The sequence below is a fragment of the Brevibacillus fortis genome (genome assembly GCF_046196545.1).
Lineage (GTDB): Bacteria > Bacillota > Bacilli > Brevibacillales > Brevibacillaceae > Brevibacillus > Brevibacillus fortis_A.
In genome coordinates this window covers 1,207,801-1,261,687 of record NZ_CP176370.1, presented here as the reverse complement: position 1 = coordinate 1,261,687, position 53,887 = coordinate 1,207,801, and the positions used below count along the sequence as shown (strand labels likewise).

The 53,887-nt window shown below is 45.9% G+C and carries 69 protein-coding genes and 1 pseudogene (1 of these 70 cut by a window edge); 14 read left to right on the top strand and 56 right to left on the bottom strand.

The genetic code is table 11. The features are described 5' to 3' along the window. The 7 genes from ACKKE8_RS06780 to ACKKE8_RS06750 form a co-directional block, all read right to left on the bottom strand. Positions 1-394 carry the 5' portion of a protein Mom gene (locus ACKKE8_RS06780; protein WP_409177483.1) on the bottom strand. The gene continues 215 nt to the left of window position 1, outside the view, so only the first 394 of its 609 coding nucleotides appear in the window; it begins with the start codon at positions 392-394; the stop codon falls past the left edge of the window. Next, positions 391-846: a ParB N-terminal domain-containing protein gene (locus ACKKE8_RS06775; RefSeq protein WP_409177482.1), complete on the bottom strand. Its 456-nt coding sequence runs from the start codon at positions 844-846 to the stop codon at positions 391-393. Before ACKKE8_RS06775 ends, ACKKE8_RS06780 begins: the two co-directional genes overlap by 4 nt. 275 nt (positions 847-1,121) lie before the next feature. After that, positions 1,122-1,616, bottom strand: coding sequence for a hypothetical protein (locus ACKKE8_RS06770; protein WP_409177481.1), 495 nt, complete (start codon positions 1,614-1,616; stop codon positions 1,122-1,124). Positions 1,617-1,724: 108 nt separating this feature from the next. Beyond that, a complete protein-coding gene (locus tag ACKKE8_RS06765) occupies positions 1,725-1,991 on the bottom strand; it encodes a hypothetical protein (protein ID WP_409177480.1) in 267 nt (88 codons plus the stop codon). A 216-nt stretch (positions 1,992-2,207) separates the two neighbouring features. After that, positions 2,208-2,288, bottom strand: coding sequence for an IS3 family transposase (locus tag ACKKE8_RS06760; RefSeq protein WP_409179077.1), 81 nt, complete (start codon positions 2,286-2,288; stop codon positions 2,208-2,210). Between the two features lie 599 nt (positions 2,289-2,887). Continuing rightward, complete coding sequence (locus ACKKE8_RS06755) at positions 2,888-3,274, bottom strand: ArpU family phage packaging/lysis transcriptional regulator (RefSeq protein ID WP_409177479.1); 387 nt, start codon at positions 3,272-3,274, stop codon at positions 2,888-2,890. Between the two features lie 121 nt (positions 3,275-3,395). Continuing rightward, positions 3,396-4,118, bottom strand: coding sequence for a glycosyltransferase (locus ACKKE8_RS06750; protein ID WP_409177478.1), 723 nt, complete (start codon positions 4,116-4,118; stop codon positions 3,396-3,398). Positions 4,119-4,377: 259 nt separating this feature from the next. Here ACKKE8_RS06750 and ACKKE8_RS06745 point away from each other — a divergent pair, with 259 nt between their 5' ends. Together ACKKE8_RS06745 and ACKKE8_RS06740 are read left to right on the top strand one after the other, a co-directional pair. Next, positions 4,378-4,737: a hypothetical protein gene (locus ACKKE8_RS06745; protein ID WP_409177477.1), complete on the top strand. Its 360-nt coding sequence runs from the start codon at positions 4,378-4,380 to the stop codon at positions 4,735-4,737. 259 nt (positions 4,738-4,996) lie between these two features. Continuing rightward, positions 4,997-5,260, top strand: coding sequence for a hypothetical protein (locus ACKKE8_RS06740; protein WP_409177476.1), 264 nt, complete (start codon positions 4,997-4,999; stop codon positions 5,258-5,260). A 65-nt stretch (positions 5,261-5,325) separates the two neighbouring features. Here the strand turns inward: ACKKE8_RS06740 and ACKKE8_RS06735 are convergent, their stop codons facing one another. Beyond that, positions 5,326-5,550 (bottom strand): hypothetical protein, encoded by a 225-nt coding sequence (locus ACKKE8_RS06735; protein WP_409177475.1) that lies wholly within the window; start codon positions 5,548-5,550, stop codon positions 5,326-5,328. 468 nt (positions 5,551-6,018) lie between these two features. Between ACKKE8_RS06735 and ACKKE8_RS06730 the strand changes: the two genes are divergently transcribed. After that, the gene (locus ACKKE8_RS06730) at positions 6,019-6,564 is read left to right on the top strand and encodes an ElyC/SanA/YdcF family protein (RefSeq protein WP_409177474.1); all 546 of its coding nucleotides are present in this window, start codon (positions 6,019-6,021) and stop codon (positions 6,562-6,564) included. A 31-nt stretch (positions 6,565-6,595) separates the two neighbouring features. On the opposite strand, the gene ACKKE8_RS06725 is transcribed toward ACKKE8_RS06730, so the two are convergent. From ACKKE8_RS06725 to ACKKE8_RS06715, 3 genes are all read right to left on the bottom strand, one after another. Next, entirely contained in the window at positions 6,596-6,760 is a 165-nt protein-coding gene (locus ACKKE8_RS06725) for a hypothetical protein (protein WP_409177473.1), read from the bottom strand. 30 nt (positions 6,761-6,790) lie between these two features. After that, positions 6,791-6,970 carry a hypothetical protein gene (locus tag ACKKE8_RS06720; protein WP_409177472.1) on the bottom strand — a complete coding sequence of 60 codons (180 nt, stop codon included), beginning with the start codon at positions 6,968-6,970 and terminating at the stop codon, positions 6,791-6,793. A gap of 269 nt (positions 6,971-7,239) precedes the next feature. Beyond that, on the bottom strand, positions 7,240-7,878 hold the full coding sequence (locus ACKKE8_RS06715; RefSeq protein ID WP_409177471.1) for a hypothetical protein: 639 nt from the start codon (positions 7,876-7,878) through the stop codon (positions 7,240-7,242). 68 nt (positions 7,879-7,946) lie between these two features. Between ACKKE8_RS06715 and ACKKE8_RS06710 the strand changes: the two genes are divergently transcribed. Further along, positions 7,947-8,165, top strand: coding sequence for a hypothetical protein (locus tag ACKKE8_RS06710; protein ID WP_409177470.1), 219 nt, complete (start codon positions 7,947-7,949; stop codon positions 8,163-8,165). Between the two features lie 2 nt (positions 8,166-8,167). Here ACKKE8_RS06710 and ACKKE8_RS06705 read toward each other — a convergent pair whose 3' ends face one another. From ACKKE8_RS06705 to ACKKE8_RS06630, 16 genes are all read right to left on the bottom strand, one after another. Beyond that, positions 8,168-8,323, bottom strand: coding sequence for a hypothetical protein (locus ACKKE8_RS06705; RefSeq protein WP_409177469.1), 156 nt, complete (start codon positions 8,321-8,323; stop codon positions 8,168-8,170). Between the two features lie 33 nt (positions 8,324-8,356). Further along, positions 8,357-9,109, bottom strand: a complete 753-nt coding sequence (locus ACKKE8_RS06700; RefSeq protein WP_409177468.1) for a hypothetical protein — start codon at positions 9,107-9,109, stop codon at positions 8,357-8,359. Between the two features lie 20 nt (positions 9,110-9,129). Beyond that, positions 9,130-9,585 carry a DUF1064 domain-containing protein gene (locus tag ACKKE8_RS06695; protein ID WP_409177467.1) on the bottom strand — a complete coding sequence of 152 codons (456 nt, stop codon included), beginning with the start codon at positions 9,583-9,585 and terminating at the stop codon, positions 9,130-9,132. A 1-nt stretch (position 9,586) separates the two neighbouring features. After that, complete coding sequence (locus ACKKE8_RS06690; RefSeq protein WP_409177466.1) at positions 9,587-9,751, bottom strand: DUF6906 family protein; 165 nt, start codon at positions 9,749-9,751, stop codon at positions 9,587-9,589. A gap of 18 nt (positions 9,752-9,769) precedes the next feature. After that, on the bottom strand, positions 9,770-11,158 hold the full coding sequence (locus ACKKE8_RS06685; RefSeq protein WP_144612359.1) for a replicative DNA helicase: 1,389 nt from the start codon (positions 11,156-11,158) through the stop codon (positions 9,770-9,772). Continuing rightward, a complete protein-coding gene (locus ACKKE8_RS06680; RefSeq protein WP_409177465.1) occupies positions 11,155-12,153 on the bottom strand; it encodes a hypothetical protein in 999 nt (332 codons plus the stop codon). Before ACKKE8_RS06680 ends, ACKKE8_RS06685 begins: the two co-directional genes overlap by 4 nt. A 203-nt stretch (positions 12,154-12,356) precedes the next feature. Further along, complete coding sequence (recT, locus tag ACKKE8_RS06675; RefSeq protein ID WP_409177464.1) at positions 12,357-13,247, bottom strand: recombination protein RecT; 891 nt, start codon at positions 13,245-13,247, stop codon at positions 12,357-12,359. 12 nt (positions 13,248-13,259) lie between these two features. Beyond that, on the bottom strand, positions 13,260-14,159 hold the full coding sequence (locus ACKKE8_RS06670; RefSeq protein WP_409177463.1) for a YqaJ viral recombinase family protein: 900 nt from the start codon (positions 14,157-14,159) through the stop codon (positions 13,260-13,262). Positions 14,160-14,619: 460 nt separating this feature from the next. Beyond that, positions 14,620-14,751 carry a hypothetical protein gene (locus ACKKE8_RS06665; RefSeq protein ID WP_409177462.1) on the bottom strand — a complete coding sequence of 44 codons (132 nt, stop codon included), beginning with the start codon at positions 14,749-14,751 and terminating at the stop codon, positions 14,620-14,622. 203 nt (positions 14,752-14,954) lie between these two features. Next, a complete protein-coding gene (locus ACKKE8_RS06660; RefSeq protein WP_409177461.1) occupies positions 14,955-15,176 on the bottom strand; it encodes a hypothetical protein in 222 nt (73 codons plus the stop codon). After that, on the bottom strand, positions 15,160-15,423 hold the full coding sequence (locus ACKKE8_RS06655; protein ID WP_017250201.1) for a hypothetical protein: 264 nt from the start codon (positions 15,421-15,423) through the stop codon (positions 15,160-15,162). Before ACKKE8_RS06655 ends, ACKKE8_RS06660 begins: the two co-directional genes overlap by 17 nt. A gap of 49 nt (positions 15,424-15,472) precedes the next feature. Beyond that, positions 15,473-15,904 (bottom strand): hypothetical protein, encoded by a 432-nt coding sequence (locus ACKKE8_RS06650; protein ID WP_409177460.1) that lies wholly within the window; start codon positions 15,902-15,904, stop codon positions 15,473-15,475. Beyond that, positions 15,897-16,448 carry an XRE family transcriptional regulator gene (locus ACKKE8_RS06645; protein ID WP_409177459.1) on the bottom strand — a complete coding sequence of 184 codons (552 nt, stop codon included), beginning with the start codon at positions 16,446-16,448 and terminating at the stop codon, positions 15,897-15,899. The genes ACKKE8_RS06650 and ACKKE8_RS06645 overlap by 8 nt, the downstream gene beginning before the upstream one ends. Before the next feature lie 57 nt (positions 16,449-16,505). Further along, positions 16,506-16,751 (bottom strand): hypothetical protein, encoded by a 246-nt coding sequence (locus ACKKE8_RS06640; RefSeq protein ID WP_409177458.1) that lies wholly within the window; start codon positions 16,749-16,751, stop codon positions 16,506-16,508. A gap of 157 nt (positions 16,752-16,908) precedes the next feature. Then, complete coding sequence (locus tag ACKKE8_RS06635) at positions 16,909-17,061, bottom strand: hypothetical protein (RefSeq protein ID WP_158265750.1); 153 nt, start codon at positions 17,059-17,061, stop codon at positions 16,909-16,911. Between the two features lie 72 nt (positions 17,062-17,133). Next, positions 17,134-17,391 (bottom strand): multiprotein-bridging factor 1 family protein, encoded by a 258-nt coding sequence (locus ACKKE8_RS06630; RefSeq protein ID WP_409177457.1) that lies wholly within the window; start codon positions 17,389-17,391, stop codon positions 17,134-17,136. Positions 17,392-17,550: 159 nt separating this feature from the next. Between ACKKE8_RS06630 and ACKKE8_RS06625 the strand changes: the two genes are divergently transcribed. Continuing rightward, positions 17,551-17,922, top strand: a complete 372-nt coding sequence (locus tag ACKKE8_RS06625; RefSeq protein ID WP_409177456.1) for a helix-turn-helix domain-containing protein — start codon at positions 17,551-17,553, stop codon at positions 17,920-17,922. A 352-nt stretch (positions 17,923-18,274) separates the two neighbouring features. Here the strand turns inward: ACKKE8_RS06625 and ACKKE8_RS06620 are convergent, their stop codons facing one another. From ACKKE8_RS06620 to ACKKE8_RS06600, 5 genes are all read right to left on the bottom strand, one after another. After that, positions 18,275-19,036 (bottom strand): LytR/AlgR family response regulator transcription factor, encoded by a 762-nt coding sequence (locus tag ACKKE8_RS06620; protein WP_409177455.1) that lies wholly within the window; start codon positions 19,034-19,036, stop codon positions 18,275-18,277. A gap of 51 nt (positions 19,037-19,087) precedes the next feature. Then, complete coding sequence (locus tag ACKKE8_RS06615; protein WP_409177454.1) at positions 19,088-19,234, bottom strand: cyclic lactone autoinducer peptide; 147 nt, start codon at positions 19,232-19,234, stop codon at positions 19,088-19,090. After that, a complete protein-coding gene (locus ACKKE8_RS06610) occupies positions 19,231-19,755 on the bottom strand; it encodes an accessory gene regulator ArgB-like protein (RefSeq protein WP_409177453.1) in 525 nt (174 codons plus the stop codon). The genes ACKKE8_RS06615 and ACKKE8_RS06610 overlap by 4 nt, the downstream gene beginning before the upstream one ends. Position 19,756: 1 nt before the next feature. Next, positions 19,757-20,401, bottom strand: coding sequence for a hypothetical protein (locus tag ACKKE8_RS06605; RefSeq protein WP_409177452.1), 645 nt, complete (start codon positions 20,399-20,401; stop codon positions 19,757-19,759). Positions 20,402-20,691: 290 nt separating this feature from the next. Beyond that, positions 20,692-20,775, bottom strand: a complete 84-nt coding sequence (locus ACKKE8_RS06600; protein ID WP_016738816.1) for a putative holin-like toxin — start codon at positions 20,773-20,775, stop codon at positions 20,692-20,694. 132 nt (positions 20,776-20,907) lie between these two features. Here ACKKE8_RS06600 and ACKKE8_RS06595 point away from each other — a divergent pair, with 132 nt between their 5' ends. Beyond that, positions 20,908-22,335 carry a recombinase family protein gene (locus tag ACKKE8_RS06595; RefSeq protein WP_409177451.1) on the top strand — a complete coding sequence of 476 codons (1,428 nt, stop codon included), beginning with the start codon at positions 20,908-20,910 and terminating at the stop codon, positions 22,333-22,335. Between the two features lie 23 nt (positions 22,336-22,358). Here ACKKE8_RS06595 and ACKKE8_RS06590 read toward each other — a convergent pair. Both ACKKE8_RS06590 and ACKKE8_RS06585 read right to left on the bottom strand, forming a co-directional pair. Further along, positions 22,359-22,535 (bottom strand): annotated as a pseudogene (locus tag ACKKE8_RS06590) (SpoVR family protein); the annotation flags it as partial. A gap of 135 nt (positions 22,536-22,670) precedes the next feature. Then, positions 22,671-22,853 (bottom strand): hypothetical protein, encoded by a 183-nt coding sequence (locus tag ACKKE8_RS06585; protein WP_409177450.1) that lies wholly within the window; start codon positions 22,851-22,853, stop codon positions 22,671-22,673. Positions 22,854-23,221: 368 nt separating this feature from the next. Between ACKKE8_RS06585 and ACKKE8_RS06580 the strand changes: the two genes are divergently transcribed. The 3 genes from ACKKE8_RS06580 (at position 23,222) to helD (ending at position 26,999) form a co-directional block, all read left to right on the top strand. Beyond that, positions 23,222-23,596, top strand: a complete 375-nt coding sequence (locus ACKKE8_RS06580) for a DUF423 domain-containing protein (protein ID WP_173620980.1) — start codon at positions 23,222-23,224, stop codon at positions 23,594-23,596. Positions 23,597-23,761: 165 nt separating this feature from the next. Then, positions 23,762-24,385 (top strand): DUF6143 family protein, encoded by a 624-nt coding sequence (locus ACKKE8_RS06575; protein ID WP_409177449.1) that lies wholly within the window; start codon positions 23,762-23,764, stop codon positions 24,383-24,385. A gap of 253 nt (positions 24,386-24,638) precedes the next feature. Beyond that, positions 24,639-26,999 (top strand): RNA polymerase recycling motor HelD, encoded by a 2,361-nt coding sequence (gene helD, locus ACKKE8_RS06570; protein WP_409177448.1) that lies wholly within the window; start codon positions 24,639-24,641, stop codon positions 26,997-26,999. A gap of 47 nt (positions 27,000-27,046) precedes the next feature. Here helD and ACKKE8_RS06565 read toward each other — a convergent pair whose 3' ends face one another. The 7 genes from ACKKE8_RS06565 to ACKKE8_RS06535 all read right to left on the bottom strand — a co-directional run bounded on the left by ACKKE8_RS06565 (position 27,047) and on the right by ACKKE8_RS06535 (position 35,319). Further along, positions 27,047-27,385: a DoxX family protein gene (locus ACKKE8_RS06565; protein ID WP_409177447.1), complete on the bottom strand. Its 339-nt coding sequence runs from the start codon at positions 27,383-27,385 to the stop codon at positions 27,047-27,049. A gap of 53 nt (positions 27,386-27,438) precedes the next feature. Then, positions 27,439-28,611 (bottom strand): bis-aminopropyl spermidine synthase family protein, encoded by a 1,173-nt coding sequence (locus tag ACKKE8_RS06560; RefSeq protein WP_409177446.1) that lies wholly within the window; start codon positions 28,609-28,611, stop codon positions 27,439-27,441. A gap of 370 nt (positions 28,612-28,981) precedes the next feature. After that, positions 28,982-30,220 carry an MDR family MFS transporter gene (locus ACKKE8_RS06555; protein ID WP_409177445.1) on the bottom strand — a complete coding sequence of 413 codons (1,239 nt, stop codon included), beginning with the start codon at positions 30,218-30,220 and terminating at the stop codon, positions 28,982-28,984. Positions 30,221-30,273: 53 nt separating this feature from the next. Next, a complete protein-coding gene (locus ACKKE8_RS06550; protein WP_409177444.1) occupies positions 30,274-31,194 on the bottom strand; it encodes an ArsR/SmtB family transcription factor in 921 nt (306 codons plus the stop codon). Between the two features lie 124 nt (positions 31,195-31,318). Continuing rightward, on the bottom strand, positions 31,319-32,281 hold the full coding sequence (locus ACKKE8_RS06545) for a metal-dependent hydrolase (RefSeq protein ID WP_409177443.1): 963 nt from the start codon (positions 32,279-32,281) through the stop codon (positions 31,319-31,321). 180 nt (positions 32,282-32,461) lie between these two features. After that, entirely contained in the window at positions 32,462-34,252 is a 1,791-nt protein-coding gene (locus tag ACKKE8_RS06540) for a M3 family oligoendopeptidase (RefSeq protein ID WP_409177442.1), read from the bottom strand. A 125-nt stretch (positions 34,253-34,377) separates the two neighbouring features. After that, positions 34,378-35,319, bottom strand: coding sequence for an MBL fold metallo-hydrolase (locus ACKKE8_RS06535; protein ID WP_409177441.1), 942 nt, complete (start codon positions 35,317-35,319; stop codon positions 34,378-34,380). Positions 35,320-35,486: 167 nt separating this feature from the next. Here ACKKE8_RS06535 and ACKKE8_RS06530 point away from each other — a divergent pair, with 167 nt between their 5' ends. Beyond that, a complete protein-coding gene (locus ACKKE8_RS06530; RefSeq protein WP_409177440.1) occupies positions 35,487-35,996 on the top strand; it encodes a Crp/Fnr family transcriptional regulator in 510 nt (169 codons plus the stop codon). Positions 35,997-36,023: 27 nt separating this feature from the next. Here ACKKE8_RS06530 and hmpA read toward each other — a convergent pair whose 3' ends face one another. After that, complete coding sequence (gene hmpA / locus ACKKE8_RS06525) at positions 36,024-37,241, bottom strand: NO-inducible flavohemoprotein (protein ID WP_409177439.1); 1,218 nt, start codon at positions 37,239-37,241, stop codon at positions 36,024-36,026. 227 nt (positions 37,242-37,468) lie between these two features. Between hmpA and ACKKE8_RS06520 the strand changes: the two genes are divergently transcribed. Next, positions 37,469-38,911: a PLP-dependent aminotransferase family protein gene (locus tag ACKKE8_RS06520; protein ID WP_409177438.1), complete on the top strand. Its 1,443-nt coding sequence runs from the start codon at positions 37,469-37,471 to the stop codon at positions 38,909-38,911. On the opposite strand, the gene ACKKE8_RS06515 is transcribed toward ACKKE8_RS06520, so the two are convergent. From ACKKE8_RS06515 to ACKKE8_RS06485, 7 genes are all read right to left on the bottom strand, one after another. After that, positions 38,889-39,425, bottom strand: a complete 537-nt coding sequence (locus tag ACKKE8_RS06515; RefSeq protein WP_409177437.1) for a pyridoxamine 5'-phosphate oxidase family protein — start codon at positions 39,423-39,425, stop codon at positions 38,889-38,891. The genes ACKKE8_RS06520 and ACKKE8_RS06515 overlap by 23 nt on opposite strands. 162 nt (positions 39,426-39,587) lie before the next feature. Beyond that, the gene (locus tag ACKKE8_RS06510; protein WP_409177436.1) at positions 39,588-40,076 is read right to left on the bottom strand and encodes a DUF2199 domain-containing protein; all 489 of its coding nucleotides are present in this window, start codon (positions 40,074-40,076) and stop codon (positions 39,588-39,590) included. After that, entirely contained in the window at positions 40,073-40,594 is a 522-nt protein-coding gene (gene mobB, locus ACKKE8_RS06505; RefSeq protein WP_409177435.1) for a molybdopterin-guanine dinucleotide biosynthesis protein B, read from the bottom strand. The genes ACKKE8_RS06510 and mobB overlap by 4 nt, the downstream gene beginning before the upstream one ends. 3 nt (positions 40,595-40,597) lie before the next feature. After that, positions 40,598-41,857 carry a gephyrin-like molybdotransferase Glp gene (gene glp / locus ACKKE8_RS06500; protein ID WP_409177434.1) on the bottom strand — a complete coding sequence of 420 codons (1,260 nt, stop codon included), beginning with the start codon at positions 41,855-41,857 and terminating at the stop codon, positions 40,598-40,600. 42 nt (positions 41,858-41,899) lie between these two features. After that, positions 41,900-44,248: an FdhF/YdeP family oxidoreductase gene (locus ACKKE8_RS06495; RefSeq protein ID WP_409177433.1), complete on the bottom strand. Its 2,349-nt coding sequence runs from the start codon at positions 44,246-44,248 to the stop codon at positions 41,900-41,902. 194 nt (positions 44,249-44,442) lie between these two features. Continuing rightward, positions 44,443-44,808, bottom strand: coding sequence for a DUF2294 domain-containing protein (locus ACKKE8_RS06490; protein ID WP_012684864.1), 366 nt, complete (start codon positions 44,806-44,808; stop codon positions 44,443-44,445). Between the two features lie 53 nt (positions 44,809-44,861). Beyond that, positions 44,862-46,136 (bottom strand): OFA family MFS transporter, encoded by a 1,275-nt coding sequence (locus ACKKE8_RS06485; RefSeq protein WP_409179076.1) that lies wholly within the window; start codon positions 46,134-46,136, stop codon positions 44,862-44,864. Between the two features lie 401 nt (positions 46,137-46,537). Between ACKKE8_RS06485 and fdhD the strand changes: the two genes are divergently transcribed. Together fdhD and ACKKE8_RS06475 are read left to right on the top strand one after the other, a co-directional pair. Beyond that, complete coding sequence (gene fdhD, locus ACKKE8_RS06480) at positions 46,538-47,335, top strand: formate dehydrogenase accessory sulfurtransferase FdhD (protein WP_409177432.1); 798 nt, start codon at positions 46,538-46,540, stop codon at positions 47,333-47,335. Positions 47,336-47,442: 107 nt separating this feature from the next. After that, entirely contained in the window at positions 47,443-47,916 is a 474-nt protein-coding gene (locus ACKKE8_RS06475) for a hypothetical protein (RefSeq protein WP_409177431.1), read from the top strand. A gap of 96 nt (positions 47,917-48,012) precedes the next feature. Here the strand turns inward: ACKKE8_RS06475 and ACKKE8_RS06470 are convergent, their stop codons facing one another. Continuing rightward, entirely contained in the window at positions 48,013-48,645 is a 633-nt protein-coding gene (locus ACKKE8_RS06470) for a molybdenum cofactor guanylyltransferase (RefSeq protein WP_409177430.1), read from the bottom strand. 88 nt (positions 48,646-48,733) lie between these two features. Between ACKKE8_RS06470 and ACKKE8_RS06465 the strand changes: the two genes are divergently transcribed. Beyond that, a complete protein-coding gene (locus tag ACKKE8_RS06465; protein ID WP_409177429.1) occupies positions 48,734-49,171 on the top strand; it encodes a Dps family protein in 438 nt (145 codons plus the stop codon). 96 nt (positions 49,172-49,267) lie between these two features. On the opposite strand, the gene ACKKE8_RS06460 is transcribed toward ACKKE8_RS06465, so the two are convergent. The 6 genes from ACKKE8_RS06460 to ACKKE8_RS06435 all read right to left on the bottom strand — a co-directional run bounded on the left by ACKKE8_RS06460 (position 49,268) and on the right by ACKKE8_RS06435 (position 53,840). Continuing rightward, positions 49,268-49,729: a hypothetical protein gene (locus tag ACKKE8_RS06460; protein ID WP_409177428.1), complete on the bottom strand. Its 462-nt coding sequence runs from the start codon at positions 49,727-49,729 to the stop codon at positions 49,268-49,270. 221 nt (positions 49,730-49,950) lie between these two features. Continuing rightward, positions 49,951-50,337 (bottom strand): hypothetical protein, encoded by a 387-nt coding sequence (locus ACKKE8_RS06455; RefSeq protein ID WP_409177427.1) that lies wholly within the window; start codon positions 50,335-50,337, stop codon positions 49,951-49,953. A gap of 188 nt (positions 50,338-50,525) precedes the next feature. Continuing rightward, positions 50,526-51,692, bottom strand: a complete 1,167-nt coding sequence (locus tag ACKKE8_RS06450; protein ID WP_409177426.1) for a dicarboxylate/amino acid:cation symporter — start codon at positions 51,690-51,692, stop codon at positions 50,526-50,528. Positions 51,693-51,881: 189 nt separating this feature from the next. Further along, positions 51,882-52,814, bottom strand: a complete 933-nt coding sequence (locus ACKKE8_RS06445) for a hypothetical protein (protein WP_409177425.1) — start codon at positions 52,812-52,814, stop codon at positions 51,882-51,884. A 355-nt stretch (positions 52,815-53,169) separates the two neighbouring features. Beyond that, complete coding sequence (locus ACKKE8_RS06440) at positions 53,170-53,412, bottom strand: hypothetical protein (protein WP_409177424.1); 243 nt, start codon at positions 53,410-53,412, stop codon at positions 53,170-53,172. Between the two features lie 233 nt (positions 53,413-53,645). Beyond that, on the bottom strand, positions 53,646-53,840 hold the full coding sequence (locus ACKKE8_RS06435) for a BhlA/UviB family holin-like peptide (protein WP_012684855.1): 195 nt from the start codon (positions 53,838-53,840) through the stop codon (positions 53,646-53,648). Between the last annotated feature and the right edge of the window lie 47 nt (positions 53,841-53,887).

The following is a 53,887-nucleotide window of genomic DNA, read 5'->3' as shown; positions in this document are numbered from 1 at the left end:
CTTCTGTTTTCCCTTCGTAAATCCAGTTGGTTGCTTGATAGATTCCGCCATGATGATTTTGTTCTACATCAGCATAACTTACTATCAACTGAACATTGGGCGACTGCTCTTTCAAGAATTTGATTGCCTTTGCCAATATTTCAGAAACGAATGACTTGTGATTGGTTAATGCAACCCTTGTCAATTCGCAACATTCTTTTTGAGTTAAGCCGTAAGGTGAACCAATCTTGCTGTTAGCGCCCCGGCTAAAAATCACTACACCGATAAATTTGTCGTCTTCCCAGGCCCCTATTTTCACTAGCTTTCCGGCAGGGAGAGATTTGCTGTAGTGGAAGTTTTCACAGGCGAATTTTGTGGCTTCATAAGTTGCCCAGGCCACTTTTAACTGCGTCAATTATGTTCAAACTCCTCTCCGCAGTGCGGACACTTCACCAGTTTTGAATTCAGAACTCCTAAATCCCCTTGGTCTTCCTCTGTGCCTTCTTCAAAATTTGGTATTTCTATGTCACCCAGCATTCGTTTTAAATCCACTTCATCAAATCCAGATAAATCAATGTCAACTCCTGCTTCGTGCAACTCACTGAGCAGCGTTGCCAGCGCTTCCTCATCCCAATCACCACTGATTTTGTTCAGTGCAACGTTCAAAACCTTTTCTTGGATTTCATCCAAGGACACAACAGAAACCTCTATTTCAGTAGTTCCTTGCTCTACAAGGATTTTAAAGCGTTGATGCCCGCCGACGAGATTACCTGTTTGTTCATTCCAAACCAGTGGCTCGACGTATCCAAACTCTTGAATGGATCGTTTCAGCTTCTCGTATTCGGGGTCGCCGGGTTGCAAATCCACCCGCGGATTATAGGGGCTGGGTTGATTTTAGAGACTGGTATTTTACGTATATCCATGCTGTTCAGCTCCTTCGTGGCAATAAAGTAAGAATAAAGAATATTGCCAGCCCTAAAATTGCTGTATGCCTTGATGCTGTTGGGCTGGTGCCGTGTTTTGTAGGTGTAATCAAACGACTACTATTCCAGCGGAAAAGTATATGTATTGTTTCACCGCAAAAAATGAGGTTGAAGCTTAGAGCCTTATGCTTTGGCTGCCTGTTGGCTTCTGGCGACCCCCTAGTCCAAATTTGGGTCTTCTCCTGCCTCTGTGATCTCCTGGTTGAATAGGTGCAGGAGCCACGCTTCTGCTGTCTTCCCATTGAGAGAATACAGGGGGTTGATTGCTAATGCTGACCGTCCTTCCAAGTCGGTTCGACGCATTATGTGCAGCTCAATGAATGTCTTCACGATCTTGCGTGCTGTAGGATAGGAGCAGTCTGCAATGCGGGCAAGGTCTTTGACGGTCAGTGGCGTCCCCTTTTGCCCGCGCTCATTGTCGCCTTGCAGGAGGTTAGTTCCCTCGCTGGCATAAGGAGCAATCTTCAACAAAAAGCCAGCCTCAGCGAGTGACAGCTTTCTGAGCCGTCGCTTTGCCTTTTGGCTGGCTTTGATCTTCACGAATTTTGAGCTGCGACCTACTGGACGAAAAACTTTTACAATCTCGTCCGAACGGCGCAGCACTTCCTCCGTGTAGTAAATTTCTCCTGTCACTGAGTCGACATACTGGCGCACTACATTTCACCCACCTCCAAAAAAGAAAAAACGTCACATGGACGTTTTTTCAGATTGTTGAGAACCCCAAGGAGCTTCTCCGCACATTCCGCGATATATTCTTACAGATTACTCAGCATCTTCATCAAATAGATCTGGAAGAAATAGAGCAAGCAGGAATAAGAATAGGATCAATAGAGCATCACCACGTGTGCCTGGCTCAACTTGAGGATCATTTGCAACATTTAGCAGAGCGCCAGGATTCGTCACATTCACATCAGGCAATGTTTCAGAAGCAACATTCAATACAGTATTGAATACCTCGCGTTGGTTGTCTTCATCTTCAAAAAACTTTTGAAATCTTTTTTTAGTTTTTTCAAAATCTGTTTTTGACATCGTTGTCCACCGTACTTTCATCTAAGTTTTTCGTAAGAAAGAGATAAATACTTTCTTACTGCTTGTATACTATGTTTCGGTGGACAAAAGCGTTCTATTATAAACGCCATTAACTCCATAAAAAGGGCGTTGGTACCCTAGCTATTAGGCATTAAGAAAGGCTGACGACTTTGAACTGCACCCCGTCAAGTAGACAGTACAAATAATAAAAATGGGTTAAGCGGCCTTGGTCCTGAATTCCATGGGACTGAGGCCGTCTAATTTTGCTTGTAACCGTTCACTATTGTAGAAATGAATGTAGGAAGGTTTTTCCTGTTACTTTTTGACTATTGTCCCTCACTTCCTTCGGCAGGGGAGCTCCGCCGCGAGCCAATCCTTATACCTATTGCGGTCACAGTCATTTAGGAGGCGGTGCAGCTGGTAAATCTGCACACTTGAGACAGGATCGGTGTATTCGAATATGGGATATACCGGACAAGGGGCGAGAGGCCTGAGCCGTACGTCTCGCATGATATCCCCTGTCCGGTAAATCCCAGCAGAGTAATTTGCGATTTTCCAAAGTTCCGAGAGGGGTTTCCAAAACTTGAAAACCGCTGTAATGCATACAATGAAAAATAATTGCATGGTTCCCTGCTACGCTCGTCGCAACTGGTGCGTTCAGGCTCAAAATGTCCCCCTCTCGTAAGGTCACATTCGTCATCACCCATAGATTCGCTCAGGTACGCCATTGATAAGGGATAGACGGTATCTCCCAAGAGCAGATGTCGCTTGCTCTTGACTCAAGATTACCGTCCATGACATTTCAAATCGTCCCGCCTTTTATCCCTGATTTTATCCGGGTTTTGTCCCGTATTTTGTCGGGGTTTTGTCGGGCTTTTTCACATAAAAAATGGCACTCAGATCATCCCGAGTGCCGTAGCGATTTGCATAATTGCATCTTTCTTTTTCGTGTAGTATTGGTCCTTTGTCAGGCCCATATCAAGATAAACATTGATATCTTTTACCCGTGATGTGCTGAGATACTTCTCTTCAATGATCTGACGCTCTACTTCATCCAACGAATACAGCAACGCCCTTTCAATCTGTCGTGCTTTCAACTCATTCGTGGACTCAGACTTTTGCAGCTGTGGAAACAGTTGATCAATGCCCTTCTCCTGGCGCTCCTGTTTATTTTGAACAGCAACACGAAGGGCTTTATACTCTTTCAATGCTTTGACAACAGCCTTTCTGACTTCTTTTTCATCTACTGGTTCCAGAAATGACAGTTGTTCTTGTGCGCTCATCTTTCAAATTCCCCCTCGTGGCAGCCCGTGCTATAATGTTTTTGCCGAACATATTTACGGGCTCCCTGCTGGGGGGCTATTTTTTTGAAATACTATTTTGATTCCTAATCTTGTTCATCTGCTAGATTATTTTTCGGGAAGAGAGTTTACGTAGCCGAATCGATTTCGCCAGAACCCGACTTCCCGACATTAGATATCTGTCTCCAGCGGTCCATGTATGACTCTTTTTGTTTTTTCTACGAACCGCAATGTAATTACGAGGAGCAGAAGCGTAAATTTTATAGCCTCTGGCTCGGCTGGCTCTTATAAATCTTGCATCCTCCCCTAGTGAAACGTTAGCAAAACGTACACGGTTGAATACACGTTTTCTAAATAATATGGTTCCCCCTGCAAGCGCCCCTACGAACTTATTCTGCTGTTTAGGGAAACGTAAAATTAGTAGCTTTCTTGCTTGGAGATAAGCCATATATGCCCGCTTCCCAACAATATCAGCTCCTGTACGATGAAGATCATTCATTTGCTGTTTTAAATAATATGGTGAGTAGTAATCGTCATCATCGAACTTTGCGATAAATTGGTATTTCGTTTTGCTGACCGCATAATTTAAGCATCTGCCCAAAGAGACCCTTTCTGGAACTTTGTAGATAGAAATGTTCTTATATCCCCGCACTTTTTTTCGGTATTTTTCCAAGCTCATGCTATCTTTATTAATAACAATTACCAACTCTTTTACCCGAAACAACTGGGTCTTATAATTAGCAATGATATTATTAAAAAAACGTGGTCGGTTAGTGCAAGTTATAACGGAAACTCCGCCCCGAATGCTGTTTTTATTTTTTCTCATCGCTCACTCCCCCTTTTTCGAAAGTTTGTATACTTTATGCAAACTCCTATAAGAGAGAAAGGTACAAGTTTACATGGACAAAATCACAATTTCTCATGTGTTAAAAATCCTGCAGCAACTCTGGGTTCAAATTATTCAGTCCGATCTCTAATTATTGAATTCCCCCATTTTTTCAACTCATGTAAATTAGTCCAAGCATTATTTCTTTTCCTTCATATGTTGATCCTACGAAACTTAGATTAGTGTAGAAGGTGAAAACATGAAAAAGAAAAAAAGATCATCATCCAAGATTGTGAAAAAAGGAGGCGTAAAACGGACAAAAATCATCACCCTAAGTCGGAAAAATGTACGTATAACAGAGAGTCTCGGAAATGGCTTTTGGCGCCACAGGTTTCAGCCCATCGAAATTAGACCATATTCATATGAATATATTAACTTGATACCAGCACCAGAAGGTACTAGGAGGGTTATCAGCGCTGGATGGATCATTGAACAACTTGAACCTGTATATGTGCTTGCAAATTACCCACTTGGACTAGATAGATGGTTTATGCAGATCTATAACCCCACTGGCGCTTTTAGAAGAGTATTAACTTGGGTAATAACTAAATCGCCATAAAAGGAAATTTGATGGACACGCAGCTGTTCAATTGCTTCGGTTTCGTCATAAGTCTCGATCATCTGGCTAACATTTCGACTCCTGTCTCTTTGCAGGAGCTTTTTCTTTTCGCTTGTAATCGCTTAAGAACAATATATCTGCTACTCTTCATTCCATCCTCCCCCATTATCAAATGTAATGTTTTGATAAATTAACTGCTTTCTTCACGCAGGAATTTCCTTCCCCTTGTCCTATTTAATCAGGTATAGGAGGTGATCTGATGACTGAAGTAAAGAAGATCGCTTATAAGAAATTAATTCATCAAGTTTTCCTTGACCTAAAAAACAGTGGTTCTTTTGACGAGGCTACCTTTTATAGAAATTTCCGTATAGCGCATGCATTCCATAATCTCGCAGAGTTTATCGTCATAGACTTTGTTGGCTTCAATGAAGATGAATTTTGGTCTACAGTCGACGCATTAGCCTCTCAATTTGATTTGCACCATTACAGAAGAATTTTCGATGAAGCCGTTACGGAAAGGTGAAACTCCAAGACTTCTGATGTCTTTTTATAGGAGTAATCATCTTGTTTATCAAATCGATTGCTGTGTTAAATCAACACGAAGCAATTCTCTAATTGCAATTGACTAGTTGCATCTAACTCGCCCACGTACACCTCCCTGCCTTCCTTGTCTTTGGCGAAATACTCTTTTGACTCTTCATGAAGATCAGCTATAAGCTCCTCGCCCTCAACAATCTCCCCAAGCAACTCCGAATCTTCAAGACTGTATACCTCGAAACTTTCAATGGCCCGAACCTTGATTTGTTTCTCCACATTTACCCCTCCTTTACAAATCGTGTGTTTTGATTCACTCCGCACTCCTCGAAATGTCTAGGAATATCATGTTGATTAGATTAGGAAGGAGTGAAAAGCGAATGGCGTATCCTGCTCAGGCTCCAACGTCTCCGCCGCCAAGCTTCATACCACCAAGACCAACTTACATCCCTTCGCAACCATCGACCTATCTTATCGATTGTGTGTACCAGAACACTTATGTTTGGCTCATAAATGGAGCACAGTTTTGGTATTATCCGATTAGTGTCGAGTCCCATGGGGTTACTGGATATCGATGGAATGGCTGGCAATGGGTGTTTTATGGTATTGATCCAAGGTATATCGATTCCGTTGTATGTTACCCGACTCCTACCCTTTATTAAGGTGTGGGAGTTTTTCACATAATTACCGTTGTGTTAAATGAAACCAATAAGTTAGTATCAAATGTAAAAAGATGGTGATTGTGGAATGGACTGTTTCAAAGCAATCTCGGAATTCATTTTCGCAGAACGAGAGCACATATTTTCACATCCTGACCTTGTAATTTATCATCCTGGACATTATGCAGAATTAAATGAGCAAATTATTCGCTTTTATAAACAAGAAGGCTTTTCGAAAATTACTCTATCTTCCGCCCCCAATCGATTTATGAATGGAAAGTCAGAATATGAGATGTTCAAACCCATCCTTGTAAATGGCGGCATTCCTGAAAATGACATCATTCACATTACACAAGGAAGTACCATCGACGAAATAGTAAGATACTCATTTCAAATTCCTCTTCAGCAATCAATACAGTTCAAGAATGTTCTTCTAGTCGGAAAAGCCTTTTTTATGAGACGCTTCTTATTGCTGGGTGAAAAGTATGCTCCCGAAGGTTCCGTTCTTGATGTAATGGGTCTTACTGATAATAGAGGCATTGAAAAAAATAACTGGTCGGACACTGAACATGGAAAAAATAGAGTTATCGGAGAACTGGAAAAAATCTCATTCTTGCTTAAAGGGGCTATTTAATAGTCCTTTTTACATTAACTATTTAGTAAAATCAGAAACCAGTAGGGGCGGATATTCCGTATGACTGTACCTTACGCCCCTCAATACTCTCGACTTTATACCAGTCACCTGTAGCGTCATTTTTAATAATGTCGCCAAGTGTTGGCTTGTAGCTAAGGACCATAACTCGTTTGCCTTTTACGAACATTGGGAACATCTACCTTACCTCCCTACACATTGTGTAAATTTACTTTTTCTCGTAATAACTAAAATCTTCAGCAATCCTTGACCATACCCAATCGGTATATTCTTTTTCGATCTCTTCCACAGTTGCGTCATGTTCAAATTCAAATTCTTCTTCAACGATGTCATTCGAATTTCCAGATAACCTGTGTTGAAATACAACTGTTTTCTTGTTGCTATGCATGTTTCCGTTCATCCTCCTTGTCATAATGAGCAGTTTGTAAACAAACAAATCTTGTGATACATTTTTTGTAAATACTATATATGGGTGAATATTATGAAAAAAACTACTTTACGAAAAATAGGTTCAATTTTAATTTGCTTGATTGGTCTTTACTTGATGATAACTAGCCTGGATTCCGGTCTATTCGGTATCCTTTATTTGGCAATTGGAATCTGGAGTTTTTTTGACAAAAGCGATCTTTGATTTAACTTAGTTGAGCTTGTGATAAATCACTTTTCCCCTGGAACTGGCGGATTCAAAATGTCGTTTATTGCTTGCTGGCATTCTTCCTCGGCATGGAATAACGAACTGTAATTGCAACTTATAGAATCATTTGCTTTGTAACTCGTCGGCTCAATGTAGAAAGTGCCTTCAAAACGTTTTTCATTTGCCCAAGTGTGCATCTTAATCTCGTGGATAACTCCTTGTTCAACTTTGTATTCATAGTTTGATTTTTTGGAGTATCCTTTACACTCAGGACAATTAACCTTAAATGGTTCGGTTACTTCACTCGCCCTAACTTCAATCTGACCTTTCCCAGAACAGATCTCGCAGCGTACTGACTTGTATTCTTTTCTGATAAACCAAACCTTGTCCCCGAGTTTGAAACCGCCCATTAGCTCCCGTTTTGTCTGATCTGCACCCTGTTTGAAAAAGGTTTTTTCAGCATCTTTCAGTTGTTGCTCAAGTTCACGGATTTTTTTCTGCTGATCATACTGGACTTGGACCGCCTTCTTCTCTCGCTCGATTGCAGCATGGTACCCATTGATCTTTGCCTCCAAACGCTTCTCCACTTCTTGATCAAGCATTTCGTTCAATTGGGTATTGAACTCGTAATTCTCATCCATTTCAAAGTCGTGATCATACATTTCCAACCCACCCTTTATGTTTTTTGTCCGAACCTCCTGTGCTACTATGTGGCAAAGGAGTGTTTCGTATGGAAAAGTCATTTTATTACTCAGTCGAATGGTCCGAGGTCAGCTACCTCAAGGACGCCCTAGAAGCAATGGAGATTCCGTTTGTCATTGAGCAAAACAGCGACCGCCTACAACTAGAAGAGGGGCATGTTGCCATCGTGTTTCCTGACCTTCTTGTTCGTGTATATGGCGGCGTCCACGAACTTTTTGGTAGTCATGGACGCCGATATCCTGAGTAGCCTTATTTCTTCCCGTTCCAGGGCGGCAATGCTCCGCCTGCTTTCCAATTGTTCACCTGTGGATTAACGATGGACTGCTTGATATATTCGTTTTCCTGACTTGTCGCTATAAATTTTCGTCTCCAAGGATGGTTGGGCGCTGGTTTAACGGCTGTCATATGATTCCACCTTTCTAGGTGAGAGGAGCAGCTTTACGCTGCCCCGGGTTCTTCACCGTTTTTTGCCATATGTTCAGCAACGAGTTTCTTGTATTTGGACCAAGCCGTTTGGAGTTTGGAAGAAGAGGTGCCGATGGACGATGCAATCTTAATCCACGTTTCGCCATTTTGTTTTCGTGCAAGCAATGCGGGGAAGTCATACTCCGTTTCTTCAAACGCTGGGGCTTGTCCGCTCAAGATGAATGCCACCAGTTTATCCTTGTCGATTGCGGCGACAGCATCATCTTGTTTGTTTGCCTCCTGATCGCCGTCATTCGTGTTGCCATCGGATTCTTCTTGGCTTTGCTGCTCTGGATCGGGAGTGTTGCCCTCTGAGTCTTCGGTTTGCACTATTGGAGTGCTTTCAGAGCCTTCCCCATTCTCCGAGGGTTCATCTCCTGCGTGTTCGCCGTGTTCAACGTGCTTAGACTCTTCCCCCTCATCGCCTCCGTCCTCCAAATCATCAGCATCATCTTTGCCATCCTCGTTGTTTCCACTAATGCTTGTTACCACTCCAGACTGATCTGTTGTTACGGATAAACCGCGACGTTCTCTTTCATTCTCGTCGAACTCAATAGCCATTTGTGGGTTACCAAGATTTACAGTCACTTTGTCACCGATCATATCTACCAATTTCACTAGCGAAGTTGGCTCAATGTTCCCAACCAACTCCAAGCTCAAAACCATTTTTTTATCATCCGTTGCCATTTTCTTTACCATTGCCGTAAATTGTGCTTGATTGCTCATTTTCCACACTCTCCCTTGGTTTATATAGCTTTTTTCTCTTCGCGTTTTTTCTCTTTCCACTCGTCAGTGGTGATCCAACCACCGTATTTTTGAACCTTTTTAAGCAATGTCAGTTTCAGATTCGGATATTTGTACATGAACATCTTTGCCTTGATTTTGAAGGCTTCCGTCTCTTCACCCTTGATATCAATGACCTCCAGCGATCCATTCAGGTGAAGGACTTCAAAGTCCGCTTTGTACGTTATCGCCTGAAGATTCTTGCCATTGCGTTGGCATTTTTCCTGAAGTACGTAAACGGGTTGCAGTCGCATATCTTGGATTTCCCTAGCCGCCACCTTTTCTTTTAGTACAAGGTAATACTCTGACTCAGCCTTGGAATCGAACTTGATACCATCCACAATGGTGATCTTGTTGTTATATTTGGGCAGCTTTGGTTTAGCTGTTTCTTGTTTGGCTGCTCTGGCTCTGCGCTTCATGTTATGCCCCTTTCTTGATCGTCTTTGTATTACCGGAGAAACGATGGATCAAAACAAATTCAGTTGTGGTATCACGTTCAACAAGCCAATTGGCAGGGTTTAAATTGCATGCTAGTGCTTCCAATTCTCTTATTTGCCGCCTGTTTGGGCGTTTGCCTTGCTTCATGTCTGCTCTCCTCCCGGTTTAGGAACCTGTATTCAACGATTCTTGTACCTGTCGCCCTGGAGCCATATCCCAGTCGATAAATTCCTGAAACACGCGCCTAAAGGCAAGGTTCACTGTGCCAACCGATCCGTCTCGATTCTTAGCAATGATGAGCTCAACCTTGCTAATTGGTTCTCCTGTTGCAAAATTTACGTACTCTTCGCTGTCATCCCTATGTAGAAAAGCAACCACATCAGCGTCTTGCTCGATATTTCCACTTTCCCGAAGGCTTGAAAGGTTCGGACGTTTCACTATGCCTTTTTCAATGTCCCTATTTAGCTGAGCAAGTAACACGACTGGACAATCCAACTCCTTCGCCAATTCTTTCAGTGTGCCCGTATATTCCCCGATCTCTTGGTCACGATTTACGTTGCGATTGCTTCGACGTCCGCGGGCTTTATTCCCAATCAATCCGAGATAATCGATCAGGATCATTCCCACCCTGCCGTGCTTTCGTTTCAAGGCCCGAGATTCGGCTACAATCTCGTTTAACGCTTGCCTTCCCTTGTCCTCCATCAAGATATTGGAGCGATAAAACTTGTCGCTAACTTGCGTAAACACTTGCCATTCCCCTTCGCTCATCTTGTTATGGCGAATTTTCAAGAGTGGAATTTTAGCCTCTGCTGCAAGCATTCGATTTAGAAGGTCGCCTTTACGCATTTCGAGTGAAAAGATACCTACAGGGTCACTCCCCGCTGGTAGCCCAGCAGTTCGCGCCATCTTTAAGGCGAACGCTGTTTTCCCAACCGAGGGCCGCGCGCCGATGATAATTAGCTGCCCACCACACGCTCCACTTGTTAGTAAGTCAATTTTCGGTATGCCCCACGATTTTCCGAGAATACCTCCACCTTCGAGACGGGTATTTTCAATGACGGCAATGTGATCGAGAATGAAGTCTCTTACAGATTGGAGTCCTCCCCGTTTGTTCGGGCGGATTTCAGCAACCTTTTCCTCTGCTAAGTTCAAGAGCTCATCAGCCGTTTCATAGTCACCGTTCAGGACTCTGGCTCGCATTGACTCCGCATATCGAAACACTTTCCTGATCGTAGCCGCCTCTCTCACCAGACCAGCGTGGTGGTCAACTGCTGCCGCAGATGCAACAACACTACCGAGGCCAGTCAGATAGGGAACACCGCCGATTGCGTCCAATTGTTTACCCCGACTCAACTCCGTCGTTAGTGCCACAAGGTCAATCGTTTCCCCGCGGTCCCGAAGATCAAGCAAAGCTTTATATATCTCTTGGTGTCCCACAGAGCTGAAATCATTTGGAGACAGGATCAGGTCAATTTCGTCTATCAACGTTGGGTCCATAATAATGCTGCCGAGCGTCGCTTTTTCAGCAGGCAGGTTTTGTAGACGGTCAATCATGTGCTATCTCCTTTCCCAAAAAGCATTTCTTGAAAGGCCAAGTCGTTCGCAGCCCTTTTTTCAAACCCTGCATGCGCTTTGTCTTGCACTTGTTGTGCCGGGGCGCTTGACTGTGTTTGTTCAGAACGTTGCGAGTACATCGGCACGACTTTCCTTCGCATTTGACCTTCTAGCTGGTCATATTGTTTGCGTAGGGTACCTGCCGACAGGATATTGGTTTGCCAGAAAGGGTCGTCTGTAGCCCATTGGATCACGAGCTGAATATCATATTTGCTACGCTTGTCTAACGTGATCATCTTCCGCATATCATCAGCCCATGCCGCAAGAGCAGTCGGCTTCTCCTCCGGGACATTCGCATTCGGTTTCCAGCGAAGAATACGGCCTCGTAGGTACTTCGCCAAAATATAGGCATCCGTAGATTCGTCATAAACGCGCTTCGTGCGTTTGGGACAAGAATCTTTTTTATGTTTTACATGCTGTTCTTTAATGCTGTTCTTATATACTTCGGGAATCTCTTCGGGATTGTCTTCCGAAGCTCTTCGGGAATCCTGCCCATCAGAAGCCCCTTCATCCCTTGATACATTAAGGTTTTCAGCATCCTCCCTCTTCGGGAATTCAGGTGGAAACTCTTCGGGATTCTCTTCGGGAAAATTTGACCATTTTTGACGGCTATAGCTACCGAGATTTTGAAATTCATCATAGTGGTTGACGGTAATCAGCAATCCGTTTTTGGTGTTCCCTCGGTAGAGCTGCCACTGGATCAATCCCATAGTCTTTAGTTGATTAAGCGAGTATTTGATTTGATCCTCGGACCAGTTTGTCTCTTTCGCGTAGTCCTTCATGATGAATACAACTTGTCCACGTTTACACTTTTCGTTGTCCTTGAAATTTGCTTCGCTCATAATCTCTTGGAAGATCCATTTGTCCCTTTTGCACCGAAAGGTTAAACGGGGAAGGACGTAAAACCCCGTTGTCCCGTATTCTGCTATGCCCATCCCCTGCCCCCTCTCATGACACTCTGCGATGACTTACAATCTCCAGAAAGGATAAGGGCACTTCCCACATGTGGAGTTTTCGTCTGCCCTTCCCTTTCAATAACGCCCATTCCTCACCATCGCGCCGAAAGGTTTTTGAGACCTTCCAGCGCATAAACCGCAGATCATATTCTTGACCTTTCATCTGGCGTCATCCCACCGATCTAACCTTGGGAAAATAAGTCTGCTTGATTTTCTTTGTTTGACTCTGATTCCGACTGATGATTATCTGCATTCGTTTGCTCAGGCACATCCTCGACGGCATAAGCTTCTGCGTCTATCCATGGAACGGTAGACATATCACCTGCAATCTCATGCTTTACAGTCCCTTCCTGCTCAACCACGCGGGCATCATCTACAGAAATAGGCAGGTACTTCCAAGCTCTACGGATAACCGTTTTCTTTGCCATTTCCTCATAGTGGTCTTTCCATGGGCCTGTCGCCTGTTTTTTACTGTTGTCATACGACTTTGAGGACATCATGACAGTATCGATTTCCGCCTTGCTCATCACTTCGATGTAATGACCTGCACCAGTGAAATGAGCGATCATGTAAACTAATTTCATCTGACCTCTTTCGCCATTTACGCAAGGTTTATGAATCAGTTTTTCTTCTAGGCCATATTCAAACTGAAAATCATCGTTCTCATAAACGACTCGAGCTGCAATAGATTGGATGTTGCCACTGCGCCGTGCCAGCTCAATCATGCCCTTGTATGAAATAATGAAGGTGGCCTCGAAAGATTTTAATTTGTTTGACCAAAAAGGGACTAAGTAGCAATGTCCTAATACTTCTGGCTCAAGACCAAGCTGAGCTGACTGCATCAAAGCAGACATCAACGATGGAGCACTGCATTTCATGAGCGTAGGATTTGTTCTAATGCAGAATGTTGCGATCCGTAGGAACTTGTTTACATCCATGTTGTTCCCAGCAGCTTGAGCAAATTGGTCCTTTCTGGACTCGATCAAATCAAAAATGGTCGTCTCTTTTTTCTCAGGAGATGTGTCCCCTGTACGCTGGGCAAGCTTTCCAGCCATATCTTGTGGGTTACCCATCCATTCGACCTCCTATGATGATTTTGGTAGGTAAAGCCGTGTATGTGCCTTTTTTACAAAGTTCATTTGTTTCTCAGCGATCACTGACCGTGTAACTTTCCTGTCACCAATCCAACCAATGGCGTAATCTTTCATGGCATACATGATTTTGTTCTGAGCTTCGGTTTTCTGGAATTCATATTCCTTGATCCTTGCTGCTGCTTCGTGATACTGCTCAAGCCATTCCATCGCCTCGTTGGGGAGGATGATTTCTTGTCCGTTAGACTCTGGATAAAGTTGCTTGATCATCTCTGCTGTTGTCTCAGCGCCGTCCATCGCCGGGGCAATATCCTCTTCAACCAGTCGCCAAAAATCAGATTCGATTTTGATTAGATGGGAAATTACCTCGTCATTCCGATCAACACGCTTGTGACGGAAATCATTGCCGCCGATCAGAACAGCGATGTATGCGAACTGTAGGCCAGTCACTGCGAGGTAATGCTGAACCTGCAAGTAATAATGATCGGGAATCTTTTCGTCATCCCATTCAGAAGCAAAGTATTTATCAGCAGTCTTACATTCGAGGACTCCTTGCTTCCCGTCTTCGTAGATCAACCTATCGAGGTTAGCCAGCATGAACGGATACTCTCGATGTTGGAGCATTTCATGAATTGGCTCGATTTTTAAGCCAGTCCGTTCAGCAAATTCGTCAGCGACAACTGGTTCCAACTTTCGCCCAAACCGAGCTGCTTGTGATTCTTCTTGTGAAGGCTCAACCTTGCCAGTCTTTTCGAGCCAAACGGAAATTGGAGAACGATACTTGCTAAAACCAGCGACAGAGCCAGCGTCTGATCCGCCAATACCTTTCTTTCTCAACTGGAGCCATTCTTTATATGGCATGTTTTCCGTGGAGACCAGTTTCAAAGCTCCCACAGAACCACTCCCTCTTGTGTTAAATCACTTGATAAGCAACGATTAACTTTATTCCCAATCGTGCTTTAAGTTCGAAGACTCAGCCTTGTAGCGCTGGGTCTTTTTGTTTTTATCGAGCAGATACTTACGACGAATTTTTGGAGGTTTTTCCATATTCTTGTCGAATGCTGTTAAGTGTCTAAAATTACCAGTCTAGAGAAAGGAGGCGACAAATTTGGCGACTTTTTATTACTACAACAAGAATCTGGATTCTAAAGGCAATCATGAAGTTCATACAAGTGAATGCTCCTATCTTCCAGCCGCACTAAACCGTGTAATGATTGGGTACGAAAACGATTGTCATGCTGCGATTCAACGAGTAAAAAAAGAAACAGGGAAAACAAATTATGACGGATGCTATCACTGCTCTTATCCATGTCATAAGGGATAATCCATTGAGAGGGGAAAACCCCCTCTCTTTTTATGGCATTGCATTCTCGAAGTAAAATTGATTAACCGCATCAATAATTTCCTTCAAGTCCTTTTGAGTAAAGCCTAGTTTCTGGCACTCCTTGCATATCATCGTTATCAATTCCGCTTTTCTGTCGCTCATCCCGAGTTCCCCCCCTTCTCTTAAATCACGAGGCCGCCACCCTCCTAAAACCTCTATGGCAGCGTTGTAGTTCCTTGCCTACGCCACGTCTTGACCTCGCTATGTATTACTTGGAGGTTCGAACCTCCGTGGAAGACTCCCTCACGTGCGATCCCTAATTTGAAGGAGGTCGCGAAATCTTCCACGCAGGGCCGAAGCCCGCGTTACTTTATCAAGCGTCTTGCCTGTTCCCTTATCCCCTCTACGAAATCCTCGTGATTCATCGTTGCTTTCCCCTCAACAAGAAGCTCCAATTCTTCAATAACATCCCTTACCGTCCATTCAAGCCCGCTGTCATCAACATCAAAAGCTAAGGGTTCCAATTGCCGCTGTCTGTTCGGCTCCGTCCGTTCGACGTACTCCGGAAAATCAAGCAGTTGCTGCATGTATGACAACCTCCTCTGGCTGTTTTACTGGTTTCAAGCTATTTAGAAAGTTGCGTAGACGCTCAATCTCGTCCCAGTTTTGCAACACAATTTGCTGTCCAGCTATCCATTGACCATCCCGATAATCGGGTGTTGCCTCGATCCGCAGAGTACCATCCGTCTTATAGGTCGCCATCCGGTCAAACTGACCGCCCAGCAGTTCATTGGACACGATACCTTTTTCTTTCAACCGATCGTTCACATTCATGTCTTGTCCTCCCCTACACTGTTGTGGTATTCTTCCAATGAGTTTTGATTTATGCCGTCCGTTCGCCGCGGGCGGTTTTTTCGTATTTCAGGAATGCTGCGACTTCTCTCGCTTTTAATAAGACTGCTTTCCGCTTGCCCTTCACCATTACGTACGGCGCTTTAAGAAATCGCCTCTCCCGCTTTGCCTTTACCTCCCGTAAACGAGTAGCTAGCCATAGAGCCTGTGATGCCTTGGTGTGTGCCAAACCCCTACGGTTCTCAACCGCTCTTTCTAACGCTCCGGCAGCCTGCTCTAACTGTTCCTCATCCAAGTAACCAGGATTTCCACCACACATTTCGATAAGAGTATTTGCCGTGATGATAAGCCGTCTTGCATGCCAGGCATTACCCTCTTGCTGAACCCTGACCTTCTCTTCGACTAATGCTCCGATTACAAGAAGCAACTGGTCTTGATCAAATACCATGTACTGATTATTCATGTAGCCCTACCCCTTTCATCATTTTCATGAGTCCGTTTTTCATCCACTTTGATTTGTGGATAGCCCATTGTTTAATCCATGACACTTTGTACTCTCTACAAAGGATTGCTGCGAGGTTTGTACTTGCTGTGACGACATCCAATGTCTCTTGGATTAAGGTCTCAATTGCTTGCTTTTCCTGTGTTGTTAAGGATCGCGGCGGCGCGCTGATAAGACTTTCCTCAGCCTCTCGGATTATTTTCAACAGCTCGTTCATTTCGTGCTCTGTGCGATCCAGTACGGTGTGGCGGTTCACTTCTATTCGATCGCCGTCGAGGATTCCGGGGCTTGTCCCAGCTGTCGACTCTTGGGCTGCCGCCATTGCAAGGTACGGGTTATCCGTTATTAACACCGATTTAGATTTGATATCTGGAGGCGTCACTGCCCGACCTGTGGTGTATGAAGAAACTGCCTCCCGGCTTACATTAGCTTCAAAACCGAAAGCTAACTGCGTCATGCCAGCCTCATGAAGTGACTGGCCTAACTGTCTACCAAAGTCGCTCATGTGTTCGCACCATCCTTACCAGCGTTATTCTGTTTTCGATGTACAATGAATCCAAGCTCACTTTCCAGACTCTCCCTCGGCAGCCATATGAGCCGAGGGCATTTTTCTTTTTCGGATCAGTTCATGAAGCCTTTCTTTGTAAGCCAGAAGCTTTGGAAGCCGACGCTCTCTTTTCTCACGTGGCCATTTTGCTGATTGCTTCACTTTCTCGATGTACCAACAAATGCGCTTAACCCAACAATCGAGTTCATCCAAATTGATCACCTCACTTTCATCACACAACTGCATGCAGCGCCGAGTCATGGCAGTGACCCCCACCTGACCTTGTTTCACCCTTACCCGGCGAAATGGTGGAATGTATTATGGCGCGGCTCCCTGCTTTCACAGATCAAATCGCTCGCTCCCGCTCTTCGGCGCTCTATGCAGTTGTGTGAAGCTTGTCCATCAAGGCAATCTCTCGTTAGAGAGACGCCACTGTTTGTTCGGTGATAGGAGTTTGGGGTTCTTTATAAGTGCCGTTTTGCTTTGCTCTTTCTCTCGCAGCCATCAAGGTTCTAACAATCCACTTCACGTCTACCGGATTTAGGTTGAGCTTGAGCGGTTGTGGTTGCATGTCATCCCCTCCCTTGTTGACAATGTATGACATACGGCTTGTTCAACTTGCTCGTCTTGTTGTTGTTACCACTTAAGCAGGCTTTTGTTTTACGCCAGTAGATGTTGACGTTTCTTCAACTTTAGAATCAGAAAAATACTCTTTTGCTAGTGTAGCAGGCTTAACTCCAAAGATTTCTGCCATATGCTCGATATGATAACTTGGCAATGTAAAGTGCCCGTTCTTAATTTTCGAGTACCATCCTGGGGTTCTCTTCATTAATTTTGTCAGCTCTTTAACAGAAAGGTTTCGCTTTTTTCGATAATTTTCAATGACCATTGGATTAGGCATTGTAGTTCACCACCTTATGTTGAAGTTTCTTCAACTTGTTAATGTTATAATAATTGGAGTATCTTCAACTTGTCAACTGATTGTTTGAAGTTTTTTCAACTACCTTTTGAACATTATTCAACTATCCTATAATTGACTATAGGAAATGAGGGTGATCTTGTGTCCTTTGGTCAACGACTAAAACAAGCGAGAAAAAATGCAAAGAAAACACAAAAACAAGTGGCTACCAGACTTGGTGTCGATATTTCAACGATTTCAAAGTATGAAAACAATCACTCAGAACCTGACAACGACACTCTCTTGCAACTAGCAGAGGAATATAATGTTTCTCTAAACTGGCTTATCACAGGCAAAGAAGCCGAAGATACATCTTTATACGCCAGTACAAATGTGGATATCCGCGCTGACGTTGATCAAATCGTAGAGATATTGCAATCCATTCCAGAAGCAGAACGGAAATCATTCCTGGATCAAGTCGATACTTTAGCTGAAATTGTAAAACGTAAATACGAAAAAAGCCGTTCACAATGAAGCTGAACGGCTTTTGATCATATCTATGAGTTTTTTTACATTCTCATCCTTATTCATGTGCATTATTAACAAAGTGATCTTGTCGATGTCTTCTTTAGAAATTGAACCTTTTACCTGTTCGATCTTCTCTGTAGTATTCATGAAGCATCCCCTTCTATAAACTCATTCGTTTTTCTCGGTGGTAGCTGTCTGGGTCCATCTTACCAGTACTCCAGAATCAGAAGGCATTTTGACGGGATGAAATTTGTCGATTTCTGCTAATAGTTCACTATTTAGAGTATTTTAGGCATAAAAAAAGCATTTCGTCGGGACGAAACGCAAAATATCTGTCGAAGATTTGCAATTGACAAGTTTAACCGTGGCGAGCTCTGTATCTATCCCATTGGGCTTGTATATCGGCTTGGATAGCCTTTTTGGTGCTTATAGCAATTGTATTAAGATTATGTATGTTAGGCTTTAGGAACAGCTTCTTGCCATCAAATGACTCCACTTTCTCCAAGTTGGCTAAGTGTGATCGGCCACAGCGTGCAAAGTTTCGATCTGAGAGGTATTTCTCAAATTCTGATAGTCCTCCTTCAGTTCGTACTTCCTCGCTTTCAGTATAAATAATGGCTCCGCGCATCTTACTTTCAATCATGATGACTTCAAAATAAGGAATTTGTCTAAATGTACCTTCAGACATTGCTGGTACAAAAAAACCTCCTGCCTTTTCAAAATCACAATATAGCGCACGCCTCTTTAACAAGGATATCGCTTTATCTAAAGCCCCAGTTTCTGCGTAACCAAATTTCGATACCACATCAACGCAGCCATATTTCTTTAAAAGTATAGCATTAACCAAATTGTCATTAATAGTAAGCAGAAGACTAGGCACCCGAATTCCTTTTTCATGGATGGTGCGGAGAAAGTCTACACCAGATGCTTTCTCATTCAAATCAAAGTCTGTAATGATCGCATTGAAGTACTGGTTCTCAAGAAAATGAAATGCCTCTACTGAATTCGAGGCATAAACAACACTATGGATAGAGTCCTTATATTTGTCTAAGACAAGCTGCATCGACTTTTGATGCCCCTTGTTATCCTCAATTACCAGCAGTTTCAAACGGTTGCTCATCTTGATGTTCTGCCTCCCTAAAAAAAAGAGCGCAATTTGCGCCCCTTTTCATTACTTCTTTTTGCGAAGCTCCTCTGGAACTTCTGGCTGATGAACAAACCACGCAGACGCAACGTTAACCTGCATCGTTGCTATTAAAGATAAGAATGAAGATGAAGCCATTACTACTGGTACGAGGATGAATTTTTTAAGATTCATTTTGATTGCCTCCTGATATGGATTAATGACATAGCTTGCACTAAGAAAGCTTTTGACACAGTTGGCGACAGTAAGAAAAAGTTAATCGCAACGATTGCTATTGATATCCATTTTAATGTCGGATAGTATTTTTTGTCTATGTTACTATGTCCCTCGATTCTTGAAGGAGAAAAGACTAGAACTAAAAGAGCTGCAATCACCAGTAAGATAACATTGACTTTATCAGATATAGCGATGTGAGGAAGAATTGACATTGTACCAATAGAAACAACTGTACAAGCAGTTGAAGAGTGTAAATGGATCCCACCGGATGTTAGACGAAGCATTACAAATGCGAACATAGTTAGAGCTGTTTCCAATGCTTTTCCGGTTATTGTGCCAATCAGCATTGAAACGAGAACGATTAAAAATCCATTTATGACTATGATCAAGCCGAACTTTAAAGTAGGAATACTTGCTGTTTTATCAGGTTTCACGCTCTTCATAGATACAGCTATTTTTTCGGCTAATGATTCGATCATTTTATTCTCCTGTTTTTCTTAAAAAATTGTATAGCGTAAACGTTTGAATACCAATCAGTAACAATAAGATTAGTCCATTATCCGACACAAGCCCAGAAGCCAATAAATATACAAAACCAAAAAGAGCTAGAAAAGAGGATACTGCTCCTATTAGATACCATTTTGTTTCTGAAAATCTTACAGTTACTGACTTCCCATTAATAACATAATTAAAACCTGCATCTTTTCGGTCAATTACCCACCCAATAATAAAAATAGTTCCAAATGAAGCTCCCTGTAAAACGAATTTTAATACATCATGACTAGCAACATCAGTGGAAAAAATCCAGTTTCCCAATATTAAATATAGTGCCTGTACAACACCATAGCCTACATAACCTGTTATAGACATGACCGTTGAATAATAAAAATGGAACCGGAATACTATCGCAATAATGATAATTAAACAACCAAGTTGAATAAATGGTGCGATCTCTTCTAAATTTGAAACAAATCTTAAAAAATAGGAAACAAAAGTGAGTAACGAACTTGAAAAAATTGATTCGTACAGGAATTCAATGTGATTCAAACGGAATAGTGAACAAATAAAATAAAATATGGCGAAGAATTCAAGGAACGAAAAGACAACGAAAAGAAATTCATCCATGTTTGCACCTGTACCTATCCAGTTTTAATCAGTATAAAGCTCTGTGCAATTACACTACAAGCATTCTTGTATATTTCACATGTATGGTTTTAACATACATTTAGGATGGTATTAACATCCTAAAAAGATGTTTACATCACCCTTTTTGTGGTAATCTATAAACATAAGCATATATTAAAAAAGACCGTCCGGTTGCACCCGAACGGTCAAGTACAATAGACGTTCCCGCAAAGGGGCGGCTCAATAGTTATAGGGAAAAGACCGCCTGGCCTTCCGAGCTCAAGGGCGGTCTATTTCTTTTTGAGGTACGTCAGCAATGCGAGGATGAACATGCCAAACATGAACATCAGCGTCAACGCTTGATAAACCTCCATCAGCCTCACCCCCTCCCTATAAAATATGAGAGAGTGAGCCGACCACCCTTGAGGAGCCGATTCTATTGTACTTGGAATATTATAGCATGTTAATCGATTGTGAATGAGCTATTTTTGGGAAGGGTGAACACCGTGAAAGTAGCAATTTATATACGCGTTAGTACAGAAGAACAAGCACAGCAAGGATACTCATTAGACGCTCAAAAGGAAAGGCTGATAGCTTTCTGTAAGTCACAAGGCTGGGATGATCACATCCTATACATGGATGATGGATATACTGGTACAAACATGAACCGTCCAGCACTTAAACGCCTTATAAGACATATTGAAGCCAATGAAATTCAGACAGTCCTTGTATATAAGCTCGACCGGCTGGGCCGTAAGCAAAAAGACGTTTTGCATTTACTTGAAGACGTGTTCGAAAAGAATAACGTTGCCTTTAAATCTGCTACTGAACCATTCGATACCTCTACTCCGCTCGGAAAAGCAATGCTCGGAATACTGGCTGTATTTGCTCAATTGGAACGCGATATGATCGTTGAACGCATGGTCGAGGGACGTCGGCAGCGTGTTAAGCAGGGCCTTTGGCATGGTGGAAGAATTCCGTTCGGTTACACCTGGAGTCCGGAAAATTCGATGATGGAAATCGTGCCAGATGAAGCCCACCTTATCCGTGAGATATATAGACTTTATCTAGAAGGTCAATCTACATTGGCAATTGCGGATTGGGCTGCACTGAGGAGCAGCGCAAGAAAATTTACTCACGTTGCAATACGTGACATCCTCGCAAGGCCAATTTACGTAGGAAAACTAATAAACGATGGGGTGCTAGTTGACGGAAAATTTGAAGGCATAATTGATCCTGATATCTGGTATGCTGTGCAGCGAGAAAAATCGAGACGTAAAGAGGGGCTTACTCCAGTCGGTGATTACCTTTTAACTGGTCTATTAGAATGTGGAGTATGTCAAAGTCCTGTTGTACACGTAAGGCGCAAGGCGAAAAGAGGCGACCATACTTACCTGTATGAGTTATATGCTTGTAAAAATCAACACGTACGCAGAAAAGAACGCTCACAAGAATTACCTTGTCGGCTAGGTTATCACCATCGCGATACCGTTGAAAAATATGTAATTGATAAAATAAAAAGCATAGCTCTCGATCCACAGATTGTTTTAGAGGTTTCGGAAGAGGGTCTTACCAGACATAATCATCAGGAAGCTATCGATGCCCTAACGGAACGAAAGAAGAAAGTCCTCAGCGGCTTGGACAATCTCTATGATGCTATTCAGTCCGGTGCAATTAAAGCTAACGCTGTAAGCGATCGGATTACAACTCTTGAAAAAGAACAGGAGTTAATTGAAACACAGCTATTGGATTTAATTGGGAAGGAAGTCCCGGAGAGGAATGTAGAGGAGTTTCAGTCTTTGATTAATCTAATTGGCGAAGATTGGAACTACCTGACGTTTGAGGAACAAAAAGTAATGATCAGGAAAGTTGTTAAGAAAGTAACATTGATTAAGAACAAACTCGTTAAAATTACCTGGAACCTTATGGAATAGTTTTCATTCTCTTGGAGCTTTGCCTTCCCAAAACTCCAATGAGAAAATCTGGTTGGCATTCCATACGCGCCAAATGTATAAATGATGTCAGACGGGCATATCTCGTATCGCATCGGGTAAAAATCGAGATTGAACCCTTTGGCGATCTCGGTAATTTCGTCAATGGATCGCTCCAGTTCTTTTCGCTCGTCGTTGGTCAAATCGTTTCGCCTCCCCCTTTTGCCGTCGGTCTACTTTATGTATATGGGGGACCGCGGTAAAAGACGCCAGCCTTCCGAAGAAAAAAAGGCATCCCCGACTGGAGACACCCTTGATTTGTTTTTTGTCCTACCTTCTTAGCCTTGGAACCAGTCGCGTACACCAGTATAAATAAGAGCTCCCGCGAATACGACCACAGTGATCAGACCAACTCCATCCACCAAAGGGTCCAACCCACTTAGGAAGGAACCTTCCAACGGCGCTTTCAGCAATGCGTAGCCACCGAGGAGTCCTCCAATATTGGAAAGCCATTTGTTCATATTACGTCACCTCCCGTCGCAGCAGCCTGTAAGCGTTGCCACTGCGATACTTTACATTATGTTGAAGGTTGACAAGCGGTCTGTACGGTAGTCCAAGGCGTGTTCACCAAATTACAATTGGGCTTTAGCGGTTGTTCAAAAAATCGACTTTTGATCACGAAGTAATTCTGCATGCATATTCGACATCGAAAGTGACGTTCACCTTCAAAGTCCGGTGCTCATGTAGGATGCCTACACTCCGCTCCTCCTTCTTCAGGTTCTCGCCACTTTCTCGGTGCTGAAAAGTCGACTTTTTGAACTTGGATTTTTAAGTTAAAATAGAGAACAGACAAATGTACAGGTTATGTGAATAAAGGAGTGACGCACTCATGAAGCTGTTTTTGATGCTTGGCAGTATCAGTGGATTTCTTTCGGTTGCGTTAGGAGCATTCGGAGCACATGCACTGAAAGAAAAACTGGACGCCTATTCGCTGGGCATTTTCCATACGGGCGTGACCTATCAGACGACACATGCACTGGCTCTCGTGCTGGTTGCCCTGTTGCTCAAATGGTACCCGGATTCTTCCGGCCTCGTCTGGGCAGGCTGGTGCTTTGCAGCCGGAACCTTGGTCTTCTCCGGCAGTCTCTACACGCTGGCGATGACCGGAATTAAGGTTCTCGGTGCGATTACGCCGATTGGCGGGGTTTTGTTCCTCGCTGGGTGGGCACTGCTTGCGATTCATGCTTGGAAAACCGTATCGTAGACAAAAGCTTGCAAAAGGTTGGGATTTTCACTCCCAGCCTTTTTTCTTTCCGCCATGACTTAGCGGAACTTTGCCTACCAATAACGCCAGCTCCTGACACCCTCCATGCACGATTGCCATATGCTGTAGGGTTAGCAGTTACCCCACTCACAAGGAGAGGAAATCATGGCGAAGCCCTCCTATACACGCCCCTCGTATTTTTATGGCGGAATACCAGATGTCTACATGCAGATGGGGTACTATCCGTTTCCCACTCCTTCTGCTACAGAACAGCTGAGTCGGAGTGTTCACATTCCGTATGCGATGTCGATGGCGGATCAATGTAAATACTTCATGGGGCAATCGGAAAAAATGATCGTGAGCGATGGGGCTATCGGGCTCGCTGCCTTGTCGAATCCCTTACGCTCCGGTGTTCATTTATTTGTCCATCACTGGATGGTCACCAATCCATCCCCGCACCCGATAGAAGCACATTTCTTGTTTGGCAAAGGCTCCTCCCTCACTGGTACAACTCTCTCACGTCAAGTGACTTCTGGTTATGTTCAACTCCCCGCTTGTCCCGCCGCCCAAGGGCAACTTTTGCATGGTGTCGGTATGACGGATACCTTTTCAGACCACATTCAGACCGCCACGCGAATCATTCCGGCATCCTCCACCGTTGAGGCGACCCCTGGCGGACAGTGGATTCTCGGACCAGGAATGGCGCTCATCGTTCGCGTTCCAAACACTGGTGAGAAGACATCCTTTTACTTTTCAATAGACTGGTGGGAACAACCCGTATACGGGTAGCTCTCACTGGAATGCTTGACGGACAAGTTTAGCCGCAACAAAAAAGGGAACCCCCAAAGGAGTTCCCTGTCATTTCACTTTGTATTTTTTCTACACCATGTTGAAAAGCCAATTTTCACATGATACAATGAGAATTGGTCTGTCGGTCAATCGTTGATATGTAACTATTTTATCTCCAATATAATAGTACCACATTCACTTTCGATTGTCAAACCTTCAGGCCAAAAATGGGGAACGAAAAAGGAGCGGTACCATGAGCGTGACTGATCAAGATCGGCAAAACGAACAACAACGTGTTGAACGAGTCATCTCAGAGATAAAGAACCGAATAGATGACCTCAAAGAGCATGTGAATGTCGTGAGCGAGGATATCATCGGAATTCGCAAGCATTTTTGGGACGATGTGACAGTCAACTTCGAAGATGCCATCGAAGCTGTTGAGACTTACGCCAGTATCAAGCAACAAGCGGAAGTCCTGTCCGAGCGTGAACGCATCCATCGCCATGCCCAAAATCAGTTGCGTACGCTGCAGCGATTGTTGCACTCTCCCTATTTTGGCAGGATTGATTTTCAAGAAGAGCTGGAATCGAAGCCAGCAGCCATCTATCTCGGCATTGCTTCCTTGCTGGATAAAAACGACGAGGAGTTTCTCGTCTACGACTGGCGCGCACCGATCTCCAGTCTGTATTACGACTATTCGCCGGGGCCAGCAGAGTACAATACCCCCAGCGGAAACGTAAATGGAGAGATTACGTGCAAAAGACAATACATCATTCGCGACGGCAAATTGCTGCACCTGTTCGATACGGGCGTGACGATTGGCGACGAGCTGCTTCAGGAGGTACTCGGCAAACAGGCTGACTCGCAGATGAAAAGCATCGTGGCCACGATCCAACGGGATCAAAACCGCATCATCCGCAACGAACGCAGCCGACTCGTCATCGTCTCTGGAGCTGCCGGTAGCGGAAAAACGTCTGCGGCTTTGCAACGAATCGCTTATTTGTTATACCGTTATCGCAAGACATTGACCGCGGAGCAAATCGTTTTGTTTTCGCCAAACTCCTTGTTTAATAGCTACGTATCGACCGTTCTTCCTGAGCTCGGCGAGGAAAATATGCAGCAAACGACTTTTCAGGAATACGCGGAGCATCGTCTCGGTGACGACTTCCGCCTGGAAAACCCGCTTGAACAGATGGAATATGTACTCACAGCAAGTGAGCAGTCTGGATACGAGGCGCGGCTGGAAGGAATCCGATTCAAATCAAGCGCCTTGTTTTTGCAGGCCATGGATGAATACGCGAATAGCTTAAAACAATCTGGTATCATGTTTCGCCCCGTTACATTTAGAAACCATACTCTGATCAGTGCTGCCCACATCCATGAGCTGTTTTATTCTCTCGATACGAGTCTGCCAATCCCCAATCGGATGGTACTCGTTGCGAAATCACTGCTGACAGAGCTGAAAAAACTGGAACAGCGAGAACGATCAAAACCATGGGTAGAAGATGAAATGGAATTGCTTGACCGAGACGCATATGTAGCTGCTTATCAATCGCTGCGCCGCAAAAAGCAGTTTCGCGAGGATACCTTCGATGACTTCGAACGCGAGCAGGAGCTCTTAGCCAACTGGATCGTCAAAAAGCAGTTTCAGCCTCTGCGCGCTTTTATCCGGGAACTTCAATTTATTGATACTCGCGCTATTTATCGCCAGCTCTTCTTGTCACCTGACTTGCTCGGGACGCTTGCGCCAAATACTCTCCAACATGATGTATTGGACAACTGGCCCGCAGTGTGCGAACAGACAGCAGAGCGTTTAGAGCAACAGTATTTAGCTTGTGAAGACATCCCTCCCTATTTGTATTTGCAGGAACGATTGGAGGGCAAGCAGACGAACAACCTCGTTCGTCATGTATTTCTCGATGAAGCCCAGGACTACTCCGCCTTTCAGTTCGCTCTCATCAAGAGTTTGTTTCCCCGTGCCAAAATGACCGTGCTGGGAGACTGGAATCAGGCGATTTACGCTCATGCGTATCACCAAAATAGCTTTGAGGCTGTCACATCCCTGTTTGAGCCTGAAGAGACGGAGACCTTCGTCTTGACCAAAAGCTACCGCTCCACCTATCCCATCGTCTTGTTTACACGACAGCTTTTGCGAAACGGGGATATGATTGAGCCTTTTATGCGCGACGGTCGCTTGCCAACTCTAACCAAAGTGACATCACCTCAGGCTCATACCGATGAAGTTGAAGCACGCATACGTGAACTCGCCGATCGTGGTCATCAGACGATCGCTGTTATCACAAAAACGCTAGAGGAAGCCCAAGGCGTTCATGACGCTTTGCAAGAGAGATTGCCGATTCGCTTGATCAAGCCCGCTACTCTTTCCTTTGAGAAAGGAATCTTGATCATTCCCTCTTACTTGGCAAAAGGGGTCGAGTTCGATGCGGTCATCCTTTATGATGCTTCCGCCACATCCTATGGCGAAGAAAGTGAACGCAAGCTTTTTTACACGGCATGTACACGAGCCATGCACGAGCTGCACCTTTACTATTCGGGTGAAAAAAGTCCATTTTTAGATAGCGTTTCTCCTGAGTATTACGAGCTGTTTGTTTAAAAAAAGAGATCCAGCTGACCGCTTACTGCTTCAGCCGGATCTCTTTTTCACCTTTTTAGACCCACACAAATTGTGACAAGCAACAGGATCAAATTCAGCTCATAACCGCCAACAAACCCTTTCGCCCATTTCACCGTCAAAATCGCCCCTGCCATGATCACAGCTAATCCCCAGGCAGCATATCTTGCCCCGACTCCGATAATCAGAGCGAGACCGCCGATCAGTTCTACGATCAACACCAGATACGCCAGCCACCCCGGCAAGCCGAGATCTCCAAACGTCGTCACAACAACAGCCATCCCTTTTTGCAGTTTGGCTATGCCATGGATGAAAAACAAGATTCCCGTCCCGATCCGTAATAAAGCAAACGCTTTTTCGTAAGCCATCTTATCTTATTCTCCCTCCCCTCCACCACTACCATATGCCCCCTTACGTACAATCAGTCTTGCGCTCTCCGGCGGGACAACAGCTCAAAGCTCTGGTGTTTGCAACGAGGGCAGCCGCGTTTTTTCAATTGTTCGATCGTCACTATTTTTGCCTGTGCCCCTACCTGGATCGATCTTTTGCAACGCTTGCATTGATACTCACGCTTGGAAGGAGCCTCTTCGCCTGTGTACAGCGACTCCAGAAATGGATGCTTGATCGTCGGAGCCGTCAGTTCTGTAGTGGTGAGCACAATCATCTGTCCTTTATTTCCAATCATTTGCGCCGCTTCGTATTCATTAAAATGACTGAGCACCTCTCGTACGGTCAAGCCTGCCAGCACGAACTCCCGTTGCATATTCAGCGTGAAATCAGGGGATTTATGCGCAAAGGACAGGAAGATGGACAGTCCTTTTTGCTTTTGCAGCCCACTGATTCCGCGGGATAAAAACAAAGCCATTCCTTGCAGCGTATAAGGTGGATCGGTGAAAAAGCAATCGTACCCACCCTGCAGCTTCTTCGGCAGCGGCTGTCGCAAATCAGCCTGATGGCAGGTTACGGTTAATGCTTTTTGCTTGGACACATCCGTAATGTACTGGAGAAAGCGTTCATCTATATCGACTACGTCAATTTGCTCTGGACGTTGTTGATTCCCTGGAAACAAGCGTTTGAGCAAAAGTCCCAGCGAGATGCTGACCAAATCATCATCCCCGACGCATAATATTTTTTTGCCCACCAAACTCTGATGCCGCAAGCATAAAATTGCCCTGCGCAAGCTCGTCTCGACTGTGCATTTGGACTGATCGATCTGTACATCGACTTGCGGACGCCCAGCAAAAATCGTCTCCATCTCCGCTTGCAAGTCAGCCAGTTCTGTTTTCCAAGCTTCGTCGTCTCTCATCAGCTTCTCGTACAGCTCTCGATCCAGCCCACCATACCCTAGCTTTTGCTCAATGAACGCTTCCCCTTCTGCGGTGCATCTCACCCCGCTCCCCTGCTGTATAGCTCCTGCCTTGATCAGCTCTTTTTTAATGGCAGTCGCCACAGGTACAGGCAAGAGAACTTTTCTCGCCAGCTCTTTCGTAGGCAAACCAGGATGAAAATAACACGCGAGCAGAAACTGTTCGATCACATGTTGACCTTCTTGCAAACGTACTTGTTTATAGGTGTCTTCGATATAATTTTTCATGTAGAGAACCTCTTTTCAAAAGGGATGGACCCATCGATGCATGCAAAAAGGCAGAGCATGAACATTCGTTCATCTCCGCCTTGAGGGCATGCGTTCGCTACGTGCGCGTGGATAGTCACGCAAAAAAACCGTGCGTAAGAGCACGGTTCCCGTAGTCGAGCAAATGGGTAGATGGATGACCGTAAGTTCTTAACTAATCAAGGCCTCCCTTTTTCCATAGCAAATAAGCCTACATAAAATGTAGTTTTTGCCAAAATACTGGGAGTACCCTATCCAATTGCTTAGTTAAGAACACACACCGACATCAAAACGTCCCCTTTTGAAAAAGATACTTTCTATTATACGGTACTCGCAATCAATCGGCAAGAAGCTACATGGCAGTCTCTACAATCGCATTTCTAAGCTGCTTCCGCTTTTCATGCAACCCGCGTCCCAGCCAATAAAAGATCAAGCTAACCAGCGCCAATACTGCCATGACCAAAAACATCACGGGGCCACCATATTCGGTGAGCACCATACCACCTGCCCATGGTCCGAGGAAGCTGCCCAGCATCGTTGCGCTTTGTGCCCCATAGTAAGTCCCTCTCATATTCGCGGGACTGATCTCGTCGATTTGCGCATACTCCGCCGGTACGATCAAGATTTCCCCGAGCGTAAAGACGATCATCGCCGTAATAAACCAAGCCCAGTCTAGCGAAAAGGCAAAGCCGACTTCTCCTATGGCCATCAGCACAGCGCCACCTGCTATCCGCGCAAACAAGGAATAACGCTCAACCAGCCTCGTCAGTGGAATTTGCAAAAGCAAGACGGTAAATCCGTTGACGCTCATCAGTGTTCCAAACAAGGCGACTCCCTCCGAAAAGTTTTCCCGCAAGTATTGGGAGAGCGTAACTGACATCTGACCGTACACCGTCACTAACAGGACTCCGCCTGTGACAAAGGTAAGAAGAACGACATCCCTTCTGAGCACTTGCCAGATCTCAGCCAAACTGGCTCTCTCTACCTCTCCGTTCCCCTTACCATCATCAGTGACGCCACATCTCCGACATGCCACTACTAAAATGATGGCAAAGCTCACCAAGGATACCGCAGTCAGAAAAAACGCCAGATTGCTGCCGGAAATCCCCAAAAAAGCACCGAGCATAGGACCAATCGCAAAGCCAAGATTGTTCGCAAGATAGCGGTTCGAGAACACACGAAAACGTTTATGCTCGGGAGTCAAGTCGCCCATCAGCGCTTTTGAAACCGTCGCAAAAATCGAAGCCGCCAATCCCATAACCATGCTGATTAACAGCAACCCGATTGGATGAGCCACCGTAATGAATCCGATAATCGAGCACGCCATAGCAAGCAAGGAAAAAAACATCAGCTTTTGTCTGCCAAATAAATCCGAGAGAATCCCGCCAACAAATCCCCCTACTGTTCCAGCCAAAGGACCTGCACCGATAATAAGTCCAATATAGGCATGAGAGAGCTTCGTCGTTTCACCGAGATAGATGGCCAGAAAAGGGATACTCATCGATTGGGTGAGCTGAACGAACACCGACCCTGCCATCAGCAGATGAACAATCGGGTGATACGCCTCCCACACTTGCCTCATTTTGCTCATACTGATTTTCAACCTACCCTCTCAACAAAATCATGCCATTTCCGTAAGCAAAATTACTCTGGTGTATGGAAGAAGGAACGCAGTAAGACCGGGAGACGCTCGACGAAGGCTTCTCGTAAACTGTAGTAGGAAATCGTCGTACTTCCTGTGTAGTGAGCACGAATCAGCCCCGCTCTGCGCAACGCCGTTACATGATGATGGACGGTGCTTTTTGCTAAGGATACTTGCTTCTGTAATTCACCGAGGGTGCACGTCTTCTTTGCCAGGGAGCGCAAGATTTGCAGGCGCTTCTCATCCGCCAAGCATTGTGTAATGGGCAACAGCTCGAGGAGCGGCTGTGGTTTGATCGTTGCCGCATCTTTGACAGGGTACATGCAAGTAGCAAGCCCCCGATAAAAGTCGAGCACAGAAGAATGGGCACAATGATATTGCGGGATCAGTACAACCTCTCGCAAATCTGCCATCGGCTCAATCCAGATACCGTTCGTAACATGATCGACCAAATCGATTGGGGGCGTTTCTTTGGCACGGACTGTCAGCTCATCAGCGCTCCGTTGCAGACTCTCCAAAATGCGTGGGTTCACTTTCGAAAAATAATGCTCATTCCACCGGGTAAGCAATGATAGGCTGCGATCACGGATTTCCCCCAAGTTCAGCGGGATTGTCTCCACCCATGGCGCGAGGCGCTCATAAATTTCACCGGGAGGGATGCTTTCCAGCCACCCAAGAAATTCTTCAACAGATTTGGTCTGGGGCGATTGCGCTACAAGCAGCACCAAACGGTGGAGTACCTCCCAGCGTTCGTCTGCGAGTTCATCCGCAAATGACGCCGGGAGCTTTTGTTTTGTCTCCTCGAACCAAGCCGTACCAAGCAAACAATGCTTGCGCTCCTTCTCGTAAATGTAAGTGTAGAGGCTAATGATACACTCATACGCAGGAGACCATTCTACTCTGATCGAATATAATCCATTCATTCTATCACCATCGAACGTTTAGTTTTTTTCAGTGTATCATTCTTTCTGGAGATTGCCTAGCTACTTTTGTAAAAAACAGTAAAACCCCGCCAGATTTCCTGACGAGGCTTATCTACCAATCCTTTTATACAAACGGCGGGTCCCATGCTTTTTTTCGCCAGCCCAACCGATGATCAACGACATTCAAATCACGGTCCAAGACAACATCTACACCAAATGGCAGCTTGCGGTTGTACCAAAAGCGCACATCACTCCACGTAACTTCATAACCGTCGGCAATCTCCTTCCACGTGACGTGGATTCGTTGCGCAAATCCGAGAAAAGCACGAACTCCGTCCACACCGATAGTAGCCTGAATGATTGCATCACGCTGCTGCTTCGGATACACATCCTCCAGCATCACACGTGCATACTCGACTCTCCCTGTGTAAAACAGTTCCTCCGTCTCTACGACGAATCTCCAGTGAAAAGGATGCATGCTCGGGAAAACATGGGATATGCCTCTTGTTTCCAATGCCTTTGCTACCCGTCTGACGTTACGGTGATGCTGCCAAGCCCGCACGCCAATATACACGAGCGTCATGCCATATGCTATCGGAAATAGCACGCTGGGATCTCCGTGAAAAGCTATCCACCATATCGCCGCTGCTAAATGAACCGCGAACACCAGTGGCTCAAAAATCGCGAGCACATCCAGATGTACCCAGCGCTTGCTAATAGGGCGAATACACTGGACTCCATAGGCGTTTAGCATATCCAGAAAAACATGCAGCACAACAGCCAACAGCGTCCACCCGTACAAAATCCCGAACTGCCCCATGAGACCAAACCCCCAGGCAAGAGGAAGACTGATGAGGAGGGGCCACAGAAACAAGGCGGGAATCGAATGAGTAATTCCCCGATGAAAGCGAATGTAAAAAGAAATACCGCGAAGTCTGGCCACAGTGTCGAAATCCGGGGCATGAGAACCCACTACCGTTGCGACCATCAGCGCCTGAGCAAGTGCCGGATCATGTGCCACTGCCGGCGTGATATGGGCTAAGCCCGCCAGTGTGACACCCAACAAAAGATGACTGCCAGTGTCCATTACGATGCCTCCCTTTGCAAGTATTCCCTTCCCTTTTACTGTACGAAAAAATAGCGAGGATTCTATAAACCGCAGGTAAAGGTTATCCGAAGATTTCGTCTGCGATGTTAACAATCTCTCAATGAAAAAGCAGCCTGTCAGAAAAACGACAGGCTGCTTGGAGCTTATTTATTCGTGAATTTATGCTTCTTCTGTCAGGCGCAGGAATTCATCGATGTCTGCCACAGCCAGATCAACAGCTTTTTGCCAGAACTCAACTGTCGTCATATCCTCGCCGAGATGCTTCTTCGCCAAGTCCTCTACCATCAGGCGGCCCGTATCTTGGAGCAGTGCATCGTATTTCGGCGCGAAGCTCTCGCCTTCTTCAAGCGCACGCGCATAGACACTCATGCTGAACAAGTACCCGAATGTGTACGGGAAGTTGTAGAACGGATACGACGTGATATAGAAATGCAGCTTGGATGCCCAGAAGTGCGGCTCGTAATCTGCCAAAGCTCCATTGTACGCTTGCTTTTGCGCCTCTTCCATGATTCGGTCGAGATCAGCCGCGCTAACCAGACCTTCTTTGCGCTTCTCGTAGAAGTTTTTCTCGAAAATAAAGCGAGCGTGGATGTTCATGAAAAACGCGACGATGGATTGCAGCTTATCTTCCAAGAGAACCAGTTTTTCGTCGTCATTCGCTGCATTTTTCACAGCAGCGTCAGCAAGGATCATCTCTGCGAAGGTCGATGCTGTTTCCGCTACGTTCATCGCGTAGTTTTGGTTAAGTGCTGGCAAATCCCACATGACTTGCTGATGATACGCATGCCCCAGCTCATGTGCCAGTGTGGATACATTGCTTGCGCTTCCTGCGTATGTCATGAACACGCGGGACTGCTTGCTGACTGGGAAGCTCGTGCAGAATCCGCCTGGGCGCTTGCCAGGACGATCCTCTGCCTCGATCCAGCCCTCATCGAATGCCTTTTGCGCAAACTCTGCCATGCTCGGATTGAAGCGGTTGAAGTGCTCAACGATCAGGGCAGCTGCTTCATCGTAAGACACTTCTTTATGTACCTTACCGACTGGAGCTCCTACATCGTACCAGCTCAGCTTGTCTACACCGAGTAGCTTTGCCTTGCGCTCCAGGTAGGCAACCAGACGATCCTTGCGATTGTCGATGGCCTGCCACATCGCGTCGAGTGTTTTTTCCTGCATCCGTCCAATATCCAGCGGCTCACGCAGGACGGAATCCCATCCACGATGACGGTACAGAGAGAGACGGAAACCACCCAAGTGATTCAGCGCCTGCGCGCACAGCTCCGTTTCCTTGCCCCAAGCTTCCTTCCACTTTTCAAAAACATGGGCACGAACAGCGCGGTCAGGACTGCTCATCAGGTTAGAAGCTTGCCCGACGGACATCTGCTTCGTCTCTCCATTGACCTCAACCTCAATGCTCATACGTCCCACCACCGCATTGTACAAATCTTGCCAAGCGTGGTACCCGTCTACAGCTAAATCGTTTGCCAGCACTTCTTGTTCAGGCGACAGCTTTTCCTGTGCACGGCGACGGCGCTCATCCAGCACAAAAGCAAGCGGTTGCAATTCTACGTCTGTCAACAGCTGCTCCCATGCAGCCTCGTCGATAGCCAACAGCTGTTCTTCCCAACGCGTCAATACTGCACCAAACGCAGCCGAGATGCTTTTTACACGCCCACCCATCAGCTTGGCTGGCTCATCCTTTACATTTTGAGCAGTCAGGCAGGAAATGAATGCACCTGCTTGTCTCACCCGTACGGCAATGCTTTGGACATGAGTGACAGCTTCCTTGAAAGCCGCTGTTTCATGCAAACCAGCGCCAGATTGCTCCAACCGCGCTTTCAGGTTCGCAATATCCCCTTCCAACGTCCCTAAAAACGCCCGAAAATCCTCCGATTCACTACCACCAGAAAAAATCACATCCATATCCCAGCGTTGTGGCAATGCTTTTGTCATATGTACCCCTCCTCAAAAAACTCCTTCGATAAAAATATTTCTATAATAAGGTAGCTATTCCCTCCCCATTTATTCATATCAAATGAAAAGCGACTGCTATATATGCAGTCGCCAACTTTTCACACCTATTGAACAGGGATCGAAAACGTCTCCCCTTGTTTTTCAACAACGATCCTGTCCCTCTCGTCCCCCGCTGCCGCCAACAGACGCTCGAACGGCTCTTCAACTGGCTCACGCGAGAGCACAAACGTATTCCAATGAATGGGCACCAGCCATTTGGCTTTGGTCTCCTTGAACATTTGCCATGCTTGCTCTGGCGTACAATGCGCTGCTTGATACGAGTCTGGCTTGTAGGCGCCAATCGGCATGAACACCAGATCGATCGGCCCGAATTGCTTCGGTAAATTTTCCATAGAGATATAAGCGGTATCGCCTGGATAGAGGATGCGCACGCCATTTTTCTCAATCATATAGCCGTTGTAGCCATACTCGTGATTCCATGGAAAGCGATTGCCCCAATGGCGAACAGGAATCGCAGTAACCGTAATTCCTTCTTTGGTTGTAACGGCTTCTCCCGGTTGCATTTCCTCATACGAACCAAACGGCATGTGCTTGAACAGCTTACTCGTCTGGTGCGCCGTAATGACATGTGTGGAGCGATTCGCTATTTTCTGCAAGGTAGGCAGATCGACATGGTCCAAATGGGCATGCGATAGCAAGATGATATCTACCTCGCCAATTTCAGCAAAGTCGAGGGCAGGAGGCGTGAAGCGTTTGGGACCAAAATGGACACCTGCAAGCTTAATCCCCAGCTTCTCGCCCAAAACCGGATCCGTCAGTATTTTCGTACCAAACATATTCAACAGAATCGTCGAGTGGCCGATCCATGTAAATGTAACCTCATCTTGACTCCAGTCGGCAGGCACTGGCTTTTTCGTGTCCAGATCACGAAACTCCGGCTTCGGAAGCTGCCCCATATGGTACCAGTAGCGGTAAACCACATAGCCAATCAATCCGATGAGGAGTACCCCCACTATGGAACCTATCCATGTAAAAAAGTTGAGCATCAGACAACTCCCTTTATCCAGCTGTGATTTTTCCCCATTATAGCAAAAGGCATCCTTGCTGTAGCAAGCCTAAAAAAGCGGCAAACTGCTTTTTACGCTTGCTTACTTCCTGCTGCCCAACTTGCTATAATTGCTAGAGAAAAACGTAGAGAATCGAGGAGAAACCCATGATCCTGCACAAGGGAGAAGTCCTGTTTCGACAAGGAGAAACTGGACCGCTCTATCATCTGAAGAGCGGTCTATTAAAAATCGTTCGGGTACATGCAGACGGAGCATTGACGCTGGTCAACATCATCGTTCCGGATGAGATCATCCCGCATCATTCGTTGATGAGCCCGAATCCATATTACGGGACAGCAATCGCTCTCGTGACCTGTGAGGTCGAAGTGCTGTCTGCCCCAGATTGGTATCGCCATCTGGATTACAACCCTGAAAAGTGTCGTGATATCGCGCTACAGCTGCAAGGGAAGCTGCGAATGATGCAGCAGCGTATCGACCAACTGACCGAAGTCTCTCCTGCTGAAAAGCTTCGCAAGCTCCAGCTTTGGTTTCAGACATTCATTCCTGTCGCCTCGCTTTCGGAGTTGCTGACTCAGGATGAAATCGGTCAGCTCATCGGGCTTCGCCGCGAGACGGTAAATCGGCTGCTGCGCGCTCAATCCGCGAATCGCGAGTAAGCTTGGGCTTTTTTCGTGGGAGCCTCTTTATGCCAAGGTCGCTGCCGGACCAAAAAACTCATAATGAATATCGGCTGCTGGCACTCCCCATTCCAACAGAGCACCATTGATCGTCTTCATGAATGGAATTGGACCACAGAAATAGTAGCTCGCCTCTTTTGTATCGATGACCTTTTGCAGCCACGGCAAGTCGATATATCCTTCTTTCTGAAAAGCACCGTTCACTCGATCTTGCTCGGTCGGCTGTGTATAGCACCAGTGAACAGAGAGCTGCGGATGTTTTGCGGCCAGCTCCTCTACTGCCGGCTTCATGGCATGCACATTTCCGTTTTTGGCTGCGTGAATGAAGGTGATCGGACGGTCTGTTCCCGATTTGATCAGTGTGTTCAGCATGCTGATCATTGGGGTCAATCCTACACCACCACTGAGCAGCACAACCGGACGGCTGTCCTCTTGCTGTAAGATAAAATCTCCAGCCGGAGCAGACAGCTGCAGGCTATCTCCTTCCTTCACTTCCTCTGACAAATAAACGGATACTTTTCCTGCTGGCTTATCTTGCATCGCGTCCTCGCGTTTGACAGAAATGCGGTAGTACGCATTCCCTGGCGCATCTGAGAGACTGTACTGGCGAATGTGTGTAAATTGCTCGCCCGGTAATTCCACCTTGACGCTGACATACTGCCCTGGCTCATAGCTGGAAATCGGTTGACCATCCGCCGGAACCAGATAAAAGGAAGTGATCACGTCGCTTTCCTTCACCTTGCGTTGGACGATAAACTCTCTGAAATCTACCCAACCTCCAGGCTGCCCGCCCGCCTCTTCATACATTTCGTGTTCTACACCGATGAAGGCATCCGCAATGACTCCATACGCTTCTGCCCACGCCTGTAAAATCTCGTCCGTAGCGGCATCCCCTAGTACGTCTTTGATCGCAGCAAGCAGGTTTTCCCCGACGATTGGGTAGTGTTCGGCCTTCACTCCTAAGCTGCGATGCTTGTGTCCAATCTGCTTCACAACAGGCAAAATTGTTTCCAGCTTATCAATATACAAAGCCGCAGCATACACCGCATTTGCCAGAGCCATTTGCTGTCTTCCCTGCTTTTGGTTGGCGTGGTTAAAAATGTTGAGGAGCTCTGGGTGCTTGGCAAACATCATTTGATAAAAACGTTTTGTAATGGCAGTTCCGTGCACCTCTAGCACAGGAACGGTTGATTTTATGATTTCAATGGTTTTTGGGCTTAACATCGTAGAACCTCCTTGAAGTGCTTCGTTCTTTCTATATTTCAAGTGTACGGGAGGTTCACAGATACACATGTGATTCTGGTCACAGGAAATAGAAACGATTTGTGACAATTGCAAAACACCATAAGAAAAAATCGTCCCCTAACTGTCTTGTTGCAAAAGAAACGATTGCCATGGTAGCATATCAGCCAAATCCATCATTCCAACAAAAACACACTGAAGGTGAATGAATGCTAACAGTAAACCGAGATGACGAGCGTCCAATCTGGCAGCAACTGCTGGACCAAGCGATCCATAATATTACCACCGGAAAATGGCAGCCAGGTGAATTGCTTCTCCCCTCCCGCGAACTCGCTTCTTTAATTGGCGTTTCCCGTTCAACCATACAGATTGTTTATGAGGAGTTATTCAGCCGCGGATACACTGTAACCTCTCGTCGTGGCGGGACTAGAGTTAGCGAATGGACGTATGCAACTCGTCCTTCAGAGGATGCTGCGACCGAAGGACCTGTCCCCCCCGAATTGCCTTTGTTAAACGCTACAATCGGTCATTTGCACGGGTGGTTCGGGGACAAAGATAGTCGAAAGGTTGAGGTCGATTTCAGTCCCCATGAGCCATATTTGGACGAACATTTTCAAAAGATTTGGAGACGTTCGTTTTTACAGGCTTCCACAGAAACGAATCTGGACAGTTGGGCTTATGGCAATGCCTATGGATACCAACCGCTACGAGAACAGATTCAACGTTATTTGTCACTTGAACGGGGCGTTCATGTGAATATCGATCAAATCATGTTAACCTCAGGTGCACAACATAGCATCGATCTGATCGCCCAAGCCCTTTTACATGAAGGGGATACCGTTTCTGTAGAAGATCCTGGCTTTCCTGCTGCCTGGATGGCAATGAAGTATCGGCGTATGCAAGTTGTCTCCGTTCCAGTTGACGAGTACGGGTTATGCGCAGACCAGATTCATCCGGAGTCCAAGCTTGTCTATGTTACGCCATCGCACCAGTGTGCGGTTGGAGTCATTATGTCCGAACCTCGCAGGCAACAATTGTTACACATGGCTGCCGAACAGCAGTTTTGGATTGTTGAGGATGATTACGACAGCGAATTTCGCTATCGAGGCGACCCACTTCCAACCTTGTTCAGTCAGCGACCTCAGAACACATTGTACATGATGAGTTTTTCCAAAATGATTGCTCCTGGTATACGGATATCGGCAATCGTGGGTCCCAAAGAGGCCATTCGCCAGCTCGCCCAAGTCCATGAATTAACCTATCGTCATCTTCCGATTATGGAGCAATTAACGCTTACTCATTTTATTGAGCATGGTCATTTCATGCGCCATATGAGACGGGTTCGAAATGTATATCGGCGCAGACATGAAGCCATGACGAAGGCCATCTTCACGACAGGTCTCATCGAATACTTCACACTAAGCGGCGTAGAAACGGGATTGCATATCCTTCTTGAAGCTGATAAATCGTTTGATGAAGAAGCCGCGACGATCCTAGCACTGGAAAATGGAATCCGTGTTTATCCACTTAGCAAGTATTGTTTGAAAAGCGATCGAAAAGGATGGGTGCTGGGTTTTGCTAAAGTAGATGAATCAACCATTGAAGAAGGCATTTTTCGTCTTGCGGAGATTACACGGTTTTACCAGGTTTGAACATTTTTTCTTCTTCTATTGGATTTTCTTTCGCAGTGATATGCTGTGGTTCTATTCGGTACACCTGAACAGGACCACCGAATACTGCTGAACGGTATTTGTCTACGTGCTGCTTGGGTAAAGGCCGATGAAAGTAGCCTGGCACATACTTATTCATCATTTCTTGCAACATGTATGTAGCTTCATCCAGGTCCGCTATAGGCTGTGCCTTGCCAAAAATCATTACACTCATATACGCTGTGTCCGTCTTAGCTGGCACCGGATCAGTAATCGTTCCATATTCTTCACAAACCGTAAAACAGACCTCTGGATTAGCATCCATAACCTGATTTCTTCTCCCGCCGGTGGCTCCATGGAAATATAGCTTCCCATTGGTCCAAACAAAATTGAGCGGAACAACATACGGCAAATGACCATCGACCATTCCAAGATGTCCGATTCTAGCTTGCTGCAAAAATGTCTCAATCTTGCTTTTATCCAATACTTCTCTAATTTTGTAACGCACTCCATCCATTGTTATCACTCCTATTTTTTTGAAATATGCTGCAAGTTTATCAGCCATTGGAGTGAATATATACGTCCAAAACCACCTAATTGAAGCAATCCATAACCTATCTTCTAAAGCATGAGAAAACGAAAAAGCTGCCGGAACATCCCGGCAGCAGGCAATTTCTTATTACTCATTATGATTGATTATATGAGCAATTTCTTTCACTCTATCCATTGTAATTCCTTCTCTTTGCTCAACTGCAAGTGGATGATTCGTTTGTTCTAATTCTATTAATGGAACCGCACCAACTTCTTGCGTATGTACCCATGTCTTTAATGATAGTGTAGTTTTTGGATAGATGGGAAGTTCAGTCGATAACCAACCAAAATAAGGTTTTTCATTTTCTCTTCCTTCAACGTGCAGCAATTCATTCGATTTCAAAAAGTTTTCTGCACTAAGAGAAACCCAAACACTCCATATAAATTTCTCATCTGTATTAATTATTGGTATTTCAATATGTCCTCGAATAAAGAAATGCTGTTCATCAATTACACAAAAGTCTCTGATTAATTCTGTTCTTTTCTCTTCTGGTACCGTGTAAAAATAATGTGGTGCTTCCATTCCGTAACATAAAGGAATTTCATTGAATTCGTTGTTACAGTGAGGGCATTTCATGTTCTTTGCTCCTTATACCAAACGGATACCCGTTCCCTTACAAACTTGGCCAAGTTGTCGATGTCATTAATATCGAAAAATGGCAACCCCTGCTGACGATTGTCTGACCAACCTACGATCCCTACCAGATGAGTAACGATCGATAAGAGCTCCTCATCTTCTGGCCTGCGAAGCAGGACCAGCTTGGGATAGCCTTCGCGCTTGAAGCCTTCTACCAAAATGAGCTCAGCTCCGGCATCTGCCAAGCGCTGGATGAGGACGGACAGTTCCTGCGGCTTTTGCTCCACGATGGCCGTTTTCGTTTTGGATGTGATCGCGACCAGCGAGGCTCCGGCTTCACGATAACGCCAGGTGTCCTTCCCAGGCTGATCCCACTCAAAATCGTGTCCCCCGTCATGCTTGATGACCCCGACCCTTATCCCTGCCTTTTCGAGGATCGGAATGAGCTTGGTGAGCAGCGTCGTCTTGCCACTGTTCGAATAACCGACAATCTGCAAAACACAAGGTGGATTTACCATTCGCTATCCCTCTCTTCTCCAGGTTGGAGCAGTATGCGTGAGAACATCAACCAGCTCTCCTGCTTTTTGCCCGCTTCCCCCGGCTGGTATGATCATAAAGCATTCGCTGTCCTTCAACGTCCCCAGATTCCCTGCCTTTTCATTGAAATCAGGGATCGCGTGCAAAACCCCGTCTTTTTCGAGGAGCTTCCCTCGCAGATAACGTGGATATGGACAAGGCTTCGTATAATCGACGCCAAGTCTCGCCTTAATCACCCGCTGCACCACATGTGCTTCTCCCGAGATACGACGAATGGCTGCACGCGCAAATAACTCAAACCCGAGAAAACAGGCACCCGGATTCCCTGATAGGGCTATAAAAGGCTTGCCTTCCATGATCATGGCTGTCGTCGGACTTCCCGGACGTATCGCGATCCGGTTGAATAGAAGCTCCACCTCAGGCTCATCCACTAATGCCGCGATCACATCAAAATCCCCTACGGACACACCGCCGCTTGAAATGACTAGATCCACGCCCTGCAAGCATTCACTGATTTTCGCCTTTGCCACCGACAGATCATCCGGCAGTCTTGAAAACGAAACAGGGATGCCCCCTGCCTCGGCAATCAAGGCAGTCAGCATCACCGTATTACTGTTGCGAATTTTGCCTGGAGCAAGCGGCTGATCAATCTCCAGCAGCTCGCTTCCAGTCGAAATCAGACCGACGCGCGGCTTGCAGAACACCTCTACCTGCGAATAGCCAAACGTAGCCAAGCTGGCGAGAGTACCTGCGTTAATCCGCTCGCCCGCCTTGGCAATAATCGTTCCTGAGGCCATCTCTTCACCGCGGCGCGATACATTTTCCCCAGGCTTCATCTCCCGCTTGATCCGTACAGTATCCGCCTCTTCGGCTGGGTTGTACGTTTGCTCAAACATGATGACCGCATCCGCACTCGCAGGCATCATCGCGCCTGTCATGATCCGCGTAGCGTAGCCCTTTTTCAATTCTCTAGTAGGTACTTGCCCAGCCGCAACCGTCTCTAGCACTGTTAGCGTAATCGGATGGTCAACGGAGGCCCCCATCGTATCCGCAGCTCTCACGGCAAACCCATCCAGCGGCGAGCGGTCAAAGTGCGGCAAATCGTATGTTGCACGTAGATCAGAGGCCAGTATCCGCCCGTATGCCTCCCCGATCTGCACTTGTTCCGTTCTCCCTGTCAGCAATTTTGCCAACAGCTTGCTCATCGCTTCTTCAACCGAGAGTGTTTGTCGCGAAAAACGCATGGCTTGTTCCTCCTAATCTTGACCACCCATTGCTGCAGCTCGTCAGCCGACGTTTACTTCCAAATCTTCTACTTCTCTCTCCACGTATTTCAAATCTTTGTTGGCGTGGAAAGTGTCCGCTTTTTCAACCTTCACGGCTGTATTGTATTCGGGAATACCTGCGTATGTCTCGTATACACCCTTCGGAATGAGTACGTTCCCTTCCGGCCAGTGTACTTGAATGTTTCCACGTCTGGTGTCCTCGAATTTGGCCCGTCCTTGGAACGTTCCATATTTATTGTAAACGACGATATTTTCGCCTTCTGCAATGCGCAGTTCTTTTGCATCCTCTGCATTGATCAGGATATCATAACGGTCCGCATTGTTGAACGGGTCTTTCTTGCTGTAAATCATCGAGTTGAACTGCTTACCGCGACGAGTCGTTACATAGAAGTGTCCTTCTGGCTTGTTCAAATCCGGAATCTCTATCGGAAGCAGATTCGCTCGGCCATCCGGTGTCGGACATACGCCGCCTTCACACAACCATGCACCGCCCCATTGGAAAACATCTCCGCGGTTTTTCAGATGCTGGATACCATCGTAGTTCGGATTCGCCTGGGCAATCTCTGCTCGAATTTCAGCTGCGCTTGAGAAGTGCATCAGATGCTTTTTCTCTGGATGTACCCGTGCCGCCAGATCTACGTAAATCTCCCATTCCGAACGCGCTTCTTCAATACGTGGCCCTTCCACTTCAGCACTGAAGTAGACCATACGCTCTGTACTTGTCGAAGTTCCGCCACCCGGCTGCTCGTATCGAGTCATTGCCGGCAATACGATCACTTCTTCTTTTGCATCCACCAACGTAGATGTATTGAAAATGATGTCCTGATGTACACGCACTTCTATACTCTCCAAACATTTTTGCATAAAGTCCGGATCTGGCATCGTCTCCAGGAAGTTGCCACCACTCGTATAGAACAATCTGGTCTTGCGCTCGTGTCCATCTGGCAACACTGCATTCTCCAAAGAAATACCGACGATATCTCCCTGCCATTTCGGGATCGGGAAGTTCCAGATCTGTTCAATGCGGTTCCATGATTTTTCTTCAAAATCTCCACCTGGCAAGCTAAACGGATCGGCACCCATTTCACCGGAGCCTTGTACGCCGGAGTGTCCGCGAATTGGCATGAGACCAGTGTGCTTGCGACCCAAGAATCCACGCAGGATAGCCAGATTGGCTACTTGAGAAATATTGTCCGTACCGAATTTGTGCTGGGTCAGACCCATACTCCATACGAATACACCATTTTTGGAGTTGGCGAGCAGTTGGGCGAATTCTTTGATACGCTCACGGCTGAGACCGGAGGATTCTATGATCTTGTCCCACGATTCATTCATCACATGCTTGCGCAGCTCTTCGATTCCGTTCGCGTGCTCCTTGATGAATTCATGGTTGATCGCAGAACCAGGTTTGGCTTCCTCCATCTCGAACCAAATCTTCATCACGCCGTTCATGAATGCGATGTCGCCGCCAATGTTCACTTGGTAGAAATCGTCTGCAATTTTCGTTCCGAACAAAGCACTATCCGGTACAGATGGAATCCAGTACTTCTCCATCGCTGGCTCTCTGTACGGGTTGATCAGGATGATTTTCGTTCCTGCTTTTTTCGCAGCATACATGTATTTCGTCGATACAGGCTGGTTGTTACCTGGTACAGAGCCCCAGAATACGAGCACATCCGTACCGATCCAATCCTGATAGTTACAGCTCGATGCACCAATCCCAACCGAACGCTTCAGTGCTGTCTTACTCGGCGAGTGACAAATACGTGATGCGTTGTCGATGTTGTTGGTTCCGAGGAAACGAGCCATTTTGGCTGCCGTGTAGTATACCTCGTTGGTAATCCCACGAGCGGTCAAGAAAAAGGCAAGCTGTTTCGGGCTGATGTTTTTGATTTTTCTCGCGATGCGATTTAACGCTTCATCCCAGCTAATGCGGGTAAACTTGTTTTCGCCTGGCTTTCTTGAAAGCGGATACGGAATTCTTCCCAGCTTGCGCAATTCTTCGCTAGACAGCTTGCGCAGCGCATTCACGTCTTCAAACCATTTGGCATCCATCGCAGGCATGGTATTGAGACGCAGTACGTTCAGTCGGGTGGTGCACAAATGCGGGCCAGTCAACGTCTGATCATAGAGACCGGATACGCCGAGAGCGCAGCCATCACATACTCCTTGCGTCAAAATGCGATAGGCATAACCCAAATTATCGCGATTGTCATAGGCCACCTTCATCGTATCGCGAATATGATGCGGCTTGATTTTTCCGAGTCCCATCGGCATCAGTGAAGCCCATAAGGAAGGCTTCCACGAAGTATCCAGCTTAATTGGTCCGCCATGCTTGGTCTTGCCCATTTCTTTTGTCTCCCCTCTAATAAACTCCATTAAGACGAAAAAACCACCATGAAACCGTCCCTTATCCTATAGGAAAAGAGCGTGTTCACGGTGGTTGTCTACGGCAGGTTCGCTACCTAGTCTCAACTTCGTGTTTGCTTTCGCGAATTCCGTTACGTCTAAGCCGGTGAACAGGAACGCTGCTTCGTTTAGACTTACGGTTCGTTTTTCATTTTCTTTTCAATGTCTTGATCAAAAACAAAGATCGACATTCCAAAATCCCGTTCAATGTCAATATCGACGAAAAGATCAACGAGTTTTGCTCCAAGAAACGCTTCCATGTCAACTGGCTGGTGTTTCCGATAGATCTCTTTGACCATTTCGGTTCGGGCAGCTCGTAATGTCTGCTTTCCGTCTTCCGAAGTGGCGATGAACTTTTCCACCGGAGAAAGGTTGCCTTCCATCTCGCAGATCGCCCAGTTCTTGCAGAACGTGGTGCTGATCTTGCTAGGTCCCTTTCCCATATGGCGCTTTCGGAAAGCCCTGACCAAATTACTGAATTCTGCTTCGAACTTATTCATCGAGGAAAATCACCTTTACTTCAAATCATTCTCTACTTAAACTTTACCATTGATTAACTAGCCAATTCAACAGACTTTTCTCTTTGTTTGGCTTCTTCCTTCAGTTTTTTGATATCCAGACGAACTAATAGGGAGATCACCAGAGCGACAACGAACATTCCTGCGAAAACACTCATGGTTCCTGTATAGCTTTCTGTCGTCTTGCGAACCCATGCTGCAAAGATTGGTCCTGCCAAGCCGGCAGCAGCCCATGCCGTCAGAATATAGCCGTGAATCGCGCCCAATTGCTTCGTTCCAAACAAGTCACCGATGTACGCCGGGATAGAGGCAAAGCCACCGCCGTAACAGGTCATAATGATGAACATCGCAACCATGAACAGGATTGGATTGGACATATTCGGCAACAGGAAGAACAATACCATTTGGATAGCAAAGAAAGCTGTGTACGTATTTGGTCGTCCAATGAAATCAGACAGAGACGCCCATCCGATTCGTCCACCACCGTTGAACAAACCGTTTAGCCCTACCATCAGAGCTGCTGTTCCGACAGACATGCCCACCATTTCTTGTGCCATCGGCGACGCTACCGAAATAACGGCGATTCCACATGTTACATTGATAAACAGCATCAACCACAGCCAGTAAAAACGGCGTGTCTTGATCGCTTCGTTGGCAGTCAATTGGCACAAATCCTTTTTGATTTGCTTGCTGCCAGCTGTTCCCTCAGCGGAAAATCCAGCCGGTACCCAACCTTTTGGAGGTGGAGCTAAATATTGAGCCGAAGCTAACATCACAACAAAATAAATAATGCCCAAAATATAAAAGGTGTTCGCGATTCCTACATTTGCAATCAAAGCGTTCATAATCGGACTGGCAATCATGGAAGCAAACCCGAAGCCCATAATCGCAAGACCTGTTGCTAAACCACGGCGATCCGGAAACCATTTGACCAACGTCGATACTGGCGTAATATAGCCTACCCCAAGTCCGATACCGCCAAGCACTCCATAACATAAGTACAACAGAGGCAAGCTGCTCAATTGAATCGCCAAGCCAGCCCCAACAGTTCCTACTCCAAAAAAGATAGATGCGAGAATGCCAGCTTTGCGCGGGCCGTGCTTTTCTACATAATGACCGAGGAAGGCAGCAGACAGCCCCAAGAACAAGATCGCAATACTAAACGTAAATTGAACGTCTGGCAAGTCCCAGCCGAACTGCTCGGTAATTGGCTTGGTGAATACACTCCATGCGTATACCGATCCAATCGAGATGTGGATGCCTACCGCAGCCAACGCGATGAGCCAGCGGTTTTTCACTTTTTGTTCCAAATCATTCATCTCCTTCGCAATGGTCTTTCGCATGCTGTGGATCCATCAGCAGCCTTCTCGAAAAAAAGAAAAACTGCTGATTTCACCGACTCACCCAGATCTCCACAAATGGAAACGAGGGCTACGATGAAACACAGCAGTTAATCATCAGCAGGAACGCTACATCAGCATCAACAAGCATTGTGTTCACTATGTAATTCGCTGCAAGGCTACAAAATAATCGGTGGCAGGGTCGCTGCTCCGTGTCAATCTGTCCTTACGCTATGAATACATGGAAAGACGAAAATTTTATGACACTTTTCATCTCACATAGTATACTACCATGTAAGCGTTCACTCGACAATATTTTCCTCACAAAATAGCCATGAAAACTTCATAATTTCGACAAAAAGGAGGCCCGTATGTCCGACCTAACCATCACCACCCGACTGTCCGTGTTGAAAATTTCGGCTGACCAACATGGCTGGGAAGACGACGAAATCGTTACCGAGTACCCCCTCACGATTTTCCTCAATGATGAGGAATTCGCTACAATCGTATGTACTCCGGCCGACCTGGAAGAAATGGTCATCGGTTTTCTCGCAGCCGAGGGCGTCATCAAGAGCTATTCGGAAATCAAACAGCTTACGATTAATGAGGCCCAAGGGTTTGCTTACGTTGATTTGCATAAAGAAACGATTTTGTCACAGAGCTTTTACTCCAAACGCAGAATTACTTCCTGCTGCGGAAAAAGCAGACAATCCTTTTACTTTTTTAGCGATGCGCGCACAGCAAAGCCCGTTGAAAGCACAACAACTGTCACTCCGGCTCAATGCATGCGCCTGATGAAAGAATTGCAAGCATCGTCTGATATCCACCGCCAAACAGGTGGCGTCCACAATGCAGCCCTCTGTACACCGGATGAAGTTTTGCTTCAGTTCTCCGACATCGGACGTCACAATGCTCTCGACAAGATCTATGGGAAATGCTTGCGAGATAACATTTCCACCACGGACAAAATTCTAGTATTCAGTGGACGCATCTCGTCTGAAGTGCTGCTCAAGGCTGCCAAGATTGGTGCTGGCATCATTTTGTCCAAGTCCGCTCCAACTGATCTCGCCCTGCAATTGGCAGATGAGCTGAAGCTCACCGCAGTCGGATTTATCCGTAATGACAAAATGAACGTGTATACACAAGCCCAGAGAATCCTCCTACCTTAAAGGAGGAAAAAATCAAAAGCGGGACAAGCTGCTGGTAATCTTAAAGCCCGAGTTAGCCTCTCGGGCTTTTGTTTTTTGTACATGGGAATTTTTTACTTGCAGCAGCAATGTTTCTTTTTGTGATGCTTGCAGTGGTCGTCGTCGTCATCTTCGTCCTCGTCATCTTCTTCATCTTTGTCTTCGTCGTCGTCCTCTTCTTCGTCTTCATCATCTATGTCCTGCTTCTTGCAACAGTGGTGGTCATGTTTTTCAAAGCATTTGCATTCATGGCGTTTGCAGCAACAGCAGTGATCTTGGCAATGTTCATGCTTTTTGCAGCAGCAGTGTGGCTCGTAGTAATCGTCGTGTTTCTTGCAACAGCAGTGGTGATCGTAATATTTGTCATGTTTTTTGCCGCAGCAGTGGTGGTCGTAATATTTGTCGTGTTTTTTGCAACAGCAGTGGTGGTCGTAATACTTGTCGTGTTTTTTGCCGCAACAGTGGTGGTCGTATTTCTCGGTTTTTTTGCAACAACAGTGGTGACCGTGGTGTTTGCCCTGTTTTTTGCACTTTCTTGTCATTGCGCTCCCTCCTTTCGTTAGCCATCACTACTATTCATACGGTTTGTCCAGAGAAACGCTTGTATGATAGCCCTCTATGAAAAGCCCCTTTTTTCCAAATAAAAAACAGGACATACCTCAAGCATGTCCTGTCTTTCTGCGTTTTTCTTCACGTTTAGCCTGTTCGTACTCCTCAGGCGTGTTGACATTAAAAACAGCCCAAGGGTCCAACCATTCATCAGGCAAGGGCACCACGCGCAGTTCATCTAAAGTCCGCAACAGTTTTCGCTGTCCTTGCAACAGCGCCTGCTCCCAGTTAGCCTGTGTTCTCCGATGGTACACTGCACATAATGGATGGATTCGTCCCTCTGATTGGGCAACAATCCCATCCCAATCGCTTCTCTCCCTCGCATATTTAATGAGTTTGGCGATTTGCACACGATCCATAAAAGGTAGGTCACAGGATAGTACCAGCAAAGCATCCTCGGAACTTACCCGAAAGGCAGTAACCAGTCCACTGACAGGGCCACAGGATGGTACCAGATCAGGTGTAATTGTGACGGGCTGTTCATCAATTTGTTCCTTTTGTGTCACTTGAGTGCCCGAAAAATCGTTCGATACAATGAAACAAGACAAGCCAACCGCCTGTACTTCCTTTACCAGCTCTGTTAAAAAGGTTCCGTCCCTCCACGGTAATTTTTGCTTGGGCGAGCCCATTCTGCTGCTTTTTCCGCCCGCTAAAATAACCGCACCGATACGCAGCTGCTGCATAAATTTCCTCCTCGGGTGTTGACAATAATCCTTATTAGTTTATAATAAGTTTAAACAAATAATTATTATAAAAAAGGAGAGATTCTCGATGGAAAACACACTCTATAGCGTTTTAAATAAACAAGTGGCGAACTGGACAGTCCTCTATACGAAACTACACAATTTTCACTGGAATGTAAAAGGACCTCACTTCTTTACGCTCCACGCAAAATTTGAGGAATTGTACAATGAAGCAGCGGTGAATCTTGATTCCCTCGCTGAACGTGTCCTCTCCATCGGTGGAAAACCTGTAGCGACTTTGGCTGCATGTCTGAACACAGCGAGCATCACCGAAGCAGAAGGAAACGAAACAGCTGAGCAAATGGTAGAAACGATCGCAAGAGACTTCTCCATTCTCGTAGATGAGCTGAAGCTGGCTATGGAAACGGCAGACCAAGCCGACGATGAAGCGACAGCCGATATGCTGCTGGGAATCCGCAGTGGCCTGGAAAAACACATTTGGATGCTCAAGTCCTTCTTGCAATAAGCACGTAAATCAATAGACACCAAAAGGCGATTGTGTATAGACACATCGCCTTTTTTGGTATTGCCTCCCGTGAAACTGCTTATCCACCCTGGTTGCCTAGAGTGAAAAAATCAGTTTCCGCCCGTCCTTTTCTACTTTTACTTGGGGTAGATACTTTAATGACTTCTGTACACCAATGTAGGGACTCGCAAACTCTACCTGGTGCCGTGCTTTCAACACGGAGCATAGATCAGCCAATGACATCGGAGACATCGCTTCCCGTAACAGGTTTTCGATGTGCTTCGCAACTTCCAAATAATCGTGACGGATGTGCGCCTTTCTCACCTTCATACGCTTCATCAGATCATCGGAAAATTCCTCTGTCGACATAGTTTCATCCTCTGAGCTTTCATCGTCTCCGATCCCGGCTTCGTTATCCAGCTCGCGAATGCGGCTCAAAATCTGCTTGATGTCTGCTCCCAACTGCTTATCCTGATCGACATACTGTCGACGCAGTGCCATACGCTGCTCTAGCATGGCCTGCAATGTCATTTGTAACGCTTTCCGTTCGTTAAACATTGCGTTATGTATTCCCCTTTTCGCAAAAAGTAGAATGATGGAATTATACCCAATGATAATATAATTCTCACTAGTTGGAAACGGGGAATTTGAGTGGCAAAAATCCCACGAAAACCATGGTTTTTTCTTTTGCAGCTGTACCTGTACATAGTCAAAATAGCCCCTTTCTATACCAAGCTTGGCTATAGAAAAGAGCTATCTTGTCTCATATTAGAAATTAATTATAGATTATTAACGGACAAACTGTAGTTGACATTTTCACTAAGTCTCAATACTTTAAGATAATACTTTTGACCAGCCACTACTTCAATATCCATTGGTATATCCGTGAAAGCATTTTTAATATATGTAGTGTCCGAGTCATATAAACCGACGGCTGCAATCCCAGTTGGTGCTGTAAGTAAAACACTTACTTGTCCAGTTTTGTTAGCTACAAAAACAAAAATATCTTCAATGTCATTTTGGTCAACTTGACCTGAAATGCTAGCGTCAACCGTCAAAGAATTAGCTGTTTCGAAAGTATTGTTCGATTCTGTTTCCGAGCTTGCAGCAAAAGCTGACGACGATACAGCAAACACGAGTGTCAATGCTAGTAGGATTTTTTTCACAACGATTACCTCCTATATTATGGAATAGAACGAATGTACCATTATTATTAAATTTTGTCAAAAAATAAAGTTTTTTGAACTTACTTGTTGTTTTTTGTAAACTGTATTGATTTTTAGTAGAAAGATAACAAAAAACCCATCCCCAAAAGTGACGGGCCTTTTTTCCACATACATCTTTCCAGTAGATATCAAGCTGCCTTCTCCTCGCTCAAACGATCCGTAATCACTGAAATCGCACCATCACCCGTTACGTTACAAGCGGTACCAAAGCTATCTTGCGCGATGTACAAAGCAATCATCAACGAAGTCAACGTGGTAGTAAATCCAAGCATGGACTCCATCAATCCGAGTGCCGCCATAACTGCTCCGCCCGGCACACCTGGTGCGGCGATCATCGTTACGCCCAGCATCAAGATGAACGGAAACATTACGCCAAAGGATGTCGTCATGTCATTTAGCATCATGACTGCCATAGAACAGCTGACAAGCGTAATCGTGCTTCCAGAAAGATGGATCGTCGCACAGAGTGGAACGACGAAATCCGCGATCTTTTCGCTCACACCGTTTTTCTTGGTCTGGTTCAGTGTCACAGGAATGGTGGCCGCAGATGATTGTGTTCCAATCGCTGTGAAGTAAGCGGGAAGCATATTTTTCATCAGCGTGAATGGATTTTTGCGTCCCATCTGGCCCGCTACCAAGTACTGTACGAACAGATAGAATAGATGCAAGGCAATAATCATAACGAAAACTTTTACGAACACAGACAAAATCATCGTGACTTGTCCACCATAGGTCAGATTGGAAAATACAGACAGGATATGTAATGGAAGCAACGGGATAATGACGGAAGCGATGAGCTTCTCTACGATATCTCTCAAGTCTACCATCACATTTTGCAGTGCGGTTCCTTTGATGACAGTCGCTCCAAGACCAAGGGTGAAGGCGAGCAGTAATGCTGTCATCACATCTACAATCGGCGGCATGTCCACGGTAAAGAATGGCTTCACCAGTGCTTTCTCCGGGTTGGCATACTGATTCACCAGTCCACCTACCTCAAGAATGTGTGGAAAAATACTCGTACTGACCAAATAAGCAAGCGCTCCTGCAAGGATCGTAGACAAGTAAGCAACCCCTGTGGTTACCCCAAGCAAACGCCCTGCCCCTTTGCCCAGCTCACCGATGCCTGGCGCGATAAATCCAATGATAATCAACGGAATCGCAAATCCGAGGAAATTTCCAAATAGGCCACTAAATGTAGCCAATCCTTTCACAACCCAAATCGGCGAAATGGAGCCAATCCCGATCCCAAGGACAATGGCGATCAGAATTTTGGGTAGTAAACCTAGCTGTTTCATGAATTGAACCCCCGTTACGTGTTGGTAAAAAACGTCCACGTGGAATGGACTATGTCTCTTTAACATGGACTAATGAATAACAAGGTAACACATCCGGGACGAGATTGTCATGAATCATAAAAAAGTAATAATATTTAAATTAAAGAAAAACCCCCACTGAGCGTTGCTTACTCACGTGGGGGAACGATATTATTTGGCGCAAACCACTTGGCGAAATTCTTCTTCGATATCTGCCAGCACGCGCATGGCATCCGCTAGCTCTTTCTCATTCTTTTCTACGGTCAGTGTGTGACAACGTCCGAACTGCCTCGCTTGCTTCTCTTTGATCGCCGCCAGCTCTGGCTCATGCTTCGAGAAAAATACAGCGAAATCCATCGCTCGCCTCGCCCCTAGCTGGAATGCAAAATAGGAGAGATGACCAATTTCTGCTGGGGAGAGTCCGCCTTCCTCTTCCATCCGCTTCACCACACGCAAGATCGCTTCCTTTCCGTATAGGACCGAAGCGTTTGGCATAGCCGATGCACTTTCCTGATAAATCCCTTGGTATAAACGAAGCGCATTTGCAGCCTGTTCCTCCTCTGACGGACTCCCTACTCGCTTCGGTGCCGTCCAGTAGTGATAGGAAAAGAGGCGATCGAAGATTTTTTCGGCTTTCCACGACAAGACAAACTGGGACAACGGCAAGCTCACAAAGGGAAATCCTGCTGGATCATGCAGATAGATCGCTTGCTCATCTATCTCGTACGCAAGAACAAAATGATCAGCGCCCCCCAAATAAGCAGCATTGGGATTATACGTCAAATAGCCCATATCAAGCGGTCCAAGCAAAACGGGCCCATGTTCCAAATCACGCCGTAATTCCTCCAATGGTGGCTCGCCCTCAGCATCTCCTGACCTTTCCTTCCAGCCATACCCTAGTATCTCCAACGCATGACTTACACCACGATCAGGTATCACTTGTCCGAAATAAATGACTTTCTGCTCCTCATGCCACATCGCTCCGATACCAACCCCAGAGAGTACTTCAAGTACAGCAGGCGAAACCTTCTCCCCAATCGTCTCCAAAAGCATAGCTGAAGAATTTGCGTAACAGTACGCGCCACTTCCGATGTACGTTAACATACTTTTCTCCCACTTTCTCGTCAATGTATGGCTTACCTATCATTGACTTCGGGTCGCATGCTTTTCTGACAACGCTTTGGAAAAACTTCTCGTTCACGCAAAGCTCCATCTTCTCACTCACGAAAGCATCATCCGATTCGATGCTACCCATGATAGGAGGATCATGCATGCACAGCCCCATTAGCCACAATTGGCGAATACCTGTCATGATCGACACCGCAGCCTGATCGTTTTCAGATAGGGGACGAACCTCGGTATATCCTTTTAGGAAAGCCTTCCATAGCGACTCCACCAATTCGTCATCTTCTTCGATCAATATTCGGCTCAGCTTAAAAGCAGCCAGATCATACGCCCGCTAACCATATCCGCACAGGTCGAAATCAAAGTGGGTATAGGTGTTGTCCTCGCAAAAATTCGTATTAAAATTCCCTTGAAGGTCTCCGTGGCAAATCCCCCAGTCGAGTCCCACACGGATATGCTCGTTCAGCTTGGCTTCCAGCTCCATTGCCAGCTTTTGGAGAAATTGAAAGTCTTCCTTCCGATGCTGTAGACGTGATGCTTTTTCACAGATGGTCGAGTAGACGACGGGTAAATGCATAGTCATGCTGCTCCTTTTTGCTACGTATGGGTAAGTTATTAGGGAAGACGTGTGAATGGGGTAAAGGACACAGCAAGAAAAAAGGGACCTTGAAAGGCTAAGGGCCGATCAAGGTCTGGTACAGGCTGCAACGATGTTTCCCCTTTGCTGAATAAGCTCTTCAATGAATCGGGCAACATAAGTACTGTATTCGTATTCGTCACGCTCATCAGAAGGTTTGCTGTCAAAAAGGGTTATTTCCTTACTTTTCCCTTGATCTCTCGCAATTCCTCGAGGATCAGATCGTATTTGTCGCTGTATTTGTCCAGCAAGTCTTGTAAACGCCCCTCGCGCTCGCGATTTGCTTTCATAATATAAAACAACAACCAGACAAACAAAGCAGCAAATGGCCCTTGCTGAAGTAATACGGTTGTTACTTGATCTTCCATGTTTGATCTCCCCTTTTGTCACTGTACAGAACGAGTGTTCCCGCATC

Excerpts from the sequence above, each read along its gene's own strand:
- ACKKE8_RS06750 (WP_409177478.1), bottom strand. The coding sequence starts at position 4,118 with ATGAGAAAAAATAAAAACAGCATTCGGGGCGGAGTTTCCGTTATAACT.
- ACKKE8_RS06755 (WP_409177479.1), bottom strand. The coding sequence starts at position 3,274 with ATGAGCGCACAAGAACAACTGTCATTTCTGGAACCAGTAGATGAAAAA.
- ACKKE8_RS06635 (WP_158265750.1), bottom strand. The coding sequence starts at position 17,061 with ATGCAACCACAACCGCTCAAGCTCAACCTAAATCCGGTAGACGTGAAG.
- recT (WP_409177464.1), bottom strand. The coding sequence starts at position 13,247 with ATGGGTAACCCACAAGATATGGCTGGAAAGCTTGCCCAGCGTACAGGG.
- ACKKE8_RS06710 (WP_409177470.1), top strand. The coding sequence starts at position 7,947 with ATGGAAAAGTCATTTTATTACTCAGTCGAATGGTCCGAGGTCAGCTAC.
- ACKKE8_RS06610 (WP_409177453.1), bottom strand. The coding sequence starts at position 19,755 with ATGATCGAATCATTAGCCGAAAAAATAGCTGTATCTATGAAGAGCGTG.
- ACKKE8_RS06575 (WP_409177449.1), top strand. The coding sequence starts at position 23,762 with ATGGCGAAGCCCTCCTATACACGCCCCTCGTATTTTTATGGCGGAATA.
- ACKKE8_RS06520 (WP_409177438.1), top strand. The coding sequence starts at position 37,469 with ATGCTAACAGTAAACCGAGATGACGAGCGTCCAATCTGGCAGCAACTG.
- ACKKE8_RS06730 (WP_409177474.1), top strand. The coding sequence starts at position 6,019 with ATGGACTGTTTCAAAGCAATCTCGGAATTCATTTTCGCAGAACGAGAG.
- ACKKE8_RS06535 (WP_409177441.1), bottom strand. The coding sequence starts at position 35,319 with ATGCTCAACTTTTTTACATGGATAGGTTCCATAGTGGGGGTACTCCTC.
- ACKKE8_RS06600 (WP_016738816.1), bottom strand. The coding sequence starts at position 20,775 with ATGGAGGTTTATCAAGCGTTGACGCTGATGTTCATGTTTGGCATGTTC.
- helD (WP_409177448.1), top strand. The coding sequence starts at position 24,639 with ATGAGCGTGACTGATCAAGATCGGCAAAACGAACAACAACGTGTTGAA.
- ACKKE8_RS06580 (WP_173620980.1), top strand. The coding sequence starts at position 23,222 with ATGAAGCTGTTTTTGATGCTTGGCAGTATCAGTGGATTTCTTTCGGTT.
- ACKKE8_RS06445 (WP_409177425.1), bottom strand. The coding sequence starts at position 52,814 with ATGTTAACGTACATCGGAAGTGGCGCGTACTGTTACGCAAATTCTTCA.
- ACKKE8_RS06495 (WP_409177433.1), bottom strand. The coding sequence starts at position 44,248 with ATGGGCAAGACCAAGCATGGCGGACCAATTAAGCTGGATACTTCGTGG.
- glp (WP_409177434.1), bottom strand. The coding sequence starts at position 41,857 with ATGCGTTTTTCGCGACAAACACTCTCGGTTGAAGAAGCGATGAGCAAG.
- ACKKE8_RS06640 (WP_409177458.1), bottom strand. The coding sequence starts at position 16,751 with ATGACTCGGCGCTGCATGCAGTTGTGTGATGAAAGTGAGGTGATCAAT.
- ACKKE8_RS06565 (WP_409177447.1), bottom strand. The coding sequence starts at position 27,385 with ATGGCTTACGAAAAAGCGTTTGCTTTATTACGGATCGGGACGGGAATC.
- ACKKE8_RS06680 (WP_409177465.1), bottom strand. The coding sequence starts at position 12,153 with ATGGGCATAGCAGAATACGGGACAACGGGGTTTTACGTCCTTCCCCGT.
- ACKKE8_RS06665 (WP_409177462.1), bottom strand. The coding sequence starts at position 14,751 with ATGAGCGACAGAAAAGCGGAATTGATAACGATGATATGCAAGGAGTGC.
- ACKKE8_RS06540 (WP_409177442.1), bottom strand. The coding sequence starts at position 34,252 with ATGACAAAAGCATTGCCACAACGCTGGGATATGGATGTGATTTTTTCT.
- ACKKE8_RS06560 (WP_409177446.1), bottom strand. The coding sequence starts at position 28,611 with ATGAAAAATTATATCGAAGACACCTATAAACAAGTACGTTTGCAAGAA.
- ACKKE8_RS06660 (WP_409177461.1), bottom strand. The coding sequence starts at position 15,176 with ATGCAGCAACTGCTTGATTTTCCGGAGTACGTCGAACGGACGGAGCCG.
- ACKKE8_RS06765 (WP_409177480.1), bottom strand. The coding sequence starts at position 1,991 with ATGTCAAAAACAGATTTTGAAAAAACTAAAAAAAGATTTCAAAAGTTT.
- ACKKE8_RS06460 (WP_409177428.1), bottom strand. The coding sequence starts at position 49,729 with ATGTTTAACGAACGGAAAGCGTTACAAATGACATTGCAGGCCATGCTA.
- ACKKE8_RS06470 (WP_409177430.1), bottom strand. The coding sequence starts at position 48,645 with ATGCAGCAGCTGCGTATCGGTGCGGTTATTTTAGCGGGCGGAAAAAGC.
- ACKKE8_RS06620 (WP_409177455.1), bottom strand. The coding sequence starts at position 19,036 with ATGAGCAACCGTTTGAAACTGCTGGTAATTGAGGATAACAAGGGGCAT.
- ACKKE8_RS06545 (WP_409177443.1), bottom strand. The coding sequence starts at position 32,281 with ATGGACACTGGCAGTCATCTTTTGTTGGGTGTCACACTGGCGGGCTTA.
- ACKKE8_RS06550 (WP_409177444.1), bottom strand. The coding sequence starts at position 31,194 with ATGAATGGATTATATTCGATCAGAGTAGAATGGTCTCCTGCGTATGAG.
- ACKKE8_RS06685 (WP_144612359.1), bottom strand. The coding sequence starts at position 11,158 with ATGATTGACCGTCTACAAAACCTGCCTGCTGAAAAAGCGACGCTCGGC.
- ACKKE8_RS06690 (WP_409177466.1), bottom strand. The coding sequence starts at position 9,751 with ATGAAGCAAGGCAAACGCCCAAACAGGCGGCAAATAAGAGAATTGGAA.
- ACKKE8_RS06745 (WP_409177477.1), top strand. The coding sequence starts at position 4,378 with ATGAAAAAGAAAAAAAGATCATCATCCAAGATTGTGAAAAAAGGAGGC.
- ACKKE8_RS06435 (WP_012684855.1), bottom strand. The coding sequence starts at position 53,840 with ATGGAAGATCAAGTAACAACCGTATTACTTCAGCAAGGGCCATTTGCT.
- ACKKE8_RS06705 (WP_409177469.1), bottom strand. The coding sequence starts at position 8,323 with ATGACAGCCGTTAAACCAGCGCCCAACCATCCTTGGAGACGAAAATTT.
- ACKKE8_RS06655 (WP_017250201.1), bottom strand. The coding sequence starts at position 15,423 with ATGAATGTGAACGATCGGTTGAAAGAAAAAGGTATCGTGTCCAATGAA.
- ACKKE8_RS06585 (WP_409177450.1), bottom strand. The coding sequence starts at position 22,853 with ATGAACAAATGGCTTTCCAATATTGGAGGACTCCTCGGTGGCTACGCA.
- ACKKE8_RS06490 (WP_012684864.1), bottom strand. The coding sequence starts at position 44,808 with ATGAATAAGTTCGAAGCAGAATTCAGTAATTTGGTCAGGGCTTTCCGA.
- ACKKE8_RS06515 (WP_409177437.1), bottom strand. The coding sequence starts at position 39,425 with ATGGATGGAGTGCGTTACAAAATTAGAGAAGTATTGGATAAAAGCAAG.
- ACKKE8_RS06720 (WP_409177472.1), bottom strand. The coding sequence starts at position 6,970 with ATGCATAGCAACAAGAAAACAGTTGTATTTCAACACAGGTTATCTGGA.
- ACKKE8_RS06510 (WP_409177436.1), bottom strand. The coding sequence starts at position 40,076 with ATGAAATGCCCTCACTGTAACAACGAATTCAATGAAATTCCTTTATGT.
- ACKKE8_RS06740 (WP_409177476.1), top strand. The coding sequence starts at position 4,997 with ATGACTGAAGTAAAGAAGATCGCTTATAAGAAATTAATTCATCAAGTT.
- ACKKE8_RS06440 (WP_409177424.1), bottom strand. The coding sequence starts at position 53,412 with ATGCATTTACCCGTCGTCTACTCGACCATCTGTGAAAAAGCATCACGT.
- ACKKE8_RS06605 (WP_409177452.1), bottom strand. The coding sequence starts at position 20,401 with ATGGATGAATTTCTTTTCGTTGTCTTTTCGTTCCTTGAATTCTTCGCC.
- ACKKE8_RS06450 (WP_409177426.1), bottom strand. The coding sequence starts at position 51,692 with ATGAAACAGCTAGGTTTACTACCCAAAATTCTGATCGCCATTGTCCTT.
- ACKKE8_RS06475 (WP_409177431.1), top strand. The coding sequence starts at position 47,443 with ATGTTTCTTTTTGTGATGCTTGCAGTGGTCGTCGTCGTCATCTTCGTC.
- mobB (WP_409177435.1), bottom strand. The coding sequence starts at position 40,594 with ATGGTAAATCCACCTTGTGTTTTGCAGATTGTCGGTTATTCGAACAGT.
- hmpA (WP_409177439.1), bottom strand. The coding sequence starts at position 37,241 with ATGTTAAGCCCAAAAACCATTGAAATCATAAAATCAACCGTTCCTGTG.
- ACKKE8_RS06615 (WP_409177454.1), bottom strand. The coding sequence starts at position 19,234 with ATGAATCTTAAAAAATTCATCCTCGTACCAGTAGTAATGGCTTCATCT.
- ACKKE8_RS06465 (WP_409177429.1), top strand. The coding sequence starts at position 48,734 with ATGGAAAACACACTCTATAGCGTTTTAAATAAACAAGTGGCGAACTGG.
- ACKKE8_RS06555 (WP_409177445.1), bottom strand. The coding sequence starts at position 30,220 with ATGAGCAAAATGAGGCAAGTGTGGGAGGCGTATCACCCGATTGTTCAT.
- ACKKE8_RS06725 (WP_409177473.1), bottom strand. The coding sequence starts at position 6,760 with ATGTTCCCAATGTTCGTAAAAGGCAAACGAGTTATGGTCCTTAGCTAC.
- ACKKE8_RS06650 (WP_409177460.1), bottom strand. The coding sequence starts at position 15,904 with ATGAATAATCAGTACATGGTATTTGATCAAGACCAGTTGCTTCTTGTA.
- ACKKE8_RS06695 (WP_409177467.1), bottom strand. The coding sequence starts at position 9,585 with ATGAAGCGCAGAGCCAGAGCAGCCAAACAAGAAACAGCTAAACCAAAG.
- ACKKE8_RS06530 (WP_409177440.1), top strand. The coding sequence starts at position 35,487 with ATGATCCTGCACAAGGGAGAAGTCCTGTTTCGACAAGGAGAAACTGGA.
- ACKKE8_RS06715 (WP_409177471.1), bottom strand. The coding sequence starts at position 7,878 with ATGTATGATCACGACTTTGAAATGGATGAGAATTACGAGTTCAATACC.
- ACKKE8_RS06630 (WP_409177457.1), bottom strand. The coding sequence starts at position 17,391 with ATGCCTAATCCAATGGTCATTGAAAATTATCGAAAAAAGCGAAACCTT.
- fdhD (WP_409177432.1), top strand. The coding sequence starts at position 46,538 with ATGTCCGACCTAACCATCACCACCCGACTGTCCGTGTTGAAAATTTCG.
- ACKKE8_RS06645 (WP_409177459.1), bottom strand. The coding sequence starts at position 16,448 with ATGAGCGACTTTGGTAGACAGTTAGGCCAGTCACTTCATGAGGCTGGC.
- ACKKE8_RS06700 (WP_409177468.1), bottom strand. The coding sequence starts at position 9,109 with ATGAGCAATCAAGCACAATTTACGGCAATGGTAAAGAAAATGGCAACG.